Raw genomic sequence first — 57,671 nt, forward strand, 5'->3', positions numbered from 1 at the left:
CGTCGATATGCGGCGGCGGCAAGGTGGCCGGCAGGTCACCAAGGCTGAGCTTGCGGGCCAGTACCATCGCCCCCGCCACCGGCGGCTCGCTGAGAAGGGTCAGCGCCAGATCAGGCAGACGGTCGCCAAGGGCCATCTTGAAGGCCGCGAGAAGCCGCGGCTGACGGGCAATGACGCCGCCACCGGTGACGACATCGCCACGCGGCGCACCGCGCTGGAGCAATTGCGCTGTGAGCACGGCGAGTGCGGCACCCGCCTCTGTGATGACCTTGTCGGCATATCGTGAACCCGCATCTGCTGCGTCGAATACCAGCGGTGCAAGCCGGCCTATGCCGGCTGCCGATCCGATCTCGCCCAACGCCCGCCCGATCTCGATCGGCGACGATATGGCTAGGGCTTCGATGAGGCTCCGACCGAGGGGATCGAGCGGCTCCCCCTGGTCAAGCGCAAAGCGGATGGTCCGGGCTGCTTCCCGCACAAGACCGCTCGCACTTCCCTCATCACCCAGATACCAACCCCAGCCACCGGATGCGATCATCCTGCGCGCGGCGTCGCGCGAGACCGCAATCGAACCGGTACCGCTGATGACGGAAATGCCGCTCGTCTTGCCCGCGGCCGGCAACAGCAGTTCGGAGTCGTTGAGAACCAGGACCGTGCCGGGCAAGTGCCGGGCAAGCCTTGTCTGCAGTGCAAGCCGATCCTCATCACTGTCGCAGCCATGCGCACCGACGACCGTGATCTTCGGTGTCGCTCCAGTCGTTGCGACAAGCAGCGAAACGAGCGCCTGCGTATCCGCATCATGATCGATGCGAGCCCGCCATTCCGCTGTGTAAACGACCCTCTCGCCAACCGTCTCGCCACCCATCTCAGCGATGAGCTGCGTTTTGGTTCCGCCAATATCAATTCCAGCAATCATGCGTCTCAATCCATTTGTTAGGCAACTTACCTAATTATAAAGGGAGCGCAAGCCTTATTTCGTGGTCTTCGAATTGGTGGATAATCTCGATGCTGAATTGCCCGTGCCAAACTCGGGGCCTAAGCGAGTGCCGCAGGGCAGCCGAGTTCAAACGGGCAAACTGGGTCGGCCCAGGCCTCATCGACAGGACGCGACGGGCGTGATTGGTGATGGGTCACATGGCGAGTGCGTATGGCGCCTGCTCGGCCCGAAGATACGCAAGCGTTCGTGCAATCCCCTCCTCCAGACCGACCAGAGGGGTCAGTCCGTAGGAGCGTTGCAGAGCCGTGTCGCCGCAGCGGTAGAAGACACCTTCCGGATGGCTCGATCGCCCGGTGACGGCCGGCTGCCAGCCGATCTGCCGACTGATCGTCTGGGCCAGCTCGATGAAGGAAGTGGCAGTGCCGGTAGATAGATTGAGGCTTGCCCCGTCAGGAAGCAGCTCCCTCGTCTGCCAGATGAATTCGATGCAGTCCGAGATATGGATAAAATCCCGGCACTGATGACCCGAACCCCATACGAAGACTTCGGACGCACCCTTTTCCGCAAGCAAGCGACGACAGATCGCCGGAAAAGGATAGGCAAGATCCTGATCCTCGCCATAACCGCTGAACGGTCTGTAGGCGATGGCCCGCCGGCCGTAGCGCTCGACATAGAGCTTCATCAGATATTCGCCGGTCAATTTTGCCCAGCCATAGCTGAGATCGGGGACACCGACCGCGGCGTCGAAATTGATCATATCCTCTGACAGCAGCCGATGATTGGCGACGGTCTGTAACGACACCGGATAGGCCGCACTGGAGCTGAAGAATATTACCGAACCGGGCTTGGCGCGTGATGCCCACTGCCACAGTTCCGCATCGACCGCCAGATCCTCGGCGACGTCGAGCGCGCGCGTCTCGAGCGTCAAGCGGCCGCCGACGAGGGCGGCCAGATGGAAGACATAGTCGAAGTGCTCCGGAGGGTGCGCGAAGAATGTCCGGCAATCCTCTTCGCAAAAGGTGAAGCGGGAACGCCGAAGCCGCTGCCACAGTTCCGGATGCAGTGCACCCGTTCCCGCGACCAGTGAATCGACGCAGACGACATCCAAACCCTCCGCAAGAAGCCGCCGGACAAGATGCCGGCCTACGAAACCGCAACCACCAGTTACCAATGCGCGTGCCATTGTCTCCCCCAACCACTATGCAGAAAAACCACCCCGTCCCAAATAGATGTCCACCATGCGGCGCCCCCATTCCGCTCTGCTCGGCGCGATACGGCGGCCAAGCGCCAATGCCCCTTCGCTCAGCTGTCGCATCAAGTGGTCGTCATCCGTCGCCACCAGTTTCTCGGCCAGCGAATCCGCATCGCCGCTATCGAATACCAGACCGGCACCATTCTCCTCGACCTCCGTCGCAATCAGCGCATTGCTGCTGACGATGACCGGGATGCCGGACATCAATGCCTCGGCCGCGACCAGGCCATAAGGCTCGGGCATGCGCGACGGCATGACGAAAACGCGCGCTTTGCCAGCGATCTGTGTCACCTCTTCGTCGCTTAGCCAGCCAGGTACATTGCAATGCGGCAATAGGCGCTGCATCTCGGCAAGCAATGGGCCGCGTCCGATCAGCGTTGCCGTCCTGCCCGTCTTATTGAGCGCGTCCGCCAAGGTATGAACCCCTTTTTCCCAGCACATGCGGCCGAGGAAAACAGTGCGGCGGTTGCGCCACGCCTCGACCGGCGCCGGCGTCAATGGCTGCGTCGGCGTGCGCAATGTCGTGAAATGCCGGAAGGGGCCGGTGCGCAGAAACGCCTCCATGCTTTCATGCGCCAGGACGATAGCCACGCGGCTCCAAAATCCCTCGCCGACCCCCTGCTGCGTCAGGGTGCGACGGAAGCGCCAAAGCTTATGGAGATAGCTGCGCTTGTCGCAATTGGTCGTCAGGCAGGCGAAAGACAACGGCTTGATGTCGCAAACCTCGCCGCTGCGGAAATTGATAAGGCCGCCATTCGGGCAGGTCAGGAAGAAATCATGCGCCGTGACGATGACTTTGACCGGATACCTGGCGAGCGCGTAGAAGATCGAGGGCGAGAGGATCTGCGACCAGCCGTGCACATGGACAACGGTTTCCTCATCCGATTCCCGAAGCAGGCCCTCCATCGCCTCATAGGCCCGCCGATTGTAGTTCTTCGCAAGGATATCGACGGTCGCCGGGCCTTCCCGAAGGGGCCGTTCGCCGAGCGCCACCGTCCGGATACCGGCAAAGCGTGGCTTGAGGCCTTCGCCATCATCGCCGACCAGTATGGCGCATGTCAGCCCGGCATCTCTGCTTGCCTCAAGACATTGCAGCGCCACCTTGGTTGCGCCGCCGCGAACGGTCGAAACATCATTGACAAGTATGAGACGCATGAGATCAGCAACTCGCCTGTGGCATTAACCAGGCGCAGCGAAAGAAACCGTCCTCTTACGTTTTGCGCCCGATACATAAAGCGCCCTAACGCACCAGCTTTTCAATTCATCCATTCGCACGAGAGCATCCCGCTTTCAGGTTGAATCCACAGGGTCCCATCGATGCAGGAGACGGAAATGCCGGTAGTGCATGCTTACCGATCTATGCGCCTTCGCTTCGCTATTTGCTTGATTGCGGAGCGACGTCCGACAGACGGGATATGATCGCCATGTCAGGCGATCAGCCCTTGCAGCCAGATGTGAAGCCCGCCGCTCTCATCCCTTCGCCTTCTTGACCGCAATCTCCATTTCCTTGAATGGCCGGCGGAAGGTCGGCACGCGCTCCGTGACCTCGGGGAATGTGCCGAACGGCTTATGCGGCTCGGCCTGATACCAGAAGGCGACCGACGAAATATCGTCGGAGCGGCGGTTGGCATGACCATGCTCGATCGTCACGCGGATACTCTTCTGGAAAATCGCTGGATCCTCGATATGCCAGCGATAGAGCGTCACGGGTTCGGTCCAGTTCGGACCGCCGCCGGCGATGATGCCGTGATAGGGCGCGCTATATTCCTGTGTCGGGCACCACGCCGTATTGAAATAGTCCTCCGTGCCGGTGCCGTGCAGCGTCGGCGGCCAGGCATCGTTGGCGCCGAGCGCAGATTCCGGCCGAGGCTCGATCAGCGCTGCCTTCGGCCCGATGCGCGGATCGGGCTTGCGCACGGTATCAGGCACGGAAAGCCCCTGCTCACCGTCGATGAAGATCATGTCATCGCCTTCGCCGTACCAGTCCCACACGTCGGAGCGGCGACGCGAATAGACGCTGTAGAGAACGCCGACATAATGACCGTGGCCCTCTGCCTCCAGGATCGTATAATTCTCTTTACCGTCGACATTCTCGCCGCCGAAGAGATATTCCTCGTTGGTGAGGCCTGCGTCGCTCATGCCCTGTGGCTGCGACTGGCGATACTGCGCGTGGAAGCGTCCCATGCCCTCTTCGAGCTCATCATGCAGTTCGAGATCGACATAGTAGTAGAAGAGCAGATCGTGTTCGGCTTCGTTCGTTACCGTCAGCGTCATGTGCGAGCCGAAGGGCATGGGGAAATAGCAGTTGAATGCCTTGCCGTCCTCCGGGCTCGCCTGCATCGGCAGGCTGGCGTAGTTTGCGGTGCGGCCATGGCCCATGCCGAAGAAATCGCCGATCGGCGCCTCGATGCTCGGCTCCGCCTCGCCATCCCAATAGGCGCGCAGCACGATCTTGCGCAGGAAATTTTCGCTCTCGCAGGCAAGCGTCGCCCAGATATGGGTGATGATACCGGCACCCGAATGCTCCGCGATAATCTCGGTCTTTCCCGGCTCGATATGAAAGCGATCGTCGTTGCCGCCGGTGCGGTCATAGCTCGAAAAGCGGCGCGTTCTTGCTTCGCGCAGCTTTGCGAGCCCGCGCAGGGGTGAAAGGCCGAGATTGCTCATGAAAGTCTCCTGTCTTGAATGAAGACGGCTATTTCAGGCCGCTGGTCTTCAGCGAATCCATGATCTGCCGCTGGAAAATCACGAAGAGAATGAGGGTGGGGATGGCGACGATGGTGGAGGCCGCCATCATGTAGTTCCAGGACGCCGAATACTGGCTCTTGAAGTTGGCGATGCCGACCTGCACCATCCAGAGGTTCGGATTGGAGGTGATGGTGAGCGGCCAGAGAAAGGAATTCCAATTGGCAAGGAAAAACAGGATGGCGAGCGCCGACATGATCGGCCGGCTCAAGGGCAGGATGATGCTCCAATAGATACGCCAGTATCCTGCACCGTCGATCACCGCAGCCTCCTCGATCTCGCGCGGCAGCGAAAGATAGTATTGCCGCAGCAGGAAAATGCCGAAGGCATTGAAGATTGCCGGCACGATCAGACCCGCGTAGGAATTGATCATGCCCATCGCCTTGACGATGATGAAAAGCGGCACGATCACGACCGGCAGCGAAACGAGAAAGGTCGAGAAGATCGCAAGGAAGATGATCTCGCGCCCGGGAAAGCGCAGGCGCGCCAGCGCATAACCCGCCATGGTATGGAAGAACAGCGCGACGATCGTCACCGTCGCCGAGACGAAGAAGCTGTTGAGCATGTAGCGGATGAAGGGCACGCCAGTCAGCACATAGATGAAATTATCAAGCGTCGGCGCCTCCGGTATCAGCGACGACGAGAAGGATTCGGCTGCCGGCTTGAAGGCGATCGAGACCATCCAGAGCAGCGGAAACAGCGTCATCAGCGCCAATATGGCTGATATCAGCATCCACAGGCAGCGCACCAGCGTGACCTGCGATCGTGCGAAATAGGCGTTGGAAGCGTCATTCCGCATGATCGAAACGCCCTCCGCGCGTGACGGCAAAGAAAATCGCGGTGACGGCCATGAGCGCTATGACGAGGATGGACGACATCGCAGCGGCATAGCCGAAGGCACCGAAGGAGAAGGCCTGCTGGTAAATGTAGACGATCAGCACCGCCGTCGAATTGGCAGGCCCGCCCTTGGTCATGACATAGATGATGTCGAAGGCCTGGGCGCCGGCAACGGCAGCAACCATCGAGACCATGAAAACGAAGAAGCTGGTGGGTTTCAACAGCGGCAGCGTGATGTATCGGAAGCGTTTGACCGGTCCCGCACCGTCGATCATCGCCGCCTCGTAATATTCCTTGGGTATGTCCTGCAGTCCGCCGAGGAAGATCAGCATATAGAAGCCCATCAGGAACCAGACGCTGACGAGCACGACCGTGATCAATGCGAAGTTCGGATCGCCGAGGAAGGAAATCGGGTTGAGGCCGAGGCTTGTCATGGTCTGGCCGACCACACCGATCTTGTCGATCACCATGAATTGCCAGACAAGGGCGACGACGACGAGGCTCACCATGTTCGGAGCAAAGAACATCGAGCGGATGACCGCATTGAAGCGATTGGTCTGCTGCACGAGAAGCGCCAGCCCCAGGCCCGTGACATAGAGCGACGGCACGAGCATGACGGCATAAAGGGCCGTCACCCTGGCTCCTTTCCAGAACAGGGGATCATGCCACATGCGGATATAGTTCTTGGCGCCGACGAAATTGTAACCGCCGAAGCCGTTGACTTCGTAGACGCTCAGCACAAGCGACAGAAGCATCGGCACGCCGAGAAACAGGAAGAGGCCGAGCGCATCGGGCAGCACGAAGAGGTAGCCCGCGATCCATTCGCGATGGCGGGCAGAAAGGCCTCCGCGCCTGCCGTTTGCATGGCTTGTCGTCGCATCTGCAATTGTCGTCATGATCTCGTCCCGAAAAGAGAGACGGCCGCTTAAGCTGATAGCCGCAGCGGCCGGCGATTCTTCTTAGAGGATCGGCGCGCCGCTATAGGAGCCGAGGAACGCGTCGAGCTGCTGCGAAGCGGAGGTCGCCGTCGCCTGGGGATCGGCGCCGCCGAGCTGCGTCTGCTGGATCGCATCGGAGATGATCTTGTAGACCTCCGGCGGCACGCGCGGTTCGGCACGAGCGCCCGGATAGACATCGGAGGCGAATTTGCCGATCATGCCAGTCTTGAAGGCATCGCCGCCGGCCGCGAGCGCGCTTTCGCGTGGCGGCATGTCGGACTTGCCCTTGGTGCACCAGTCGGCGACGCGCTGGACGGAGTCTTTTTCCTTGGAAGCCAGCGCCCAGGCGCAGAATTGCGCTGCTGCGTCCGGGTTCTTGCTCTTGGCATTGGCGACAAAGGCCCAGCCACCGCCGACGGTCACATATTTGCCGTTTGGCGGCGTCGGCAGGCGGAAGACGCCATATTCGAAATCCTTGGCATTGCTCTGCAATTGCGAGATGCCCCAGATGCCGACATTCTGGATGGCGCAATAGCCCGATGCGAGATTGGCAACCGTGTCGTTCGCACCGCTGCCCATGACCTGACGCGGGGCAGCGCCCGAATTGACGGCATCCTGCCAGAATTTCAATGCCTGCACGGTGGCGGGGGAATCGAAGGCGCTCTTGCCGTCCTTACCCTGAAATTCGCCGCCACCCTGCCAGAGGAAGGGATACCAGGTGAAATTCTGATAGTAGCCCGGCTGGGTCTCGAACAGCACGCCGAAGCGCTTCGGCGTCGTCAGCTTCTTGGCAAGTTCAAGCAGGTCGTCCCAGGTTTTCGGAACGTCATTCTCGTTCAGCTTCGCCTCTTCGAAAGCCTTGACCGAATAATACATCGCCATCGGCTCGACTTCCATCGGAATGCCGTAGATCTTGCCGTCGACCATGCGGTTGGCAATTACGCTCTCCGGGAAGTCCTCCTTGGCATCGATGTGGGGTGTCAGATCCTGCAGGACGCCGCCATTGTAATAACGCAGGAAATCGCCGGGCGAGATGAGGAAGATGTCCGGGCCCTCGCCGGAGGCAAATGCGGTCGCAAGCTTCGGCCCGTTGATATACTCCGCGTTCGGCACATATTCGAGCTCGACCTTCTGCGGATGGCTGTCGTTCCAGGCCGCAACCGCCTTCTCGAACCAATCGATCTGGCTCTGGACTGGGCCGCCCGGTGCGTAGAACTGCCAGAACTTCAAGGGTGCGCTCTGTGCGCGGACGGCCATGCGCGACACATAGGGAAACCCGCTCAACCCGGCAGCCGCGCCGGCCGCGAGGATTGCACCGCCCTTGAGCACGCCGCGACGGGTTGCGGCGGTGATGAACTTATCCTTACCAGTCATGACTTCCTCCCATTTTTCATCTTGCCGCCACCACACTCCTCCCGGGTGACGGTGCCTCACTTCATGCGGTATCGAAGGCGTGCAGATTGCAGGGGATCACGTCCGAACGTGCTGGCCCCGCATAAGCTCCCGAAAGCCTCTCCAAAAGCATCTCGGTCGCGCGATGGGCAAGCAGCGACGGCGTGTTGCCGACCCTCGTAATCCGCGGCCTGACATATTCGAGCTGCGGCTGATCACCGAATACGGCAATGCCGATATCCTTCGGAACATTGATGCCGCGGTCGAAGAAGGCGGCGAGCGCACCCGCCGCCATCAGATAGTTTCCGAAGAAAATTACCGAGGGCAGGTTGTCATCATAGTTCGCCAGGAGCCAATCGACCGCCTCTTCCCCCGACGGGCCAAGATAACTTCCTTCCCGCCGCAATTCGGCAATCGGCTCGACGCCATGGTCGCGCAGGCCCTGTTCGAATCCAGAAGCACGTGCCATGGCTTCGGCGAAGAAGGAAGGCCCTGTCACATGTGCGATCCGGCGATGGCCCTTCTTGGCCAGATAGGCTCCCATCTGACGGCCGCCGCCGAAGTCGTCGATCTTGACGCTATCGACCGCCTTGTTGGGCAAATCGCCGATGAATACTGTGGGAAGATCGATTTCGAGCAACGCATCGTGCATGCCGTGCAGCGCGAAATCGCCGACGATGAGGCCGTCGATGCGCCGGCTGCGGATCTGGCGGAGATAGTGCTCGCCGTGTTCCTGGGAATGTCCGCCGGGAACATCGGTATTGAAGATCAGAAGATCGACCCCGATCGCCTCGAGATCGGACTGCGCCGCCTGCACCATTTCCGGGTAGAAGGGGTTGCGGATATCCGGGATCAGCATGGCAACGAGATTGGTGCGGCCGGTCCTGAGGCTTTGAGCGAGCGGGTTCGGCACATAGCCGAGCTCGGCGATCGCTTCCTGGACGCGCTTACGCAAGTCCACCGACACACGGTCGGCGTGATTCAGCACATGCGACACAGTGGTCGGCGACACTCCGGCACGCTTGGCAACTTTGGCGATTGTGGTCATATGGACACGCTACGGTATTGTAAATCGATTTGCAAATGCTTTTGCAAATCGATTTACATATCAATTTCGTCAGCTGTGCCGCACATAATTTGTTCAAACACTACTACCCACCCTTGCCGGATTGGCCGGCTGAGCCAAATAGGGATTGTCGCCGCGCTTCCCTGAGTTGCAGGCGGCCAATGCCACCACTCGATCGCATCAGGCAATGACCCCATCGGCTGTCAGCAAAGCGAACAAGGCGCTCTATACACGGATCATCGCCGGGATCGGCGGGCTTCTGGCAGGCGCGCTGTCGCTTGGATTTTCGATCTACGAAACCCGCACAGGAACGGAGGTGGCGCAGGTGGCACCCGGCAAACCCGTCAATGCGGGCCAGTGGCTGGTTACTCTCAATTCCGGCGGCATCGCCACCGAGACACCGGATGGCCGACGCCTTGCCGATGGCAAAAAAGCGCTGACACTCGATTTGACGCTTGAGAACATGACGGCGGAAAGCTCGAACCTGTATCGCGATACGCTGAAGCTCGAAAATGTCGCAAACCCGCCGCTCCCACAATTCTATCTTGTCCGTGACAATGATTTGCTTTGGGATCTGCAGCCGATGATGCCGGAAAAGGTCAAGGTCGTCTGGCAGCTGCCCGCGACACAAACGCTCCCCAAAGTCCTGAACGTCGCGATCGTCGGAACCACTTATAAGCCGAAGGACAATCTCTACGCCGCGCCGGGCTGGTTCAATCCGAATGACGTGGCGCGCGTCGGCTTGCCTCTTTCAGCAGCGCAAGGAGCAAATCCTTGATACGGCTCTTGCTTTCCTTATTGCTCGTCGGCGTCAGCGCCCTGCTTTTGGCCTTCCTGCAATCGACCACACCGAGCTACGCCGTCCTGACCGGCCCCATCGAGACCACCGGATTGCAGAAGGATACGGTGTCGAGCAAGACCTTCAGCGTCAAGGTCGCCAAGGTTTTACGCGCAAAGACGATCGCGTTTACCTCTTACGGCAAGCCGATTGAGCGGCAGACCGAAGGGGTTTGGCTGATCGTCAGTGTCGAGCTGCAGTCGAAATATGACACCATGGCCATCCAGGCCGCGGCAGTTGAGGGGGCTTCGGGCCGCTCCTACCGGCAGACCCATCGTGCAGACGGTGCTCCTCGCCTCATGCCGTCCAAGGATTTGCAGCCGGGCCTGCCGACGACAGGTATCTTCATCTTCGAACTGCCGGAAGATGAAACAAGCAATATGACGCTGGTGCTTTCCAGGCAGCCCTCCCCTCAGCTGGATTCGGAAATTCGCGTCAAGCTCGACGGCGGAACCGTCGAAACGCGCGACCGCGTGGAGATCGGCAATAATGGCGTCTAGACGGGAGAGACGGCTCTGGTTTGCATCCCTGCTTGGCCTGCCCATCCTGCTGGCGGGCAATTACGCCATCAACGCATGGCGCAATGCCGAGGATTACATCAAGCGAAACGAGCTGCGCGTCCGCAACGACGTCGGTGGGCAGACCTATGCCAAGGCCTCCTGGACACTCAACCAGGCAAGGGTGATCGGCGATGGGCGTGACGGGAAAATTACCTTTCCCGGTCAGATGCGCCTGGTGGTCGTAAGGCTGGCTGCGAAAGCCGAGGACGATGTCGGGCAATCCTGGGCTCAATGCAGCCTGACCCTGACGGACCCGAAGGGGCGTCGCTGGCAGCCCCTCAATTTCATTCTTTCCAAGGATCTCAGCCGCGACCTCGATCCACAAGCGACCCCCATCGATGGCTGCGATGCCGTATCCCGCCAGCCGCCGGCCAAAAGCGCAAGCACGCTCATGGAGGAAAAATTTGTCGTGCCGGCCGACGCAATCCCCTCTTTATCGGCACAGCTGAGTTTCGCTTCGACGAGGCCGGACGCCATATCCTTCCCGCTGCGGCTGAACTGAAGCAACTCCGTAAAAGCTGAGCCGCTCAAGGCATCAGCTTCCGCCGCGGCGCCATTCCCGTCCTTGCGCGAAGCCGATTTCCAGAGCCGCGGCCAGCAGGCAAATCTTGATCGGCATGATAAGGACGCCATCGCCCGGCGCACTGGGATTGCCGAAGACGAGCGAAATGGCCTGCGCAATCATCTGCCACCAGGGCAGATCGTGCGGCCCGATCAGCCTGGAGGTGCTGTACCAAGCCCAAGCCGACCCCCAGTCCAACACCCGGTATAGCAAGATGACAGCAAGCATCAGCCCAAGACCGGAACCCAGGGTAAGTCCGACGCCCTCTGCGAGGGCTCTATAGCGCTTTGCCGTGCCCGCAATGAAATGCGAAACGAAGTCGCGGATCGCTTTCGGCAGCGACTGCCAGCGTGAAACCGCGCGCGCCAACCGGCCTTCCGTCAGCGGGCGTTCGCCATTGATGTCATAGCCATAGACCAAAGCAGCAAGCGTCAGCCAAACCACGGGATAAAGAGCATAGAGGAACAGGCCGCGCATTTGCCTGGAAAGGGAAAGTGAAGCCTCCTCAGCCGTCGGCGGAAAAAGGGCCGCCGCCGCGGCATCGCCGACCGGATTGAGAAAGCCGAGGAAATGCCCGATCGTTTCGGGAAGCTTGGTGATCCAGGAGCGGATGTCGTCTTGCCAGGTCGAAATGACAAAAAGACCGATGAAGGCCCAGTTCGCCTCGCAAACGACGATGATAACAGCCCAGATCGGAGCTTTCGATCGCTCATGCATGAACTTGGCGAAGCGCCTGACCACCCAGGCAACGGCGACCGACACGAGGAGCCAGGCGCCGCTACCGAATTTCAGGGGGTTATAGTCTTCGCCAAACAGCATCAGGTCGAGCGATAGCCGGGAATACTCTCGGACCGTATCGCCGAGAAAGCCCCAGGCGGCGTAGTAGGCAAAGAACGGCACGAGCGTCAGCGCGAGTATCGAGGTGAAGCCCGGCACTGCCGAACTGTCGCCGGTATCGGTTTCCGGCCGGGCGGCGGCAACGCGCGAGGCGGCGTCAAGCGACGGTAGTCCGGGCCGCACGGTCTCGAACAGCGCGACGATGATGACGAGTTTCAGAAGCACGACAAGGGCAAGCGTCGAAAGCCCCGCCAATGCATTCAGCCGGCCGATCATGACGGCAAGTTCGTTGAGAAGCGAATTCCCGATCAATCCGAGCAGCCACAACGCCATCAACTGCGGCCAGAAGCGCCACAGCAGTTGCAAGGTGAGCGATGGCAGCCGGAACAGAAGCCGGAGCGGCGGGCGGGTATCCTGGGAGAGAACCGTCATGACGGGCATAGTAGCAATCGAAACGACGGTAGCCAAGACGCTGTTCAGACCGGCAGACAAACGGATTTCCTGCGGCTGCCGCCGGAATCCATCACACCTTTCGCATCTTTCGCCCGGCTCTGACACCGGCTGGTGCGACAACGGATGCACGTTTGACAAGCGAGCATTCGAGCTTGGTGATCTGATAGCGGCGCTCACGCGGTAAAACCGCGGTTTCCAGATGCTCGATCGCCCATTGCCCCATGGCCATGTGGGGAAGAACCGACGTCGTCAGGGGCGGCACGAGATGGCGGCAGATGTCTTCATCGTCGTAGCCCATGACCGACATATCCTCCGGAATATGGAGCCCCGCCTCCTTCAGCGCTTCGTAGCAGCCGATGGCGGTGCGGTCGTTCTGGCAGAAGATCGCCGTCGGACGCTCGGGAAGCGAAAGCAACTTCATGGTGCCGGAATAGCCGGCGCTCGCCGACCAGTCGCCTTCGATGACAAGCTCCGGATCGAATGGAATGTCAGCAGTCGCCAAGGCCCGGCGATAACCGGTCAATCGATCCTGAGCCGCCTGCATCCACGGTTCGCCCGTGATCGTCGCAATGCGATGGTGACCATGCGAGATCAGATGCCGGGTCGCGGTCTGCCCGCCAGCTATTTCGCTCGGAACGACAGCCGGAAAGGCATAGTCGGACGTATAGCAATTCAGAAGAATGATCGGGATATTGAGATCGTAGAGATAATCCGGCACTTCCACCTCACGGGTGAATATCGTCATGTAGATGAGCGCCGAGATGCCGCTGTTGCTGAGCGCCTTGATCGCTCTCGGCTCCATGATCGGATCGCTCATGGTCTGTGCGACGAGCAGGACGTTTCCAGCGTTCCAGCATGCCTCGCGAGCCCCCTCGATCGCAACGACCGCCTCCGGACTGGTGGCGAGCTGGTCGACGGCAAAGCCGATGACGCCATCGAGCTTCGAAGGAGACAGGAGCGCAGGCGGTGTGGCAAGCACCGGCGCGACATAGCCAAGCTGGCGGGCTGCCTCGATGACCCTCTCGCGGGTCTGCTGCGACAGGCGCATGCCGGGCGTATTGTTGAGGACGAAGGACACCGCGCTCTGCGAACATCCGGCCGCCTTGGCAATATCGGTCATCGTGACCCTGTTGCCGGAACGACGGCCGCTTCGCTTCGATATCCTGTTGTCGACGGCCGTGCGATCGCCGTTTGCGGCCGATATCTTCTTCATAACTGCGTCTCATCTCCCCTGAAGCGAAATCGGCCTATAATCCCCACGGCCGCTTTCATGCGCTAATATTTATTATCATCAATCGAGCAAGCTCGGCAACCTGTGCAGACGCGCATATAATCGTCACCCACATCTTCAAGCCAAAGATCTCTTGCAATTGAAGCAAGTAGCTAGATTTTCGAGACTCTGCCGCTTCATGCACGCGAAATTGTATTACTAATTCTATTTACTAATCGAAATTAGTCGTATACCGTCGCTCTCGTGGTTGGACGTGCCGTATCTCGCTCGGCGAGAAACCCTAGGAGGGGGTTCAGGACGGCCTGCCGCGAGTTGCAACTAGATCCCGTCAGCGGATCTATGGGAGGATGATCATGAAGTACGTAACACGGGGCGCTGCCGCCTTTGCGGCAGGGTTGCTGCTGAGCTATGCAACGGCGACTTATGCCGCCGACAAGCCGACTCTCGCATTTGTGGTCAACGGCGCATCCGATTTCTGGAAAGCGGCCGAAGCCGGCGTCAAGAAGGCTCAGGCCGAACTGCCGGACTTCAACATGGAATTGAAATATCCTGAACAATCGTCGGTCGCGATCCAGCAGCGACTGATGGAAGATCTCGTGGCAGCCGGCGTCAAGGGCATCATGGTTTCCGCCGTCGATCCCAAGACCTCGACAGAGGGGTTGAACAAGATCGGCTCGGAAACCGCGCTGTTTACCACCGATAGCGATGCACCGGATACGAACCGCGTCGCCTATATCGGCTCATCGAACATCGATGCCGGCAAGCAGGCCGCCGAAATCGCCAAGAAAGCCATGCCGAACGGGGGCAAGTGCATCGGCTTCGTGGGACTTCTGGGCGCCGACAATGCCAAGGAGCGCATCCAGGGCATGAAGGACGGCCTGGCGGGCACGAAGATCGAATTGACCGACGTGCGCGGCGACGACATCGACCAGACGAGAGCAAAGAAGAACGTCGAAGACGCGCTCGTTGCAAGCCCGGACGTCACCTGCATGGTCGGCTTCTACTCCTACAACACGCCGCGCATTTACGAGGCGCTGCGCGAAGCCGGCAAGCTCGGCCAGATCACCGTCGTCGGTTTCGATGACGACCCGATCACGCTTGGCGGCGTCAAGGAAGGAACGATCGCCGCAACGGTCGTGCAGCAGCCCTATCTCTGGGCCTATCAAGGCATGAAGCTGATGGCCGCCTATCTGAAGGGCGACAAATCGGGAATTCCTGCCAACAAGCTCATCATCATCCCGACGAAGATCATCGGCAAGGATGATGTCGATGCCTATGCGGCCAATCTGAAGGCTATGGCAGGCAATTAAGGCCAGCCCGCAGCAGCGCCGGTTGCGGGGACCGGCGCTGTTCGAATGCAATTGCTCACGTCGCCGCGGCTCTCGAAGCCACATCGCACAGGCATGATATTCGTTATGAATCAACGCTCGGATACATTGGTATCGACTGAAACCACCGCGCCCTTTCTCAGCCTTTCGGGAATCGGCAAAACCTATCCGGGCGTGGTAGCGCTCGATAATTTCTCGATGGATGTCAGCCCTGGCGAAGTGATCGGTCTTGTCGGCGAAAACGGTGCCGGCAAATCGACGCTGATGAAAATCCTCGGCGGCGTCGTCAAGCCGGATCACGGCAGCATTCGGCTCGATGGAGCCGAGCACGGTGCCTTCACGGTCGAAAGCAGCATCGCGTCCGGGATTGCCTTTGTCCATCAGGAGCTCAACCTGTTTGAAAATCTCGATGTGGCAGCCAATATTTTCCTCGGCCGCGAACCGCTGCGCGGCGGCGCCCTGAAACTGGTCGACCGTGCCCGACTGCGCGAGATGGTCACCCCGCTTTTGAAGCGGGTCGGCGCCAATTTCTCACCGGATACGCCAGTGGCGTCGCTGTCGCTCGCCCAGCAGCAGATGGTCGAAATCGCCAAGGCGCTCTCCATTAATGCCCGCCTCGTCATTCTCGACGAGCCGACCTCGAGCCTGCCGCTTGCCGAAACAGAAAAGCTGCTGACCGTCATATCCTCGCTGAAGGCCGAAGGCATCAGCGTCATCTTCATTTCGCACCGTCTGCACGAGGTCGAGCGTGTCGCCGACCGCGTCATCGTTCTGCGCGACGGCACGCTTGTCGGCACCTTGCCAAAAGACGCGATCGACCATGATCGCATGGTGAAGCTGATGATCGGCCGAGCATTGGCCGCACGCTCCGTGGAAGCGGCTCGTCCGCCGGGCGATATCGCGCTGAAGGTCGCGGCCGTTCGCACCGCCGCCTATCCGACGCAGCCCGTCGATCTTGACATCCGTTTCGGCGAAATCCTCGGCCTCGCCGGTCTCGTCGGCTCAGGCCGGACGGAGCTTGCCCGCGTCCTCTTCGGGATCGATCATAGCTATGGCGGCAACATCGCCCTCGGCGGACAGGATCTGAAACTGCGATCCGCCAGAGATGCCGTCGCCAACGGTATTTTTCTCGTGCCTGAGGATCGCAAGCTGAACGGCATCCTGCTCGATATGCCGATTTCGCAGAACATATCACTTCCCAACCTCTCGGCCTTTGCGCGTCGCTCCATGGTTTCGCCGGAGCGCGAAAATGCCGTCGCCGAAACGCAGCGCAGGCAGCTCGCCATCAAGACGCCATCGGTCTCAACGCGCACGGGTACGCTTTCGGGCGGCAACCAGCAGAAGGTCGTGCTCGCCAAATGGTTGGCGATGCAGCCGAAGGTGTTGATCTTCGACGAGCCCACCCGCGGCATCGATATCGGCGCAAAAAGCGAAATCTACAGTCTGATGCGCAAGCTCGCAGATGCCGGCGTGGCGATCCTGATGATATCGAGCGACATGGAAGAGGTAATCGGCGTCTCCGACCGAATCGCGGTCATGCACGAAGGCCAGATCTCCGGTATTCTCGAAAAGGATCAGTTCAGTCAGGAAAACGTGCTTTTGCTGGCCGTCGGCAAGGCGTTACACTAAGGCGGTTCAGCTATCCATGGAAGCCTGAACCGCTCTATCTCATTGTTTTTGCAAAATTTCTAACGAAGAACGCTTCGCACTTTGCCTGGAACTGCTCTAACGGCTGCGGCCAATGGGAATTGATATCGATGAGTAAGAAAGATCTGGGCCTGCTTCTGTTGATCGTCGTCGTCGGCATTGTCGTGACGATCATCAATCCGCGCTTCCTTCTGCCGATCAACCTCGCCAATACGTCGAACCTTATCGGCCTTTTCGGGATATTGTCGATCGGCCAGGCCTTTGTCATCATCACCGGCGGCATTGAGCTCTCCGTCGGCTCGCTTGTTGCCCTGCTCGGCGTCCTGTTCATCGATTTCATCGCCGTCCAGAACATGCCCTGGGCGATTGCCCTGCCGCTGATCCTGGTCCTCGGCGGCGTGCTGGGAGCGATCCATGGCTGGCTGATTACCCGGCTCAATCTCCAGCCTTTCGTCGTGACACTCTGCGGCCTCTTGATCTATCGGGGTGCGGCGCGCTTCTACACCGCGGACGGCACGGCCGGCTTCGCCTTCGGCCAGAACTTTCCGACCCTGGAATTCCTGACCGCCGGCCGCTTCTACGGCGTGCCGAACACCTTCATCGCGCTCGTGATCATTGCTGCCGTCATGTGGATCGTTCTGCATCGCTCCGTATACGGCCGCTATCTCTACGCCATCGGCAAGAATGAGGAGGCAGCAAAATATTCCGGTATCCGCACCACGAAAATGGTGACGATCTCCTACATCATCTGCGGTGTGCTGACGGCGCTTTCGGCGATCTATTTTGCCATGTACACCCGCTCCATCTCGCCGGCGAGCCACGGGCAGTTCTATGAACTCTATGCGATTGCCGCGGCGGTGCTTGGCGGCTTTTCGCTGCGTGGCGGCGAAGGATCTCTGATCGGCGTGGTGCTGGGCACGATCCTGCTGCAGGAATTGCAGAATCTCGTCAATCTGCTCGGCATCCCCTCCTCGCTCAACTTCGCCGTCATGGGCGGCGTCATCCTGATCGGTGTCTTGATCGACCAGCAATGGAGCGCCATCCGGGCGCAACGGCGCCTGGTGTCGGCTGCACGCCAGACGGAAACGCGCCAGCCTGCCGAACAGCCGCAGTCATGATGGCGTTGCAAGCCGGATTGACCCGAAGAGGCGTCATGCATGATCGGTAGCATGACGCCGCATGCCCGTGTATTTCAGGAGGGCACCGACCTGTTGCAGACTGGGCATCCGTCAGCATGCATGATGATCCTATGCGCTTCGCAGCGGTTGAGGTCGCTCTCGGAAAAGGTCGAATGGATTGCCGCACCGTTTGGCCTGATGTCGTGTGGTCCAAATGCCGACACAAGCATTCGCAAACGCATCAGGCACGGCATCAACCAGTCTTCTTTCGGCTCGTAGCCCAGCTTCTCCCAACCGATCTTCGAACCTGCGGCGGCAATCGCCCGAATTAGAAAATTCCGATCCTCGGCAAATGTTGCGACGTGCCAGGGCATTTCGGCAATGTCGAATCCCACAGCTCCAAGCCCCAAGACCGCCTGATCTCGTGATGCGATCCATGATGCGAACACTTGCTCCGACCTCGTCTGCGCCAATGCCGACGCGGCAATGGCGAGAACTTCTATGAAGACGTCGGTCAATCCGTTCTGCATCTGAATTACAGGCAGTTCTGGCAGAGCATTGCATGTTATTCGGTTTGCCATGGCTTTCAGATGGCTCCATTCACTGCTGCGTCACCGATGGAAAACAGGCTTTGTCCTGCTCAGGTCATCCACTTGCGGTGTTCAACGAAACGCTCTGCCAAAAGGTCGATGAACAATCGTACTTTCGTCGGCAGATGGCTACGGTTCGGATAGATCGCGCTGATCGTGAATTCCACGGCCCGATAGTCGGGCATGGCGCGCACGAGGCGGCCGGCGGCAACCTCGTCGAATACGATGAAACTCGGGGCGAGGAAGATACCCTGCCCGCTTGCCAGGAGAAAGCGCAGCGTCTCGGCACTGTTGGAGACGACATTGCCGGAGATCTTGACTCCCACCTGCTTGCCATCGGCATCTTCGAAACGCCATTCGTCGCCGTAAGGGTAATAGGTATATTGCAGGCAATTATGCTCCACGAGATCGGCCGGAACCTTCGGCATGGAATGTGTGTCACGATATTCGGGCGAGCAGACGAGCATATGGCGCCAGGGCGCAAGCTTGCGCGCGACGAGTGTCGAGTCAGACGCAGGCAGGGTTCGGATCATCAGATCGTAACCCTCCTCGACCATGTCGATCGACCGTTCGCCGACGTTGAAATCGAGCGAGATCGCAGGGTATTGCGTCATGAATTCATTGACGACGGGGAGCAGGAAGCGGACGATGGCGCCGCTGGTATAGAGCTTCAGCGTGCCTCGCGGCGTGGTACTGAGTGCGCCGGCGGCCCGATCGGCCTCCTCGAGATCGGCCAGAATCTGTGAGGAGCGCTCATAATAATATTTGCCGGTTTCCGTCAGGCTGATCCGGCGCGTCGTCCGGTTCAGGAGCCGCGCGCCGAGGCGGTCTTCCAGCGATTGCACATGATTGCCCACCATGGTGACGGACATGTTGAGCCGACGAGCAGCGGCTGAAAAACCGCCACACTCCACCACCCGGCCAAAAACTGCGAGGCTGGTCAAACGATCCATATTGTCCTCGGATTATCCACTGTGACTTGATGATCCTTCCCGATTTGAGGAGATTATCAGAAGGACCGTTCGGACGCATCTTCATCGCATCAAAAATAGCCCCGTGCAAAGGGGTGGCGCACTGAAGGAAACGGACAATGGTCGAACTCCCCCGCAACGAAGCGTTCAAGAACGCAAGCCAAGCCGATGCTGCCCCGGTCAACGAGGTGGCCAGGTCCCCCGCTACCGAAGCCCCGCTGGGCGTAGCGGCCGAAGCGCCTGTCGCTGCCACCACGCCCAAGGCAGGCAGAAAGCTCATCAAGCGCGGCGTACTGATCGCTGCGCTGCTGGCCGGCGTCGCTCTTGGCGCCGATTTCGGCTATCGCTACTGGACGGTTGGGCGCTTCATCGAATCCACCGACGATGCCTATGTGAAGGCCGATTACACCACGATCGCCCCGAAGGTCGCCGGCTACATCAAGGATGTGCTTGTCAACGACAATGACAAGGTCAAGGCCGGCCAGGTGCTCGCCCGCATCGATGACCGCGATTTCCAGGCCGCACTTTCCCAGGCAAAGGCGGATCTCAAGGCTGCGGATGCGGCAATTTCCAATATTGATGCCCAGATCCAGCTGCAGCAGTCGTTGATCGGGCAGGCCAAGGCAACAGTCGACGCGTCGCAAGCCTCTCTGGATTACGCTGTGTCGGATGCCGCACGTTCGGCTCGTCTGATTACCAACGGCGTCGGCACGCAATCGCGTGCCGAGGAGACGGAATCGGCCAGAAAGCAGGCTGCCGCCGCTGTCGAGCGCGATCAGGCCGCACTCGTCGCTGCTCAAAACAAGGTACCGGTGCTGCAGACCCAGCGAGATCAGGCCGCCGCTCAGCGTGATCGCGCCGCTGCCGCCGTTCAGCAGGCTGAGCTCAACCTTTCCTATACCAACATCGTCGCCGCGGTTGACGGCACCGTCGGCGCCCGTTCGATCCGCGTCGGGCAGTATGTGACGTCGGGCACGCAGTTGATGGCTGTCGTGCCGCTGCATTCGGTCTATGTCGTCGCGAACTTCAAGGAAACGCAATTGACCTATGTGCGTCCCGGCCAATCGGTCGAGATCAAGGTCGATAGCTTCCCCGACGTCACCATCAAGGGCCATGTCGACAGTCTCTCGCCGGCAAGCGGGCTGGAATTCTCGCTGCTGCCGCCTGACAACGCCACCGGCAACTTCACCAAGATCGTCCAACGCATCCCTGTGAAGATCGTGATCGACGACGATAATCTGGCCGGGCTGCTGCGCTCGGGCATGTCGGTGGAACCGGACATCGACACCAAGGCTGCCCAAACCTCGACGGCCGCTGCGCAAGGATTATCCAGCCACGCTGGATGATCCTTCCCGATCTTCGTCGATTATCACCTCAGCATTGTCATGAGATTATTCCGCTACGAGCCGGAAGGAGACGCGTCATGGCCACTCTTCAGATCGCCGCCAACAACAATTCAGCCGCATCCGCGGGCACAGCAAGCGCTGCCATTGCACGGCCTGCCATGAGCCCGCTGCGCATCTGGACAGCCGTCGTCGGCTCGACGCTCGGCGCCTTCATGGCTGTCCTCAACATCCAGATCGTCAATGCATCGCTTGCCGACATCCAGGGCGCGATCGGTGCGGGAACGGACGACGGCGGCTGGATCTCGACCTCCTATCTGATCGCCGAGATCGTCGTCATCCCCCTCAGCGCTTGGCTCGCCCGCGTCTTTTCGGTTCGCATCTATCTGCTGACCAACGCGGTGCTTTTCCTTCTCTTCTCCGTCGGCTGCGCCTTTGCCGCCAATTTGCAGCAGATGATCGTGCTTCGCGCCATACAGGGCTTTTCCGGCGGCGTGCTGATTCCGATGGCCTTCACCATCATCATCACGCTGCTGCCTAAACCCAAGCAGCCGATCGGCCTCGCGCTCTTTGCCCTTTCGGCAACCTTCGCGCCGGCGATCGGCCCGACCATCGGCGGCTACCTTACGGAAAACTGGGGTTGGGAATATATCTTCTACGTCAATCTCGTGCCCGGCATTCTTATGGTCGGCATGCTCTGGGCCTCGCTCGACCGCGCACCGATGAACCTTTCGTTGCTCGCCAAAGGTGACTGGCCGGGCATCATCACCATGGCGGTCGGCCTCGCCGCGCTGCAGACCGTGCTTGAGGAAGGCAACAAGGACGACTGGTTCGGTTCCCCCTTCATCGTCCGTCTTTCCGTTATTGCCGCGGTCTCGTTGACGCTCTTTCTCATCATCGAGCTTCGCGCCGCCCATCCGCTCCTCAATCTGCGTCTACTGGTGCGCCGCAATTTTGGCTTCGGCATCGTCGCCAACTTCCTGCTCGGCATCGCGCTCTATGGCTCTGTCTTCATCCTGCCGATCTACCTGACGCGCATCCAGGGCTATAATTCCGAGCAGATCGGCATGGTGCTTGCCTGGACCGGTATTCCACAGTTGATCCTGATTCCGCTGGTGCCGCGGCTGATGAAGCGTGTCGATGCCCGTCTGCTGATCGTCGTCGGCTTCGCGCTCTTTGCTGCCTCGAACTTCATGAATGTCCACATGACAGGCGATTATGCCAGCGACCAGCTCTTCTGGCCGAACATCGTGCGTGCCATCGGTCAGGCGCTGGCCTTCACGCCGCTGACCGCGATTGCAACGGCCGGGATCGAACAGGAAAATGCCGGCTCCGCCTCGGCGCTCTTCAACATGATGCGCAATCTCGGCGGTGCGGTCGGCATTGCGGCGCTGCAAACCTTCCTCACCAAGCGCGAGCAGTTCCACTCGAACATTCTCACCAATTCCGTTTCCGTGTTCGAAGAAGCGACCCGTGCGCGTATTGCCAGCCTCACCAGCTACTTCATGAGTCATGGAGTGAGCGATCAGGCGCTTGCCACGCACAAGGCGATCGTCGCCATCGCTTCCGATCTGCGCACGCAGGCCAATATCCTGGCCTTCAGCGACACCTTCTATCTGCTCGGCGTCGCGCTGATCATCGCCCTCATCGCCAGCCTGCTTCTGAAGAAACCCGGTCACCTCTCGGGCGGTGCGGCACACTGAGCGCCGCACCTCAAAGAGGAGGAGATAGCCATGACCTTGCTTCACGACATGCCAAAAACCGCAATCATCAATTCCAGGGCAAGCCGCAGCAGCATCAACACCGCGGCTACCCTGAGCCTGATCGAATGGCTGACGGGCGACGAATGCCATGCGCTCGATGAGGCCGGCCTCGTCGCCGGGCTCGGCCGCCGCCTGCAGGCCCTTGGGCTTCCCGTCGATCGATTGACGCTGCACCTGACGACGCTGCATCCCGAATTCATCGGCCGCACCTTCGCCTGGGCGCCCGGCGAGCCGGTCGAGATCCACGATCGCGAACATGGCTCGCGTCTCGCGCTTGCCAATACACCGCTTATGAAGGCACAGGAGATGCGCGAGCCGCTCGTCGTCGGCCCAGGCGAGAGCCCCTATGGGCGCTGGCAGCATATCGACATATTCTCCGGCCGAGGGCTGGTTCAACTGATCGTGGCGCCGCTTTGCAACGCCGACGGACCGATCAGCAGCGCTGTCTTCGCCACGCGGCGGCCAGGCGGCTTCACATCCGGCGAGCATGACCTGATCGAGCGCATCCTGCCGGCATTGCGCAATACCTGCGAGCTACGCGTCCTCAGACAATGCGAACTCAGCCTTCTCGACACCTATATCGGCCCGATGACGGCAAGCCGCATCCTTGCTGGACACATCCGTCGCGGGGAAATCGAATCGATGGAGACAGCACTTCTGCTGTGCGACCTGCGCGGCTTCACCGAGCTTTCCAATCGGCTGCCCGGCGGCACCGTGCTCGGGCTCCTGAACGCTTATTTCGACAAGGTGGTACCGGCAATTACCCGTGAGGGCGGAGAAGTACTGAAATTCATGGGCGATGCGGTGCTGGCATTCTTTCCAGGCGTCGATGCCGCCGGAGCCTGCAATGCCGCGCTGACCGCGGCAAAGACAATCCTCGATGAAATAGGCGGCTTCGAATATGACGGTATCCGCGTCAAGGCCGGCATTGCGCTGCACTATGGTGAGGTGAGCTACGGTAATGTCGGCTCCGGCAACCGCCTGGACTTCACCTTGATCGGCCCTGACGTCAATATCGTCAGCCGTATCCAGAATATCTGCAGCGAAAGCGGCGAAGCGCTCCTGATGTCCGGCCCATTCCAGCAAAAGGCCGATATCCTCGATGCAAAGTCGATTGGGCGACAGCAGCTGAAGGGCTTTGCCAGGGCGATGGAGTTGTTTGCGATCGCATGTTGAAACCGCCGATGAGACAGGAGAGATGAGCCGTCAATACATTCCGTCGGTACGCCGATTGCCTGGATGGGCGTTCCGGTCTGAACTTTCTCGCCAAACATGTGTTGCATTAAATCAACAACCATTCTTTCCGTTTCTGGATGGTTCAAGTGCGGATTTACAAACAATCTGAATGTATATAGCTCTGTCGTCAGAACCTAATTAGCTTGCGATCTGGTGGGGTGTTGTTTCAGCCGCCAGCTAACGAGGTTCCATCGGGGTGGGGATAGTATCGGCAATCTATTGCAGATGCAGTGCCTGGTTTTTGCTTCCTGTTTGCGAGGGAGCGTTTCCAGCACGGCCTATTATGCTCGCTCCTTGGATTACGTACGAATAGTTACAACCAGGAGTTTACAATGAACATCAAGAGCCTTCTTCTCGGCTCCGCTGCTGCGCTGGCAGCAGTTTCCGGTGCTCATGCTGCTGACGCGATCGTCGCTGCTGAGCCGGAGCCGCTGGAATACGTCCGCATCTGCGACGCATACGGTGCAGGCTACTTCTTCATTCCCGGTACCGAAACCTGCCTCAAGGTCGGCGGCATGGTCCGTACCGAAGGCAAGTGGTACGACGCCTACAATGCCAACAGCCATAACGGCACGCTCTGGCACACCCGCGCTCAGCTGAGCCTCGACACTGCGACCGACACCGAATACGGCCCGCTGAAGACCAACACGGTCATCCGTTGGGACTGGCAGGAGGGCAACAGCACCAGCACCAAGCTGCTCTGGGCCAACATCAGCCTCGGTGGCTTCCTCGTCGGTAAGGCCGATTCGCAGTTCAACTACTACACGGGTTATGCCGGCGACGTCATCAACGACGACGTGATCTATGACGGTCCGTACGAACTCAACCAGTTGACCTACAACTACGACGCAGGCAACGGCTTCACCGCTGTTATCTCGCTCGAAGACTCGAACTCCAGCGGCTCGGGTGCTGGCTACGGCGCAAGCTGGGCATCGGACGACAAGGCTAACCACTACGCTCCTGACGTTGTTGCCGGTGCTGGCTTCAAGTCTGGCGCATGGGGCTTCAAGGTCGTCGGCGGTTACGACTCGATCAAGTCGGAAGGCGCCATCAAGGCTCGCGTCGATGCTGACTTCGGCGTCTTCTCGGCCTTCTTGATGGGCGGCTGGAACACCGATGGCGACAACCTGAACAAGTATGCCGGCACCAACCTGGCACGCTCTTCTTGCCCGGCTAACGATGCATCGAAGTGCGGTTGGGGCGACTGGGCAGTTTGGGGCGGCGTTGGCGTTCCGATCAACGAAAAGCTGAAGTGGAACCTCCAGCTCGCCTACACCGACTCGAAGATCTTCGCAGCGACCACGAACCTCAAGTTCAACCCGGTCAAGAACCTGCTCATCGAGCCGGAAGTCTCCTACACCAACTTCGATTCTGTGAACCAGGATCAGTGGGCTGGTATCCTGCGCTTCCAGCGTAGCTTCTAATACCGAATTACCTGGTCTACCTGGGACCAGGTACGGGAAGCCTGATGTACCGATCCATCAGGCTTCTCAAAGTGATCGGTTGACCTCCGATCAAAGCCGGAAGGATCCGGTTTCCCTCCGGGTCCTTCTTATTGCCCAAGCAAGATCAACGATGATTATGTCAATCCGGCGCGTACAATCCCGCCTGATGGGCGGCCCGATCCAGCTCCTCCCGGAAATCGGGATGGGCAAGCGCAATCATCGCCTTTGCCCGCTCTGCCACCGATTTGCCCTTGAGATTGGCCCAGCCATATTCCGTCACGACGATATGGATATCGTTGCGCGACGTCGTCACCGGACCTGTCAGCGTCGGAACGATACGCGAAAGCGTTCCCTTGGCCGCCGTCGCATGACAGGCGATGATCGAGCGGCCGCCCCGTGAGCCGTAGGCGCCGCGGACGAAATCCACCTGACCGCCGGTACCGCTGAACTGCCTTCCATTGACGAATTCGGAATTGCACGCGCCATTAAGATCGATCTGCAGCGTCGCATTGACCGATACCATGCGGTCATTCTGTGCGATGACGAACGCATTGTTCACATAGTCCACAGGATGCGCTTCGACATCGGGATTGTCGTTCAGGAAATCGTAAAGCGGCTTGTCTCCCAATGCGAAGGTAAAGATGGTTCGCCCGACATGTATCTGCTTGCGGCTATTGTCGACGACGCCCGCCCTGACCAGAGCGGCAAGTCCGGAGGTCATCATTTCCGTATGGATGCCGACATGTCGATGCTGGGAGAGGCCGGCACAAACGGCATCGGGCAATGCGCCGATGCCCATCTGCAGGCAATCACCATCATCCACAAGCCCCGCGACGATGGCGCCGATGGTATCGTCGACTTCTGAGCGAGGTGCGGCAGCGAGCGCCGGCAAGCTTGCGTCGTTCTCGACAAGCGCCGTGACACTCGACACCGGGATCATGCAATTGCCGCGCACATAGGGCATGCTCGGATTGACTTCGAGGATCAGTCGGGCGCCGGGCTTGCGGGCAACTGCCAGGGAATAATCGGTACTGGCGCCAAGGCTGAAATTCCCGTCCGCATCCATGGGCGAGACCGTTGCGATCAGGGTATCGACCCCGACATGCTCGACCAGCGAGCGCGGCACCTGGCTAAAATGGCACGGCACGAGGTCGCCTGCAGGCAGCATCTCAACCATTCGCCTCTTATCGAGGGCACGATCCACCGCTCCATGAAAATAACTCATGGGAGTGATGCGGTCGCGCAAGTCGAAGTCGAGCACGCTGGAGCCAGCGACGCCCGTGCAGAGCAGGTAGTAGAGCCGGATGTTGTCCACCGCCCTGGCCCGCGCACGTTCGGCCAATGCCGCAAGGATTGCAGGCGGTTGGCCCGCAGCGATCGGCATGGCGATCTTCGCGCCGGATGGTATCAAGGCAACGGCCTCATGGGCAGAGCGCACGCGTTCGCGATATTGCATCTGATGATTAGCGGCCATCGAGTCCTCCCCTTGAATGCCACCGTCAGCACATTTGGCATCCACTGCGAGATCGCATACGGCCCTCCTCCGAGGCCGTTGCGAGCTCCCTCGCTGCAGTAGGATGCGCTTACATAAAAGCGCCTAACCTACTGTTTGCGCAAGAGCCGAACAACACGCTTACACCGGCAAAAGCGAAATCGGCCTCAACCTTCGAATCGCGATCGATGCCGCAACCTCATCGACCGCAAGTTCCGAGGCTCAAGAATAAAAGGAGGGATAATATCGATTTTCCCTCCACGGCTGCGATTGACGATGGAGATTGTCAGGCCTCAACGTCGACTATGCCCATCATGCCGAGATCTTCATGCTCGAGGATGTGGCAGTGATACATGCGCTGCCCCGGCAAATCCTGTCGCAACAGGATACGTACCGTCTCGCCGGCCGCAACGTTCACGGTGTCCTTCCAGGCCCGGTAGGATGACTTGGTGACCGCACTATCCTTTTCGCGTTCGACAACCTGGAACTGCGTCCCATGCACATGAAACGGATGGTCCATATCCGCCTGGTTGACAATTTCCCAGAGCTCGATCTGCCCGACCTTCGAGACTGCGTCAACGCGGTTCATATCGAAGCTGGCGCCGTTGATGAGGAACTTCATCTCCATGCCCTTCATGGATTCCGTCAACACAAAGCGACGCGTGACTGCCGACTCTGCGAGGCGTTCAATGGTGCGCAGCTTCGCAGGAAGCGGCGGCACAACAGGTGCAGTTTCCTCCGAGACACTCGCCGTCAGTAAGGTCATGCCGGCCTCCTTAGGCTTACCCGGCCCCATCCACCCGCGCTCATAGTCGAGCGTAGTGAGCTTTGCCGCTCCCGGCTTGTCGAAGGAGACGATGAGCTCGACGCGCTCGGCGGGCGCAAGCAGCAACTCGTCGACGCCGACGGGAGCCTCGATAAGACCCCCATCCGTTCCGATGAGCACCATGGTGGCATTCTCGAATGTCAGCCGCAGGAATCGCGCATTTGTCGCATTGAAGAGGCGCAGGCGGCGCTTCTCTCCTTTCGCCACGGCCACGACCGGGTTGTTCTGGCCATTGACCAGCACTTGGTCACCGACGCGTCCGTTCATCAAATCGATCATGTTGCTTGCCGGCATGCTTCCATCTTCAGCGATCCGAAGATCGGTGAACATCAGGATCGTATCCCCATATTCGGCAGGGATCGGATCATCCTTGGGTTTCACGAGAAAGATGCCTGCGAGCCCGCGATAAACCTGTGCGGCGGTGAGCCCGTGCGGATGAGGATGGAACCAATAGGATGCGGCGCTGTCTTGCGGAAGATCGAAAGCATAGATGCGCTCGCTGCCCGAAGCGACGGGTTCCATGGGGCTGCCGTCCTGATCAGCCGGCACCGGCATTCCATGCCAATGAACCGTCGTCGGCTCGCCGGGAATGCCGTTCTTGAAGCTGATCTCGATCCTGTCGCCCTCATGCGCTTCGATCACGGGATTTCCACCGTTGTAGAGGAGCACGGGCGTATCAAGCCCCTCGGTGAAGCGGGCAAGCCCCGGCTCCGCGGCAAGCCTTGCCTTGAACAGACCGGCTTGGCTGGCCTCGTTCATCAAGCGTGGCAGCTCACGCAGGGGCTGCCCTTCCGGCAAGACGGGCTTGTTGCCGGCCATGGGCATCATCTTGTGAGCGCCGTTTCCGCTCATGCTGCCCATGTCGTGCATCATCTGGGCCGAGGCAGGCCTGGAAATCGCAAGGCCCGCCAGCCCTGCCAGAAAACTACGTCGATACATCGATTGCTTCCTCTTGCTCACGTGGAGGCGATACGCCCATAAGGCCGCCCACCACGGTGTCGCGCTTTTTGTCTCTGTGTCGAAGGTGACTTCGAAGAGCCACCTTCCGGTCCTCAATTGTCGTGCCCGGTGCACCGTTTCTTCATCATGGCAATCTTGCCTACCGCCGGCTCTGCACACTCGCCGGGCCTGTGTCGATGAAGATCAGGGGAGCCTGTTCATGATCTGAACCACTCAGTTTGCGACTGCCGGATAGCCGGCCTGTTCGAGAGCCTGCTGGAGCATCGGCTGAGAGGCAGTCGTCTCGATCTTGACGGTGCGCGCGTCCGGATTGGTCTCGATCCTGGCGTCGGGATCGACGGATTGGATCGCCTTGGTAACGGACCTGGCGCAGCCGCCGCAGGTCATGTTTTCGATTCTGAGCTCCATGAGAATTCTCCTTGGTTTTGATCTCACGGCACTCAAGGTGGAGTTTCCAACCATGGTAAGGTCAAGTGTCATCCGATGAAAAAAATGCTATTGACCTTCCCATGGTTGGAAGCCTCACCTTCCCTTCACATTCAAATTTCGGAGCGTGAAAGGACCTCCCATGAATAGTTCAGTTCGGCCACTGGATTTGTCGACTGTCATATCGCTGCCCATCGAGGGTATGACCTGTGCATCCTGCGTGGGCAGCGTCGAGCGCGCCCTGAAGAACGTTCCAGGCGTCGATGCCGTATCGGTCAATCTCGCCACCGAAAAGGCAAGCATCACGACACACGCGGCCATCGATCACACGGAACTCGTCCGGGCTGTCGAAAATGTCGGCTATTCCGTCCCTGAGAGTTTCACTGCTGCGGTAGGCTCCATCGAGCTTTCGATCGAGGGCATGACCTGTGCCTCGTGCGTCGGCAGCGTCGAACGCGCCCTGAAGACCGTGCCTGGCGTAAGTGAGGCCGCCGTCAACCTTGCGACCGAGCGGGCCACGATCAAAGGGACGGCGCACGCGGCAAGCCTTATCGCAGCGGTCGAGAACGCCGGCTACGAGGCGAAAATTATAAGCGCGGACCGGGGAGACGAAGAGGCCGGACGCGCGCAGAAGAAGGACGCCGAACGGCGAGAACTCACCCGCGATTTCACCATCGCCGCGATTTTGACGACGCCGGTCTTTCTCCTGGAGATGGGATCGCACCTCATTCCCGGCGTCCACGCTCTGATCGCAGAGACGATCGGGATGCAGTGGAGCTGGTACATCCAGCTTGCGCTGACGACGCTCGTCCTCTTCGTTCCCGGCATCCGCTTCTATAAAAAGGGGCTACCGGCGCTCCTTCGCCTTGCGCCCGACATGAACTCGCTGGTCGCCGTCGGCTCATTGGCAGCCTATGGCTATTCGCTGGTTGCGACCTTCGCGCCCGGCTTGTTGCCACCCGGCACGATCAACGTCTATTTCGAAGCGGCCGCCGTCATCGTTACGCTCATCCTACTCGGCCGACTGCTCGAGGCCCGAGCCAAGGGACGCACATCCGAAGCGATCAAACGTCTGGTCAACCTACAAGCCAAAACCGCGCGCGTGCAGCGCGGCGGCAGGGCCGCCGATCTGCCGATCGGCTCGGTCGTTTCCGGCGATATCGTCGAGGTTCGTCCCGGCGAACGGGTTCCGATCGACGGGGAGTTGGTCGAGGGCGAGAGCTATGTCGACGAATCGATGATCACCGGCGAGCCGATCCCGGTCCCGAAGACGATCGGCAGCGCAGTCGTTGGTGGTACTGTCAATCAGAAAGGCGCCTTTGTCTTCCGCGCGACGGCCGTCGGCGGCAATACGGTGCTGTCGCAGATCATTCGCATGGTGGAGGAGGCACAGGGGTCGAAACTGCCGATCCAGGCCATGGTCGACAAGGTGACCATGTGGTTCGTACCGGCCGTGATGGTCGTGGCTGCCGCAACCTTCGCCGCCTGGCTCTACTTCGGTCCGTCACCGGCCCTCACCTTTGCGCTCATCAATGCGGTCGCCGTCCTCATCATCGCCTGCCCATGCGCCATGGGGCTTGCCACCCCGACCTCGATCATGGTCGGCACAGGGCGTGGCGCCGAACTGGGTGTACTCTTCCGCAAGGGCGAAGCCCTGCAACTGCTCAAGGACGCAAGCGTCGTGGCCGTCGACAAGACAGGCACACTGACCGAAGGCAAGCCGGCCCTGACCGATCTGGAACTGGCGGCGGGTTTCGACCGCTCCGGCGTGCTGCGCCTGGTGGCGGCAGTGGAAGCGAAATCCGAGCATCCGATTGCCCGCGCAATCGTCGAGGCGGCCACTTCCGAAGATCTGGCGCTGCCAACCGTGGCGGATTTCAAATCGGTGACGGGCTTGGGCGTGAGCGCCACAGCCGGCGACAAACGCATCGAGATCGGCGCTGACCGCTACATGGCCGAGCTTGGGCTTGACGTCGCAGGCTTCTCGGAAGCTGCCGAGCGTCTCAGCAACGAAGGCAAGTCCCCGCTTTATGCGGCGATCGACGGCCAGCTCGCCGCAATCATTGCGGTCGCCGATCCGATCAAGGAGACGACACCGGCAGCGATCAGGGCGATGCACGATCTCGGCCTGAAGGTGGCGATGGTCACCGGCGACAATGCCCGCACGGCCAAAGCTATCGCAGCACGGCTCGGCATCGACGAGGTCGTGGCCGAAGTGCTGCCCGACGGCAAGGTCGAAGCAGTTCGCCGCCTCAAGCGCCAGCACGGCAAGGTGGCTTTCGTTGGTGATGGCATCAACGATGCGCCGGCGCTGGCCGAGGCCGATGTCGGTCTTGCCATCGGTACGGGCACGGATATCGCTATCGAAGCGGCCGATGTCGTCCTGATGTCGGGAAGCCTGCAGGGAGTGCCGAACGCCATTGCCCTGTCCAAGGCGACGATCGGCAACATCAGGCAGAACCTGTTCTGGGCCTTCGCCTACAATACGGCGCTGATCCCGGTCGCCGCCGGCGCGCTATATCCGGCTTTCGGCATCCTGCTATCACCGGTTTTTGCCGCCGGCGCCATGGCCTTGTCGAGCGTCTTCGTGCTTGGCAATGCGTTGCGGCTGCGCCGCTTCAGGGTCACCAGCTAACAAACGGATGCAGCCGGTCCCTCTTGGGCCGGCTGCCTTATGTCAGGAGAACGTTCATGAATATCGGACAGGCAGCCAAGGCATCGGGCGTCTCGGCCAAGATGATCCGCTACTACGAAGAGACCGGCCTCATTCCGGCAGCCGGCAGAACGGCGTCGGGCTATCGCGACTATTCAGATACCGACGTGCATATGCTGCGCTTCATCCGCCGGGCGCGCGATCTTGGCTTTGCCGTCGCTGAAATCGGTGAGCTTTTGGAACTCTGGCGCGACGAAACCCGTCAGAGCGTGGAGGTCAAGCGCCTGGCTCTGGGCCATATCGAAGCGCTGAAGAAAAAGATCGCCGACCTGCAGGATATGGAGCATACGCTCACCATGCTTGTTAACTCCTGCCAGGGCGACCATCGCCCGCATTGCCCGATCCTGCAGCGGCTCGAGACCGATCAGGAAGACGAAAATCTGTCGATCCAGCCTCGAACCGGCGCGATACTGAGGCCTTTGCAATGATCCTTGCCAAATAGCACCGTAACGACCGCATAGCCGGTGCGCGAACTGATTGCTCTTGCCGGCTTGACGGTTTTCGCGCTCGTTTTCCTGACAGCCGTGGCAGAGCAGCTGGCGTTCTCTTTGCCGTCTCGGGAACGATCGTCCAACGCACGACCGGCAAAGTGAGGCGGGGCACGGCACTGTGCGTATCGATACGCTCAACGCACGACCGGCGAACGGGTTGTCAAAATGTCTCCGACCGCCGGGCCGTGTTCGATCGCACCGTCTTCGCCCCGTCGATATTCGACGCCGACCTCGCATGCGTGTGGGGCCATCTTCCAGATCCAGCCTTTAAGGTCGCGACCGGTGTCGGGAGGCGAGTAGAGCGGCATGTTGAAGCGCAGTCCATCCTCCTCGCCGAGATCGAGCGTGCACATGACCGTGCCTTCGCCGTTGTCTTCTTCGTTGAGGTTGGGGTCTTCCACATGGGTGATCGTGGGACGAAGCGGCTCGACATGAACCAGGGCCTGCAGGGCGCGCGGAAGATCGGCAAAGGGCGGCGCAGGGCGGCCGTCGTTCGGCTCTTCCGCGAAAGTCTCATTCAGCGTGACCCGGCGGAAATAATACTCGCTGCGCCCCATTTCGTCCCAGCCGCCGATCGCCGTTGCGATATCGCCCAGCTCGTTGACACGCAGCAGGAAGCTGGTTCCGCCCGAATACATCACCACGAGACGGTCGTCATTGTCGTCGCCACCCGAGGAATCGGCGCGCAGGACGATGTCGAGCGCAACGATCTCGTCCCCTTCGGCGTTGCGAGAGACTTGATAGGTCCCGGTGTAGAAACGCACCCCGACGCGTTCCAAAGTCCGATAATGGATGCGCCAGAACAACAGGCTGTAGCGACCGTCTGGCCGGAGCGCCAGGAGCCTGTGCCAATCGCTGTAGGAAGACAGATATAAGCCGGCTAAATATTTTCCGTCCGCGATATCCTCGAATGTCGAACGATGCTCGACCGGCAAGGCGTCGGCCACAGTCGTGGGCTTCTCGGCTGTCGGCCTGGGCGGATCAACGGCATCGCGAAGGCGCCGGTGCATCTCGAAGGCATCGACCTTTGCAATCCGCAGCATCTGCATCGAAAACAGCATCTGGTCGATCTCGTAGACCTCGCCCGACGAGAGTGCTCCGCATTCCTCGCGCGCCGACCGCGCCAATGCTGGCGAAATGAGGGATTCTAGCGACTGTCCATCGCAAAGGAACCGATTGAAGAATTCGTCCAGGCTCCAGGCGAGATCGCTCGTCTTTTTCGATACGGGATCGATGAAGACGACATCCTCGTCGGTTGCCGTCAGCTTGCGGTAATAGAGAAGGACGCCGAATGGCGTCAGGGCGATCGGGATGCGCCGCACCTCATCCGGCGGCGAAACGATCCATCGGTTAAGCACAGCCTGCCAAAGCCGAGGATCGATCAGGGCGAGTTGCCTATCGCCATAGAATCCGAGCCCCTTGCGGCGCCATAATTGGAGAAGGCTGTCGGGAAGAATGCCTTCATAGGCCGCGACAAGCTCTCTGGTCGCCCGGGAAACCTGCCGCGATGGCGGATGCGCTTTGACGAAGCGGCGAAGAACGAGGCGGCGAAACGGAAGAACAAGGCGATCAAACATAAGTTGTATATGGACGGCTGTGCCTACCGGACAAGATGCCCAACGACTTAGGCATGCGCTTTTCGCAGTCTGCTTGATGGCGACAAGATGCTCAGGTTTCGCCGTCAAGGAATTGCCGGAGACGCGGCACGACAAAATCAAGGAAGACGCGCACGCGCTGCGGCATGCGAGCGCCTCCCAGAAAGACCGCATGAATCTGTTCCTCATCCGGCTCGACGACATCGGTGAGTACCTCGATGAGACGACCGGCCGCAAGATCGTCCCGGACGTGATAGTCACCCATGCGGGCAAGCCCCACACCTGCCAGCGCCATCCGCCGTACGGTTTCGCCATTGTTGGCAAGCAGCGAACTCGTCATGGCACGATCGACGACACGGCCGCTTTCTCTGATAGGCCAGACGGGCGCTAGGCGACGGAAATTGAATCCCAGGCAATTATGCCGCGAGAGATCATCGACGGTCAGCGGTATTCCATGACGATCGAGATAACTGGGCGCGGCGACGATCTTGCGGCGGGCAATGCCGATACGTCGCGCGATCATCCCTGAATCCGGCAAGGGTCCCACCCGGAAGGCAATGTCTGTCCGATCGAGATAGAGGTCGACGATTTCGTCCGACAGCGACAGATCGACCACGACATTAGGGTAGATCTGCCAGAACTCCGGCAGGAGCGGCTCAAGGCCCAGTACACCGAGAGCAACGGAAATGTTGACCCGCACCGTGCCGCCGGTGGTCGTGGCGCCCTGCGATAGTTCCTGCTCGACCTCGTCGAGATCGTGCAACAGCGCCTGGCTGCGCTCATAGTAGATCCGCCCCTCAGAGGTCAGCGACAATCGCCGGGTGGAGCGTTCGACAAGGCGCACGCCGAGCCGGGCCTCGATCCGCGAGATCAGCTTACTGACGGTGGATGGCGTCATGCGCAGCAACCGCGCCGCTTCCGAAAAGCTACCCACCTCGACGACGCGAAGAAACACCTGCATTTCGCCGGCACGATTATCCATCAGACACCATCTTTGACTTGATTTCACAGATAATGTGAAAACCGGCGGCATTATCACCTGCCGATACACTCTCTATTTCATAAGTCGAAAAGATCGCGCCCTCAAGCCTGGCGCTCAATCCATTCCAGGCAGCGAAAGCTGCCCGATGCTCTCAGAAGGATTTTTCGATGCTAACCGTTTCCGCCCATGGCGCAACAATTCCCGCTCTCGGCTTCGGCGTCTTCCGCATGTCGGACGCTGAAGTGGAGCGCGTCATTCCCGCCGCACTTGAAGCCGGGTTCCGTCACTTCGATACGGCACAAATCTACCAGAACGAGGCAGCGCTCGGTCGAGTTCTTGCAGCAGCCGGAGCCCGGCGGGACGACCTGTTCCTGACCACCAAGGTCTGGGTCGACAACTATAGCGTCGACAGGTTCGCCGCTTCGGTCGATGAGAGCCTCGACAAGCTGAAGACCGATCGCGTCGATCTGCTTCTGCTGCACTGGCCGGCCGACAAGGTGTCGGTTGCCGACCAGATCGAGATGCTGAACACGGTGAAGGCTGCCGGCAAGACCCGCTTCGTCGGCGTCAGCAACCAGAACATCGCGCAGATGCGGGAATCGGTCAGGCTTTCCAGCACACCGATCGTGACCAATCAGGTCGAGATCCATCCCTATCTGCCCCAAAAAGCTCTCGCTGCGGCCGCGAAGGCGAACGGCGTTGCGGTCACCGCCTATTACGGCATGGCCGACGGTGCGGTGCCGAAGGATCAGGTACTGCAGCGGATCGGCGCCAAGTACGGCAAGAGCGCCGCGCAGGTCGGTCTGCGCTGGTTGATTGAACAGGGCCACATTGCACTGTCGAAGACGGCCAATCCGGAGCGCGTCAAGGAGAACATCGCCATCTTCGATTTCAGCCTCGACGAACAGGACATGGCCGCCATCGCCAATCTCGCGCGCCCCGATGGACGGATCGTCAGCCCACCCGGCCTTGCTCCGGAATGGGACGTCTAAGGAGTCTACCATGAACACCCAGATTTCGACGGCCGAGAAGGCCCAAACATCCTCCCACGCCCAATGGGCGCTTCTTGCGCTTGCGATCGGTGCCTTCGGCATCGGTACGACCGAGTTTTCGCCGATGGGGCTTCTCCCGGTCATTGCCAAGGGGGTTGACGTCTCGATCCCGACGGCCGGCCTTCTCATCAGTGCCTATGCGATCGGCGTCATGGTCGGCGCCCCTTTCATGACGCTTGCCTTCAGCCGCTTCGGCAAGCGCACCGCGTTGATGCTGCTGATGAGCATCTTCACGATCGGCAATCTCATGTCGGCGATGGCGCCCGGCTACTTCACGCTGCTGCTCGCCCGGCTTGTCACGAGCCTCAACCATGGCGCCTTCTTCGGCCTCGGTGCCGTCGTGGCGGCAAGCGTGGTGCCGAAGGAAAAGCAGGCAAGCGCGGTCGCCGCGATGTTCATGGGGCTGACGATCGCCAATATCGGCGGCGTACCGGCTGCGACCTGGGTCGGTCAGGCGATCGGCTGGCGCATGGCGTTTGCCGGAACTGCCGTAATCGGCATCGCCGCCATTGCGGCGCTGTGGTTTGCCCTGCCGAAGGGCGAGCGCGGCGCGATGCCCAATGTCAGGCGGGAACTTGCCGTGCTCACCCATCCGACGGTGCTGCTTGCCATGGCGACAACCGTCATGGGCGCAGGCGCGATGTTCTCGCTATACACCTATGTCGCTCCGGCGCTCACCGAGCTGACCGGCGCCTCCAACGGCTTTGTGACCCTGGGTCTGGTGCTGATCGGCGTCGGCTTCACGGTCGGCAACTGGCTGGGCGGCCGCCTGGCCGACTGGTCGCTCGATGGCGCCACCAAGATCTTCCTGGCTCTGCTCGCGGCCATCATGTTCGTGCTGCCGCTGGCGATGGTCACTCACGTGGGAGCCGCTATCGGCCTGCTTCTCTGGGGTGGCGCAGCATTTGCCATCGTCCCGCCCGTGCAGATGCGCGTCATGGAAGCAGCGGCAGAAGCGCCTGGCCTTGCCTCCTCCATCAATGTCGGGGCCTTCAATCTCGGCAATGCCCTGGGGGCCGCAACCGGTGCGGCCGTCATCAGCCTCGGCTTCGGCTATGCGGCAGTCTCGATCGCCGGAGGTCTGCTGGCTGCCGCCGGCCTGGCGCTGGTATTGATCGGTACGCGCAAACCGTCATCGGTGACTGCAAATTGTAACGCTTGATAAGGATCAAAGCGTCCAAGCCCTCGATAATGCGGCTCGATCAAGCCGTCTGCAGGTTACCCGCAGGCGGCTCTTTGCCACATGGAAACCAAGCTTCAGGGCCACTTGATTTCCAGCGTGATCATATAGTTGCTGTAGTTGGGGGGAGCCGGCGGCGGGTTAGGGTTCGTGGCTGAAAAGATCGAATAATCAGTTATGCGCGGAGGTGTGGATGGCGGCTTCACATCCGGTCTCCAGGATGCCGTGAACGTTATCTTATCCGTGGCGCGAAAGGAAAGATCGAGCTCGCGGTTTCTGCTTGCGCCATCCCGGGAATGCTTGCCCGCCAAGGACCATTTGTCCCATGATGCTTTCAAGGTCTCGGTTGCCTGAGTGCCTTTGCGTTCATAGCTGCCGCTCAGCGAGGAATTGTCACCCTTAGTCGACAGCTCGTAGAGTTGATCCTGAACCTTGCCGTTGAAGTCCGTCGTTATCGTGGCGCTGCCTTCGGTCTTGCCATCCGACGACCGTGCCTTGACGTCGAAAATGATCGTCTTGTTGCCGACATAGACGCCGACGTTCGGATTGAGCCCATTGGTCTTGAAACCGATGTCGCTCTTCGCCTTCGAATCGAGGACGATCGGACGCTCCGGGGACTGGAAATATTTTCCAAGCAAATCCTGCTGGGGCTTGCTCGGCGCGACGGGCTTGCCCATGGGGTCGAAGGCACCCATGACCGTGCAGCGCTGACCGCTCACCCAGCTGTTGACGGCAAAGATCAGATGTCCGTCATCTCCGATTGCGGCCACGCCCTGATGCAGGCTGTTCCGCAGATTATAGCGACCGCAGCAGGACAGGGAGTCGTCACTCACCGCTTCGAAGGATCGGCCGGAAAAAAGCACACCGGACGGCAGTCCGGATGCCGTATCGCTTCCGAGAATGGGGCAGCTGGAGAGCGGTATCAGCCTGTAGCTGTTCAAATCCGTTTGCGGCGTCTGGCCTGTTGGCCTGGTGAGCGGTGCTAATCCCATATCTGATCTGCCGTTTCTTGATCCGTTGACGAAGTATGAAATTCCCAAATCGCCATGCCGCTAGAAGGCAGCAGGCGATACGATTTATGCGTGTCCAACCCGGGGAGTTAGGTCGGCGAATTTATTTGTCCAGACAGGCGATTTTGTTTCTGGTGGCGTGAGACCGGGCTGAAGAAATTGGCTTGGGGCCTCGACCGCCTGATCATTTGACGCGGCTCGTATTGCCAGCACTAGTTGCTTTCGGATAGACCCTCTCCATCTCATCTGTGTTCAGATTCTCCGGAGCATAAAAATGCGTCTTGAACCGCAGCAGCGAATTTATGTCTGCTTCTTCCTTTTTGCGGTATCGATGGGCGCAATGCTGTCGCGCCTCCCCGACCTCCAGGACGCCTTGCAGATCAACAAATCCGAGCTCGGCCTGACACTGATCGGCGCGGCCATCGGCGCTCTGATATCGCTTACCTTCGCCTCCCCGATCGTTGCGCGCCTTGGCGCCCGCAAGACGGCGTTCATCACCGTGCTCGGAACCTCCGCATCCCTGGCGCTCGTGCCCTGGATGGGCGTAGCTCCCCTGGTCTTTGCCGTCCTGCTTTGCGAGGGGCTGCTCGCCGGAGCGCTCGAAATCAATCTCAATGTCGAGATCGATCGCATCGAGGCACAGCTCGGCCGTGGCGTGATGAACCGCGCCCATGGCTTCTGGAGCCTCGGCTTTTTCGTCACCGCCCTGGCGTCGTCGGCGATACGGCAGGCCGGCATTTCGATGCAGCTGCACCTTGCCCTGACATTCGCCTTCGTCCTGATCGTGGGGTCGCTGACGATCGCCGGTATGCGCAATGCACCGGCACGCCCGACGCAGGATCACCCGGAGGCCGGGCATATCGCGCTGCCGACATTCGGCCTGCTGCCTCTCTGTGTGATCGGCATCGCAGCATTCCTGGTCGAGGGCGCCGGCATCGACTGGTCGGCGATCTACATGCGCGACGTCTTTCACGTCGAGCCCTTCATCGGCGGTCTCGGACTGACGCTCTTTACCTTCTTCATGGCGCTGGCAAGACTGTTTGCCGACCGGTTCGTCGATCACTTCGGCTCCCGCTCGGTTGCGCTCGCGCTGCTGCTCCTTTCGGCCGCCGGCCTCTGCGCCGTCTGGCTGGCACCTCACCCCAATGTAGCGCTGCTGGGCTTTGCCTTCATGGGTGCCGGCTGCAGCGCGGTCTATCCGCTCGCAGTTTCTGCCGCCGCCCAGCGCACTGACCGTCCGGCCCACGTCAATGTTGCAGCGCTTGGACAAATGTCCTTCGTAATCTTCTTCCTTGCCCCACCGCTGCTTGGATTCGTTGCCGAGCATGCTGGCATTCGCACCGCCTACCTTGTGTGCATCCCGGTCATCCTGGCTGCGCTCATGGGCATCGGGGCGCTTTCGACGCGCCGCAGCGCATTTGCCTGAAGGCTTCCGCGCCTGCGCCTGCCGCCCTGACAGATTCAACCGTTGCGACTTGGACGGCTTCACAAATTTGATCCGGAAAACCGGACGTAGAAGACGGCTATCACCCAACAAGGCGCCTTATCGCGCCCATTATGGCGGACGGGGTGCCTGCCTGCGATGCAAGGATAGCTTGAACTTTCAGGTCGTATTTACGAAACGTTAACCATAAATGCCGTTTCTACAAATGTGCAACATCACGTTGTAGGAAGCTTTTTTGAATGCTGGCTGCTGTGCGCGCCACCTTGCGCATATCGACGTTTCTCGTTCCCGTTTCGGCCTGCCTCAACCCGGCAGTTGCCGTCGCGGCGTCATTGTCGTGGACGGGTGCAGCCGACAGCAACTGGAACAATGCGAACAACTGGTCGACGGCAGCCGTTCCGAACTCCGTCAGCTCGGTGGTGATCGACGGCGGCAATTTCCCCGCCGAGATTCTTGCCGGTGATTCAGCCTCGACCGGCGATCTCACCGTCGGACTTGCCAGTGATGGGACATTGACGGCTCTCGGAGCGCTTCAGACTTCCTCAGCCTCCATCGGCTCGCATGCGGGCGTGACCGGCACCTTCGACCTGACAGGCTCTGCTGCAAACTGGCAGAACAGCGGAACGCTTCTGGTCGGCGACCAGGGAACGGGGACGTTTACGGTCAGCGCCGGCGGTCAATATACCGGTAGCGGTCCCGTTTATGTCGGTTATGCCTCCGGAAGTAACGGCAGTGTCACCGTCAGCGGCCAATCCTCATTCACGCTTTCGGGCGGCCAGTCACTCTTCGTCGGCTATGACGGTCAAGGCTCATTCGACCTGACGGACGGCGCCACCGCCAGCACCGGTGATGCGACGCTTGGATACGGCACCGGTGGCACGGGCTCCGTGTCGGTATCGGGTGCTGGCACAAGCTGGTTGATCGACGGAGATCTGGTCGTGGGTCGTGACGGCACCGGGACGATCATCATAGCAACCGGCGCGACTGTTTCGAACGACAATGCGACGATCGGGCTTGGAAACGGCGGCGGCACGAGCTCCGCGACGATTTCCGGTCTAGGCTCGCAATGGACAACCAGCGGAGTTCTAACGGTTGGCTCCAGCGGGGCTGGCGCGCTCTCCATCTACTCCGGCTCGACCGTATCGAGCGGCTCGGCCATCATTGGGCGCTTCGCCAGCGGCTCCGTCACCGTCGGCGGTGCGGGCTCGCTCTGGAACACCGGCGCTCTGCTGGTCGGCGGCGATCACAACGACGCGGATAGCTCTGGTGCCAACGGCAAGCTTGACATCAGCACCGGCGGTGAAGTCACCAGCAGCTCGGCGGTTATCGCCGACGGCAAGAATTCGGCCGGCGCGGTGACCGTCGATGGCGCCGGCTCGCATTGGGATATCAATGCCGACCTGACTGTCGGCAATGAAGGCTCAGGCTCCCTCTCGGTATCAGGATCGGCAAGCGCCAGCGCGGCAACGGTAACGCTCGGCAAGGAAACCTCGTCGAGCGGTACACTTGTCGTTATCGGCAATGGCAGCCATTTCGACATGAGCGGCGAGTTGCAGGATGGCGCGGCCGGGAGCGGATCGCTGCAGGTCCTGGCGGACGGCTCGCTTTCGACGGGCAATGCCTCGCTCGGCACCGAGGCCGGCGGCAACGGCCAGGCGCTCGTCAGCGGCGCGGGCAGCCATTGGGCGATCGATGGCGAGCTCGATGTCGGCAGTAGCAGCGGTGGCACGGGAAGCCTTGCGGTGTCATCGCAAGGTGCGCTGACGAGCCAGAGCGCCAGCATCGGCACGGCCACAGACGCCACCGGCTCCGTGACCGTGACGGGTTCCGGTTCGAATTGGACGAACCAAGGCAACCTGACGGTCGGTGATGCCGGAGCCAGCACGCTGGATGTCATCCAGGGCGGTACGGTCAAGACGGCAAACGCCACCATCGGCAATGCAGCGGGCAGCAACGGCGCTGTCAACGTCACCGGAGAAGGGTCGGTCCTTTCGGTCGACGACAGATTGACCGTCGGAAATGCCGGTAACGCCAGCCTTACCTTGAGCGGTGGCTCGACCCTCTCCGCGTCGAGCCTGACGATTGCGGCTCAGACCAGCTCCACGGCTTCGGTCAATGTCGGCGCCGCCCTTGGCCAGACCGCGACGGGCGCGGCGACACTCGATGTCGACACCATCCATTTCGGCAGCGGTGATGGCTCTCTCGTCTTCAATTTTGGCGGCGCAGCCCAGACCCTGGCTGCGACGATCGACGGCAATGGTTCACTTTACGTCGCCTCTGGTGACGTGACCCTGACGGGCAATTCCAGCGCCTTCAGCGGCGTGACCTCGATCTCCGGCGGCAGCCTGATCGTTGACGGGACACTTGGCGGATCGATCAATCTCAGCGGTTATGGCGTGCTGGGTGGAACGGGCACGGTCGGCTCGACGGTCGTTGGCGCCGGCGCGACGCTGTCGCCGGGCGACAACGGCATCGGCACGCTAACGGTCGATGGCAATCTGACCACGCAAAGCGGCTCCACTATTTTGGTGGAAAGCAACGAGACGGCGACCGATCGCATCGATGTAACCGGGACGGCCAGCCTGAACGGCGGAACTCTTTCGCTGGTCGGAGGCAGCCTTAAAGCCTTTACGAACTACACAATTCTCTCGGCAACCGGCGGAATTTCCGGCGGATTCGATGCCATCCAGTCGAACTATGCTTTCGTCACGCCGGTCCTCGACTATTCCGGCGGTACAATCGATCTTACCCTCGAGCGCAACAGCACCTCCTTCGCTGCCGCCGGCACGACTGCAAACCAACGCTCGACAGCGCGCGGCATCGAAAGCCTCGGCGCTTCGAACAGCCTTTACGATGCCGTCGCGGTCTTGAGCATGAATGAGGCATCCGGAGCGCTGCAGCAGCTTGCCGGCGAAATTCATACATCTCTTTTAGGGACGTCTTTCGACAATGGCCGCTTCGTCCGTGACGCCGCCATCGATCGGCTCCGCGACATGCAGGGCGGTGTTACCGCCAGCACCAAGCAGGCGCGGGTAACAAGCGATGCCGGTCTCGCCTATGCGAGCGACGATCGGCACCAGGCAACCGCGTCGGAAAAAGCCATCGACGGGATTCTCGCCGATCCGGCCAATGGTTTGGCGTCCGTCTGGAGCGCGCCCTATGGCGGCTGGACCTCCTCGGACAATGGCAGCAGCAGCACCGGCGGCATCCTCTTCGGCTTCGATACCACGCTCAATGATACGGGCTGGCGCATTGGAGCGCTGGCGGGCTATGGCCGCAGCCGGTTCAGCCAATCCGATGTCTCCGCCCATGCCGATACGGACAACTACAATGTCGGGCTTTATGCCGGCAAGACATGGGGCTCCCTCGCACTGCGGCTTGGCGGCACCTATGGCCTGCAATCCGTCTCCACCCTTCGCGATATCGATTTCTCCGGCTACGCCGATTCCCTGCGTGCCGACTATAACGCCTATACGGCGCAGGTGTTCGGCGAGCTGGCCTATGATATCGCCCTGGGTGACACCCGCCTTGAACCCTATGCCAATGTGACCTTTACCGACGTGCGAAGCAGCGCCTTTTCGGAACGAGGGGGTGCGGCGGCTCTCAGCGGCAGCACCGATCAATCGCCCGTCACCTTCGCCACCTTTGGCGTTCGGGCCGAGCGGAACATCGCTTTGGCGGATATGCCTGCCAAGCTTTATGGCGCGCTGGGCTGGCAACACGCATTCGGCGATCTCGATATCAGCTCGCGCATGGCCTTTGCGGGCAGCGATATTTTTACCGAAAGCGGAACCGTCGTCGACCGGGACTCGCTGGTCGTCGACGCAGGGTTCGACATCGCGCTCAGCCAGCAGATTTCGCTCGCGCTTGATTACAACGGCAACTTCGGCGCCGAGAACCGCGCCCACCTCTTCCGATTGCTCTTGCAGGCGCGGTATTGATCGCAGACCGCTGCTGCAGCAAAGCTCCCAACATCCCACCATATCAAGCTTTCAGCCTGAAGGCTGGATGGCTCTCATTCGTGTCCGCAGCACATCGCAAATCGGGTGGCCGGTCCCCCGATTCGAAAGTTAGGATTCGGTTTTCGCGGTATCCGCAGCGCATCGAACGGCGACTGCGATCCGCCCAAACGGAGGACACGACATGAACACTCAGCTATCCAGCTTCGCTCCGCCCCCCATGGAAAGCACTTTAGAGGCTCGGGTCGACGCCTACGATTGGTCGTCCCTGGCGGGAGAGCTTGACGGCTTCGGCTGTGCCATCCTTCCGAAGCTTCTAGCACCCGACGAATGCGGTGCAATCTCCCGGCTCTACCCCGAGGAGCGTCATTTCCGCAGCCACATCATCATGGCACGTCACGGCTTCGGAAGGGGCGAATACCGTTACTTCAACTATCCGCTGCCGGGGCTCCTCGGTGGATTGCGCACCGCGCTTTATCCGCATCTTGCCAATATCGCAAACCGATGGAACGCGCGGATGGGCATCGAGGAACGCTATCCCGATGAGCACGCAGCCTTCCTGAGGCAATGTCATGAGGCCGGCCAGAGGCGCCCGACGCCGCTGCTGCTGCAATATGTGCCGGGAGACTTCAACTGCCTGCACCAGGACCTCTATGGCGAGCTTGCCTTTCCGATCCAGGTCGCAATTCTGCTGTCCGAGCCCGGCCGGGACTTCACCGGCGGCGAGTTCGTTTTGACCGAGCAACGGCCACGCATGCAAAGCCGGGTTGAGGTCGTGCCGCTTCGCCAAGGCGATGCCGTCGCCTTCGCGGTCCATAATCGGCCGGTGCGGGGAACGAAAGGGAGCTATCGTGTCAATCTCAGGCACGGTGTAAGCCGGGTCCGCTCAGGCATGCGCCACACCGTCGGCATCATCTTTCACGACGCCCGTTAAGGGCGCCGCTACCCGACGAAGCCGGCGTAACTTTCCTCGATGATTCTGCGCATGATCGCCGAGTAGGCGTCGTGATTCTGATCGCCCGCCAAGACGCGCCCCAGCGACGGCTGGGCGAAAGCCGACATGGGTAGAAGAGCGAGTGGTGTCGAGACGGGTGTGAGGTGAGACCCCTGCCCGGCGCGTAAAGTCGTCAGCAAGCCGAACATCTCGCCAGTGATGCTAGGCCTCGACAATATCGCCATGCGATATTGCCCGGACGAATTCGTCACGAGATAGATGTGTCCGGACAGGTGCGGCACCGACACCGAGCCCTGCTGCGAAAACGAGGCATCGCTGCGCTCGCGCTCCCGAAAGCTCAGACAGGTCCGTTCTTCATCCCAGGCGATCTCGGTGCAATAGGCGAAGATCGCCTTCGCATCGCCAAAGGATGGACGAAGCGTCAGGTAAGTGCCCTCTAGCCACGAAACCGAGGCACGGGAATAGGCGCCAAGCTCCTCCGGGGCGTGACCTGGTTTGTCGTTGACGACAGGCGCTTGCGTTCCAACCGGTTCCCGCAGGACGACACCCATAGCCTGTTCCAGCCGAATGAGGGTCGCAAGCGTGAAAGGGCGATGGCCGGAAAGAGCCTTCTCCAAGGTCGAAAGGCTGATGCGCGCATCGTTGGCAAGGCGCTGCCTGGAAATGCGCCGCCGGGCGATCTCTTCGCGAACCCGCGCCGCCACGGCGCTGTTCTGACTGTCGGACAAATACGGGTCGCCCTGGACCATTCCTTCGTTTCCTGTTTGCGTAATTTTCTTCACAATTCCACACATGCCCGCCACCGGCAAGACCGTTTGCGGCAAGATGCGGACGAAACAGGGCAAAGCTTACGCTGGCGAGAAAATAGCCTTTGTTCACAATGGCTTCAGTCATTCCACGGCGAACAAGGAGCCTGTCATGTCAGCCTCGCCAAACATCTCGCGCTACCAAAAGCGGCAAAATTTCCTCATCAGATTCGGCCTGTTGCTCTGGTTCAGCAATGCCATCCTGCTGCCGGTGCTTGCCGTCATTTTCGCACTGCTTCATCCTCTGGAATCGCACGCGCAGCCGGCGACCTTCGTCACGCCAAACGAAATGGGCGCGGGTAGCCTTCTTCTTCAAACCAAGGAAGAAGGGAAATATATCGAGGCGCCTCGCCTTGCGACCGATGTCGATCTCGACGTCAACGGCCCGACGGCACGCGCCGTTCTGACCCAGGCCTTCGAGAACACGACCGACAAATGGGTCGAAGCCCTCTACGTATTTCCTCTTCCGGAAGACAGTGCCGTCTATTCGCTGAAGATGATCGTCGGCAACCGCGTCATTGTCGCCGATATCAAGGAGAAGCAGGCCGCACGCGCCATCTACGAAAAGGCGCGCAAACAGGGGAAGAAGGCCACCCTGGTCGAGCAGCAGCGACCGAACGTCTTTACCAATGCGGTCGCAAACATTGGCCCGCATGAAAAGATCGTCGTCCAGATCGAGTATCAGCAGGCCGTACACCTGGCCGATGGCCGCTTCTCCTTGCGAGTTCCCCTGGTCGTCGCTCCCCGCTACACGCCGCAAAACGCGGAAGCCATCACACAGCAAGCAGACCTGAGGGCCGGCTGGGGTCAGACCAAGCAGCGCCCATCGCGCAACACGGGTGACAAGTCCGTCTCCGCGCCACTGTTGGCGCCGGACAGCAATCGCACTAATCCTGTCACGCTGAAGGTCAATCTCAATGCCGGCTTTCCGCTCGACGATATCAAGAGCCTCTACCACACCGTCAAGATCGATAGGATAAGCGATAGCGCACGTCGGATCGTTCTGGATGGCGATGCGACCGCTGACCGTGACTTCGTGCTCGAATGGAGCGCCGTCGCAAGCAATGTACCGAGCGTCGGTCTCTTCCGCGAGCACGTCGGCAAGGATGACTACGTGCTTGCCTATGTGACGCCGCCAGCAGTAGCGACGCCGCAAAAAGCCGGCCGCGAAGTGGTCTTCGTCATCGACAATTCCGGCTCCATGGGCGGCACGTCGATCGAGCAGGCACGAGCAAGCCTCGATTACGCCCTCTCCCGGCTCGAGCCGAACGACCGCTTCAACGTCATCCGCTTCGACGACACGATGACCAAGTTCTTCCCGGACTCGGTCATGGCGACGGCCGAGAATATCGCCTCGGCCCGCGGCTTCGTCACCAGCCTGCAGGCTGCCGGCGGAACCGAAATGCTGCCGCCGCTCCATGCCGCGCTCGACGACAGCCATCAGGCCGATGGGTTGCGCCAGGTCGTGTTCCTCACCGACGGCGAAGTCAGCAATGAGCAGCAGCTTCTCGATGCGATCGCGCAATCGCGTGGCCGCTCGCGCATCTTCATGGTCGGCATCGGCTCGGCGCCGAACACCTATCTGATGAGCCGCGCCGCCGAACTCGGCCGTGGCAGCTTCACCCATATCGGTTCGGTCGCCGAGGTGAACGAGCGCATGCGCGCCCTCTTCGACAAGCTGGAGAATCCGGCCGTCACCGATGTCGCCGCGGTCTTTTCGGAAAAGAATGTCAGCCTGTCACCCAACCTTTTGCCCGACATCTATCACGGCGAACCGCTGGTGCTTGCCGCCCGGATGGGCAAAGCTGTCGGCTCTCTCACCGTCAGCGGCATGGTCGGCAATCGGCCATGGACGATCTCCCTGCCGCTCGATCAGGCAAGCAATGCCAAGGGCATTTCCAAGATCTGGGCTCGCCGCCAGATCGATGATGCCGAGGTCAATCTCACGCTCGGCAAGATCACGCAGGCCGACGCCGACAAACGGATCCTGCAATTGGCGCTCGACCATCATCTCGTCACGCGCCTGACAAGTCTCGTCGCAGTCGATACCAAGCGCCCGCGCCCGGCAAATACACCTCTGACCGAGGCCGACATACCCCTGCAGCTGCCCGCCGGCTGGGACTACGATAAGCTCCTCGGCATCGGTGCAACACGCGATGCGAAGGCGGACACCAGGCATCAGCAGGCACTCGACAAGTCACAGGGTGCCGATGGCAATGCGGAGCTTGAGCCAATCTCTACATCGGCTCAGGCCAGCGTTCCGCTACCGCAGACGGCAACGCCGGGAATGCTTCTCATTCTCCAGGGATTGTTTGCTCTCTTGTGTGGGACTTCGCTGATGGTCTTCGCGTCGCGAAGGAGCCGGGTATGATCGCCGCCACTCGCCTTCAAACCCTCGGGAGCGCGCCAGCGCGCTCCCTTCTGATTGCAGCTGCCGGCATTTTCATCGCGGCCGGTCTCTTCTTCACCGCACAGGGAGGGTGGATCTATGCCAAGGCAGCTTTGGCGCAGATTCTCCTGGAGCGTGCCTTTGCCGAGAGCGTGACATCAGGTGCGCCGGTCAAGCCCTGGAGCTGGGCCGACACCTGGCCTGTGGCACGCATCGAGGTTCAGCGCCTAGGCGTTTCCGCCATCGCGCTGAAGGGCGCAAGCGGCCAGGCGCTTGCCTTCGGCCCCGGCCACCTCGACAATACCCCGCAGGCCGGCGAAGAAGGTACGGCCGTCTATGCGGCGCACCGCGACACCCATTTTACCTTCCTGAGAGACATCAAGGAGAATGACCGCATCCGCATCACCCGCCGCGACGGCCGGAGCTTCACGTTCCGCGTGACGCATATGGCCGTCGCCCGCTGGGACGAGGCCGAGATCGACCCTGATGCACGCGGTGTCCATCTCGTGCTCGCGACATGCTTTCCCTTCGACGCCGTCACCTCAGGCCCGCTTCGCTATCTGGTCTACGGTGATCTTGAAGAGACTGCCACGCCATGACCGCTTGCGTGAAACGCCCTGACATCGCGCACCGACCCTATTTGCTCGGCCCCGGCCGCTCGATGCCGCGGGTAGACGCTTCCGAGTAGCGTGCGTCCATGGGCGCGAGGCCGTTGGCGTTAGGTTGGGTCAGAACGCCATAGAGTTCCGGGCGGCGGCCTCTTATCCAGCGCTGGCCCGTGCATTTGTCGAGCAAGGCCAGATCGATTTCAGCGCTCACCCTTGCATCGGCGGCCGCCCAGGTCTCGGCCAGGATCCGTCCATACGGATCGAGGATCATGGCGTTGCCGGTGCGCACCTCGTCCTCATCCTGGCCAACACCATTGCTGAAGACGAGGAACATTCCATTGTCGTGGGCGCGCGACGGCAGCCAGCGCATGAACCATTCCCGGCCGTTCGGGCCGCGAAACTCGGCCTCTATCGCCTCGGGATCTTCATGACGATTGGTCCATTTCTCGACCGGTATCCGCTTCAGCCCATGCGGGCTTACCGAATGGCCGCCGCCCGCCTGATGCGGCGCGATCAGCAATTCGGCGCCGAGCAACGCGGTGGCGCGCGCATTCTCGATCAGATTATTGTCCCAGCAGATCAGGATGCCGGCACGAATTCCCCACGGTGTGTCGAAGACCGTGAAGGCATCGCCGCTGGAAATGAGGCGATGCTCCCAGGCATGCAGTTTGCGATGGCAATGGATGCGCCCATCCGGCATGCAGACCGCATAGCTGTTATAGAGTTTTCCGTTTTCACCCAACTCCAGGAAGCCGACACCGATCGCGATACCCTTCTCGCGCGCTAAGGCGGCGACACGGGCAACCGACGGCCCCGAAAGCGGCTCCGCCAGCGCCTGCAGCGCAGGGCCATCGAGCTTGGGAACGTGCCAATATCCGCAGATGCACATTTCGGGAAATACGACGAGCTGGTTGCCGGCCTGAACGGCTTCTTCCGTGAAATGCACTATGCGTGAGAGATTGTAGGCCTTGTCATTGGCCCGATGCTGAAACTGTACGGATGAAATTTTGAGCGCCATGTCGATTGCTCCTTTGGTCGTGAAGCAATTTGACCACGCGGGTTCTCTTTCGTAAAATAACTTTATCGATTGAAATTATTCCTGAGTAGAATGGAAATAAAGCTCCTCCGATCCTTCGTTCAATTGATCGACACCGGCCACTACGGCAAGGCCTCGGCAAAACTGTTCGTCACTCAGTCAACCCTGACCAAGCAGATTCAAGCTTTGGAAGCCGCAATGGGCGGAGCGTTGTTCGAACGTGGTCGTCATGGTGCCAAGCTGACGCCGCTTGGAGAGCTCCTGCAGCGCGAAGCACGCCCGCTTCTTCAATTGAACGACGATGTCGACCGGAAGATGCATCGCGCGATGGCCGGCCTTACCGGATACCTCGATATCGGGTTTGGAATATCGACCCTCGTCGTCGCGCCACAACTGATCGCCAGCTTTCGCGCGGCGACGCCGGATTGCAGCATCACGCTCAACGACCTGCCATCACGGGAGCAGCATCAGCGCCTGCTCGACGGCCGGCTCGATATCGGCTTCTGCCGGGCGCCGGAGGAAGATAGCGGTCTGGCTTTCATGCCCGTCATCGAGGAGCATCTGGCCCTGGTGCTTCCAAGTGGAATGACCATACCGGCCTCGGACCGACTGACGGAGTTGAACGAGCTTGGCTTTGTGGCACTTTCGCCATCGCGCGGACCGGGACTGGATGATCAGATCAGGCGCTGGTGTTCGTTTGCCGGCTTCGAGCCTCGCATCGCCCAATATGCCGACGATATACTGACCGTCCATGCCATCGCTTCTGCCGGCTTGGGCGCGGCATTCCTGCCCTGGCGTGGCGTGCAGGCATTGGCTGGGTCCAACCATAAGCAGTCTCTCTCAGGACCAGAATCAAGATGGCCGATTGGAATTTGCTGGCATCGCAAACATGCGAGCCCCCTGCTGGCCCACTTCATCGATCACGTGTCGAGGAACCTTGAGCCCGACCAAGCGCGGGCCGGCTGACAATCGAGATAAGGCCTCGATACACCGGCATTTTACGATGCAAACGATCGCTCTCGTTGCTGACGATGGGGTTATGCATCCAACCCCATCGTCTGAAAGGCGCTAAATGTGAGCCCGCCCGACGTCGTCGGCGGACAGTGCAAACGCTTTGATGGTCAAAACGAACCATGCAGCCAAAGCATTGTCGGCGTGCCGAGAATTGTCATGGCAATCACCACTGAAACCGCCATCTTGATCGCTTTGATACGCCGTGTCCTGACGCCGCTCCAATCATAACTCAAAATCGCTAACCCTCACAAATCATTAATGATTCGCAAACTAGAGCTGACCCGCCTTTCGGCAAGGGACGATGATGATTCGTCCACAACGGATATTTCCGCGATGTTTCGATATGGATGACACCGAGGTCGAGGCCATCAGATCGCCAGAGGAAACTGCTGAGAGCAGAAGAGAGACTGCCGCGTCTGAGCGTCCCGGATACCGAACCAAGAGATTCTGCACCATGCGTTTCGCCTGCATCGGCTGCGAAGGAAGGCTGAATTTTTGAGGGAGACCATTCGTAGGGTGTCGACTCACCCGGACCGATATAGTGATTCTCATCACTGCAATCGTCGCTAATCTTAGCCGGATAGACGTCCGGCGATCGACGGTAACCGTACTCTACTCTCAAAAGGTGTGAGTCATCACCGCGGCCATCTTCGGCGACTTGCCGCAGAAAACTCAAGAAAAGCAGTATATTAAATGGCCGAGAGCAGAGTCTCGGCTGTCACACGTTAACCGGTCATTAACCGTTAATCTCTGGACGGCCTGACAGAATCGTGTTCTATCTTCTGGCGGGCAAAGGTCGGCAAACCGGCGACAGACCGCCAAGAGGGACAAATGGCGATAGCGAACCGCACGGAGACTGTAGCTCCTTCAAAGGAAAATGCAGCCAGCAAAATTGCGCGGCATGCAACGGTGTTGTCTGGTCAGCTCCAGCAGCTCAGAACGCGGATGTATCCGCCGAAATCCGAGAAGATGCTGCGCCAGTTCCTGACCAACGAAGTGTCCAAGCTGACGTCCATTCCGGATTCGACCTTGAAGCTGATGTCGAGCGAAGGCCGTGGCCCAGTTCCTAGCCGATTGGAAAACAATCATCGGGTCTACACGCTTGCCCAGATCAACGAATTGCGGGAGCTGTTTGCCAAGCAGAAGCCGGCGGAAGCCCTTCGCTTCCTGCCTCGACGCCGGCCGGGTGAACATCTGCAGGTGATGGCGATCGCCAACTTCAAGGGTGGCAGCGCCAAGACGACCACCTGCGTTCACCTTGCGCATTATCTTGCGCTGCATGGCTATCGCGTGCTCGCCCTCGATCTCGATCCGCAGGCGTCGCTTTCGGCCATGTTCGGCGCCCAGCCGGAAATAGATGTCGGCGCCAACGAAACCATCTATGCGGCGCTCAGATATGACGTGACCGAGAGGCGCTCGATCCGCGAAATCATCCGCAAAACCTATTTTGACGGCATTGATCTTATTCCGGGCAACCTGGAGGTCATGGAGTATGAGCACGAGACGCCTCGCGTTCTTGCTCAAAGGTCCGGCTCCGGCGCCATCTTTTTCGAACGCCTCAAGTTGGCGCTTGCCGAGGTCGAAAACGACTACGACATCGTCATCCTCGACACACCTCCGTCGCTCGGGTTTCTGACCCTGAGCGCCATCTACGCCGCCACAAGCATGATCATCACGGTGCACCCCGCGATGCTCGACGTAGCATCGATGAGCCAGTTCCTGCTCATGATGGGCGATCTGATCAGCGTGCTCAACGAAAGCGGCGCGCAGCTCGATCAGGATTTCATCCGCTATCTTGTCACGCGCCACGACCCGAACGATGCGCCGCAGTCGCAGGTCGTGGCGATGCTGCGCCATCTCTTCGGCACCGATGTCCTGTTGCCGACGGCAATCGAGAGCACTGCGGTCGAGGCTGCCGGGCTTGCCAAGCGCTCCCTCTACGAACTCGAAATGGGGCAGATCGGCCGAGACACGCATAAGCGCGCCCGCGAGGCCGTAGACGCCGTCAACGAAGCGATCGTTCATCTCATCAATACAAGTTGGGGACGTGGATGACCAAAAGCCCGAGAAAGTCCATCGTCGCCAGTTTCGGACTGCTTTCAGCCGAATTGGAAAGCAGCGAAAGCACGGCCGATCCGGCACCCTCCACCCCTGCCCCGGCGCAGTCGGGGCGCGTTGGCGCTGGCGTTATCGGCGCCGCGCATCGCGCAATCGGCGATATACGCGCTGAGCGTGACCGGCTGCGTGCCATTGTCGAATCCGGCGAAGGCTGGATTCAGGATCTCGATCCGCATGTGATCGATGCGTCGCCCTATCCGGATCGCCTGCCTGACGACGATCCCCAAGATTTCGAGAGATTCAAGCGCTCTATCGAGGAGGAAGGCCAGAAGGTTCCGATCCAGGTTCGACGGCACCCCTCTTCAGGCGATCGGTATCAGGTTGTCTATGGTCATCGCAGATGGCGGGCCACTCTTGAGCTCGGCCGTACCGTCCGTGCCATTGAGGTCGAGATTTCCGATCTCGATCTGGTTCTGGCGCAGGGGATCGAAAATGCGAGCCGGCAGGATCTGACATGGATCGAACGCGCCTTGTTTGCCTCGCGCATGGATGATGCGGGTATCAAGGCGCGCCACATCTATGCCGCCCTCTCTATCGAAGATGCTGAGCTCGCGCGAATGCGGAGCGTCTATCGCACAATTCCGGCAGATATCATCGAAGCGATCGGCAGGGCTCCGAAAGTCGGCCGGCCGCGTTGGCTGGATCTGGCGAAGACAATATCCGCTGCCCCCAATGCCCTTAAAGTGGTGCGCGCTGCTCTTTCAGACGCGAATGAGTCCAATGAAACCTCGGACCAGCGATTTCAGGTGGCGTTGAAAGCGATCAAGCCTCCGTCCGAAGCGCGCAACGCCCAGATTGCGATTTCCGATACATCGGGAACCAGATTGGGTGTGTTTATGACGTCGCCTCGGGAGGTTCGAATCTCTGCCGAGGGCAAATTAGGGACAGAATTCGTAAGATTTATCGAGGAAGAGCTGCCTGACCTTGTCGAGCGCTTCACTCGTTCGAGAAACAACAGCAACCCCTGACAGCTGTCAGGGTTTTCCGATTGGAAAGGAAACCTAGCAAAAGAAAAAAGGCCCCCAAACGTTGCCGTCGTGGAAGCCTTCTCTTCAATGTAGCAACTGAAGAATCGCATTTCCTCGAATCCCAGTCAAGAGTCTTTGGCACCGTTTTTGGTGATCGTATTTCTTTTGCCTCTTGAAGGTGAGGAAAATGCAGAATGGAAGTGTAACGACGCCCTTTGGGCGGCGCCCGATGACGCTTGCCTTGTTTCGGCAACAGATTGCCGCGACCATGATCGAGCCCAGCAAGTCGGTCGACAAATGGAAAGTCTTTCGAGACGCATCCGAAGCACGCCAAAAGCTCGGATTGCAGGATCGCAGCCTTGCCGTACTTGACGCTCTGTTGAGCTTCTATCCTGAAAACGAGCTACGCCAGGACGCCCAGCTCGTTGTCTTTCCGTCCAATGCGCAGCTGACTTTGCGTGCCCATGGCATCGCAGGTGCTACACTTCGCAGGCATCTTGCGCTTCTCGTCGAGGCTGGCCTGATCGTCAGAAAGGATAGCGCCAATGGCAAGCGCTATGCAAGAAAAGGCCGGACGGGCGAGATCGAAAATGCGTTTGGCTTCGATATCTCGCCGCTTCTGCTGCGTGCAGAGGAGCTTGCTATCATGGCTCAGGAAGTCGCAGCAGATCGGATCGCCTTCCGCCGCGCCAAGGAAAGCCTGACGATATCCCGACGCGATGTCCGCAAACTGATCGCAGCAGCAATCACGGAAGGCGTTGGAGGCAATTGGACACTGATCGAAGAACGTTATAGCGCCCTCGTCTCACGCATTCCGCGCTCCCCGACGATGTCCGACATCACCTCCATTCTGGAAGATATGGAGTTTCTCCGTGGCGAGATCATCAACCTTCTGGAAACGCAGCAAAAAATTGAAAATTATAGCACCAATGATGCCCATAATGAGCGGCACATACAGAGTTCGAATCCCGAATCCCTTAATGAACTTGAACCAAGCCTTCGAACAAAGCTGGAAGCGAGATTCACAGAAGGAGGCGGACTACAGAATGAGCCGATGCGTATCTTCCCGTTAGCTCTTGTGCTGAAGGCGTGCCCGGAAATAAGCTCATACGGGCCAACGGGTGTTATCAGTAGTTGGCGTGACCTGATGTGTGCTGCGGTCGTCGTCCGATCGATGCTGGGCGTCAGCCCGTCAGCCTATCAGCTCGCTTGCGAGATAATGGGACCGGAAAATGCTGCTGCGACGATAGCTTGCATTCTCGAGCGATCGGGGCATATCAAATCCGCCGGGGCCTATCTCCGGGACCTTACAGCCAAAGCGAAACGCGGTGAATTTTCACTCGGCCCGGCGCTTATGGCATTGCTTCGAGCACATAATGGAGACAGCGATCTCCTATTGAGGGTTTCCTGATGGTCTGGAGTACGTCTGTTCCCGAGATATTGACGACCTCATATGCCCGTTGGAATAAGCCTCTGGCGCGGCAAAGCGCACAGTCCATTGGACATGTCGCTTCCAACAAATGATACGGCCACAGCTGACCCTTCAGCTATGGCCGTCCATTGACCGTCGAACTTTGCCGACGACCAGAATTTGCGCATTGGATTAACGGCAGACGCGTTCCTTGCGAACGACCCAGTGGCCATGAACCTTGTGCTTCACGGTCTTCACAACGCAATCGTGGTGATGACGATGGAACGGGGCCGCTTGGGAGGGAGCGCTGACGGCGACAACCGAAGCCAGGGCGATAACGGAAGAGAGAAGCAGGCTTTTCATGTTAAACCTCGTAAGCATTGGGGGTTGATGCTGCGTGTTTACGCATGACTTTGATGACCGATTCAGACTTAACCGAAAATGAATAGCACCCTTACAATTTTGTAATGCGCGTTTTGGGACAGTCGCGCCATTCGAAGAGCCCGTTCTTGAGAAATTCGAACGCAGCTGACATCGGCATTAAACTGGATAGGCTAGGCGCAACGGATCATATTTGTTGCGCATCTCTGCCCATCGTTCCAACCGGCTCGCAAGTCGGAGCTCGGGCATAGCGCCGAACGACCGCAAGCTCTGTGGAGATTTTATTTGTTCGGGATATCGTCTGATTGACAAATTCGAGCGGAAAACTCATCCAAAAAGCCTATCGGATCGCTCATCCGGAACAGGCTTTGCGCCTATTCTAGGGGCAAAATCGCGGCTTGCGGCACATTGCCTTCCGGTCCCTCGGAAGGCTTAATCGGCACTGTATGACTCATGGAAGCTAACGCCGATATAGCTTCGCATTCCAAAAATTTCATTGGGAAATCTGATATTTAGACATCACCGAATTTAGGCATGAAGTGCGAAGCATTTCGTCTGTCTTGCGCAATATAGCACGCTAAGTGGACCGATTAGTCAAGAAAATTGTCGGTCAACAATATCGTTCAAATGGCCTGGAGACTGAGATGCATCGTCTGGCGCAGCAGCTCAATGGCCTCGGGAACGGTCGGCCCTTCGATCGGAGGCGGCTGAAGACGTTCGCAGAATTCGCGCCAGACGAACAGGGTCAGTTCGGCGCCGTCCGTTTCGGTTTCCCCCTCCCCTTCGGCAAATTGTCCGAGGGCGCGATACCGGACATCTTGCCAGAACAGCGTCTCCACCCAATCGTAGATAGGAATGACATGGAAGTGAAAGGCGAGTCCGGAAACATGACCATATCGACCGATATAGACGCGTGGAGCGCCCAGCTCCTGTTTCAGCACTGCTTGAGACAGCGCCAGCAGGGGACCGATCTCCCGCAAGGTGTCATCGGGTAAATCGAAGAGGTCATTGGCGGATGTCTTGGACGCTATGATGAGGTAGCCGGGGAGGGCCGAATTTGCCCGGTGGTTTACAAGCCATTTTTCGGTCTCGGCGATAAAAAATTGTGAAGCAGCCATCGTTTTCTACTCTTGATTCCGATAATTGTTCGTCGGCTACATTTGCTCTCAGCCAGGCGGAAATGACATCGCTCAGCGCCAGTGAGCCGAGGTCATGCCGGCTTTTCGATGGCCCGATCTGAGGGGCAAGCACATCGGTTCCCCATTAACAATGAGACTTATCCAATTCCCGTCAAGCTGGCAGCGGCAGCGAAAAAAGATTGCCGTGGTGAGGTGGTTGCGGATTGCCCATTGCGTCGCCAGAATATGCCAGAGTTTGTCGGCGAGCAGCGCCCAGCGGCAACCGAGCATGGCGGCAACGGCAGGAAAGATCAATGAAGGCACGATGAGCTGCAGCATGATATCGCCCTCGGTGGTAGCAAATCGCGGGAAGATGGATCACGCCGATCATGATTCTGCTTTGATCTTCGTCAGATCGGGAGCTGGTGAAGGCCAAGTGAGAAGGCCGAGATAGATCGGATACGGGATGGAATTCGCCGTAATCAGCGCGGCATTCGGACCTAGCAGCGGGACGAGTGCTACCGTTACTGCGGCGAGAGCTGCGTATAATTCGAGCGACATGCGGAACTCACTTGAGGTGAAAGTAGCTGCAAGGGCGACATCGGCAAGCGACGATCTTCGCGCATGGGCTAGGGCGAGGTTCAGCACCCGATCGCGAGTGCCTATTCGCGGCCGGAAGCCGGCCTAGCAGCTTTCGGCGTTCGCCGCCAAACCCTGACAGTTGTCAGGGTTTTCTAAGCCGCGGATGTTGGGGAGTTGGCCTCAAGAGATTTGCACTGCGTGCGAGGGCCGGCGGAAAGGTAATATGTAGCTGTGCCACCCCTCCAATAAGGTTGGATCAAAACCCTGACAGTTGTCAGGGTTTTGATCTCGATGGATTCCATCACAGCATCGGGATCACGGGATGGATTGTGGTAGCTGTTAGTGTGGGCCGTCGCTTCCTTCCCGGTCGGAGCTTCTGCCGTATTGAAGCTCCGACCGGGGATGGCAGTCCGTCAGTGCCCCATGGATGCCTTCTTGCCAAGCGTTACGTTGCGCAGCGTCAGGGCGAGAGGGATGGCGGCGAGCGAGATCAGCGTCAGAACCCAGAACGCATCGATGTAGGAGAGAAACGAAGCCTGGCTCTGTATTTGCTGATTGATCCAGGCGAGCGCCTGTTGCTGAGACGTCAGAAGTGAGCTTCCTTGCGCCATGAAATAGTTGCTCAATTGACCGTAGGTGTCCTGATAGGCGCCGTTCGATGGGATGACATGTTCGACCAGGCGGCTTTGGTGGAACTGTTCGCGATGGGCGATGATGTTCGATATCAAAGACACGCCGATCGACCCGCCGGTGTTGCGAGCGGCGTTCAGCAGGGCAGAGGCCTGGTCGGTCTTGCTGGGAGGAATGCCGTCATAGGAAGCCGAGGTAATGGGCAGGAAGATGAACGGCAGGCCGATCCCCTGCAGCATGCGGGCCTCGGCGAGATACCAAAAGCCGACACCGGCATAGACGCTGGTCACCTGGTACATGGAGAAGGCAACGAAGCCGGCACCGATCGCAATCAGATATTTCGGCTGCACTTTCGATGACAGGAAGCCGACCACGAACATCATGACCATGGTCACCACGCCACCGGGAGACAGCATCAGCCCCGCCCAAGTTGCGG

Annotated in this window: 48 protein-coding genes (2 of these 48 only partly in view); 23 read left to right on the forward strand and 25 right to left on the reverse strand. The window is 59.8% G+C overall.

Annotated elements, in window-relative coordinates; translation table 11 throughout:
* The 8 genes from ABOK31_RS30945 to ABOK31_RS30980 all read right to left on the reverse strand — a co-directional run.
* Positions 1-916, reverse strand: the 5' portion of a protein-coding gene (locus ABOK31_RS30945) for a BadF/BadG/BcrA/BcrD ATPase family protein (protein ID WP_349961441.1). The gene continues 38 nt to the left of window position 1, outside the view; the window shows 916 of its 954 coding nt (coding positions 1-916); it begins with the start codon at positions 914-916; its stop codon lies beyond the left edge, outside the window.
* 214 nt (positions 917-1,130) lie between these two features.
* Positions 1,131-2,120 carry an NAD-dependent epimerase/dehydratase family protein gene (locus ABOK31_RS30950; protein WP_349961442.1) on the reverse strand — a complete coding sequence of 330 codons (990 nt, stop codon included), beginning with the start codon at positions 2,118-2,120 and terminating at the stop codon, positions 1,131-1,133.
* Between the two features lie 15 nt (positions 2,121-2,135).
* Complete coding sequence (locus tag ABOK31_RS30955) at positions 2,136-3,344, reverse strand: glycosyltransferase family 4 protein (protein WP_349961444.1); 1,209 nt, start codon at positions 3,342-3,344, stop codon at positions 2,136-2,138.
* Between the two features lie 315 nt (positions 3,345-3,659).
* A complete protein-coding gene (locus ABOK31_RS30960) occupies positions 3,660-4,856 on the reverse strand; it encodes a glycoside hydrolase family 172 protein (protein WP_349961446.1) in 1,197 nt (398 codons plus the stop codon).
* Between the two features lie 28 nt (positions 4,857-4,884).
* Entirely contained in the window at positions 4,885-5,733 is an 849-nt protein-coding gene (locus ABOK31_RS30965) for a carbohydrate ABC transporter permease (protein WP_075854698.1), read from the reverse strand.
* Positions 5,723-6,667, reverse strand: coding sequence for a sugar ABC transporter permease (locus ABOK31_RS30970; RefSeq protein WP_349961447.1), 945 nt, complete (start codon positions 6,665-6,667; stop codon positions 5,723-5,725). The genes ABOK31_RS30965 and ABOK31_RS30970 overlap by 11 nt, the downstream gene beginning before the upstream one ends.
* A gap of 63 nt (positions 6,668-6,730) precedes the next feature.
* A complete protein-coding gene (locus ABOK31_RS30975) occupies positions 6,731-8,083 on the reverse strand; it encodes a sugar ABC transporter substrate-binding protein (RefSeq protein ID WP_349961449.1) in 1,353 nt (450 codons plus the stop codon).
* Between the two features lie 61 nt (positions 8,084-8,144).
* Positions 8,145-9,149, reverse strand: coding sequence for a LacI family DNA-binding transcriptional regulator (locus tag ABOK31_RS30980; RefSeq protein WP_349961451.1), 1,005 nt, complete (start codon positions 9,147-9,149; stop codon positions 8,145-8,147).
* A gap of 205 nt (positions 9,150-9,354) precedes the next feature.
* On the opposite strand from ABOK31_RS30980, the gene ABOK31_RS30985 reads away from it, so the two are divergent.
* From ABOK31_RS30985 to ABOK31_RS30995, 3 genes are read left to right on the forward strand one after another with little or no spacing between them, the layout of a single operon-like run.
* Positions 9,355-9,945, forward strand: a complete 591-nt coding sequence (locus ABOK31_RS30985) for a hypothetical protein (RefSeq protein ID WP_113346650.1) — start codon at positions 9,355-9,357, stop codon at positions 9,943-9,945.
* The gene (locus ABOK31_RS30990) at positions 9,942-10,505 is read left to right on the forward strand and encodes a hypothetical protein (protein ID WP_174172809.1); all 564 of its coding nucleotides are present in this window, start codon (positions 9,942-9,944) and stop codon (positions 10,503-10,505) included. The genes ABOK31_RS30985 and ABOK31_RS30990 overlap by 4 nt, the downstream gene beginning before the upstream one ends.
* Positions 10,495-11,067 (forward strand): hypothetical protein, encoded by a 573-nt coding sequence (locus tag ABOK31_RS30995; RefSeq protein ID WP_174172810.1) that lies wholly within the window; start codon positions 10,495-10,497, stop codon positions 11,065-11,067. Before ABOK31_RS30990 ends, ABOK31_RS30995 begins: the two co-directional genes overlap by 11 nt.
* Before the next feature lie 33 nt (positions 11,068-11,100).
* Here the strand turns inward: ABOK31_RS30995 and ABOK31_RS31000 are convergent, their stop codons facing one another.
* Together ABOK31_RS31000 and ABOK31_RS31005 are read right to left on the reverse strand one after the other, a co-directional pair.
* Positions 11,101-12,456, reverse strand: coding sequence for a hypothetical protein (locus ABOK31_RS31000; protein ID WP_349961454.1), 1,356 nt, complete (start codon positions 12,454-12,456; stop codon positions 11,101-11,103).
* A gap of 31 nt (positions 12,457-12,487) precedes the next feature.
* A complete protein-coding gene (locus ABOK31_RS31005) occupies positions 12,488-13,630 on the reverse strand; it encodes a LacI family DNA-binding transcriptional regulator (RefSeq protein ID WP_349961455.1) in 1,143 nt (380 codons plus the stop codon).
* 371 nt (positions 13,631-14,001) lie between these two features.
* Here ABOK31_RS31005 and ABOK31_RS31010 point away from each other — a divergent pair, with 371 nt between their 5' ends.
* The 3 genes from ABOK31_RS31010 to ABOK31_RS31020 all read left to right on the forward strand — a co-directional run bounded on the left by ABOK31_RS31010 (position 14,002) and on the right by ABOK31_RS31020 (position 17,741).
* Complete coding sequence (locus ABOK31_RS31010; RefSeq protein ID WP_113396254.1) at positions 14,002-14,958, forward strand: sugar-binding protein; 957 nt, start codon at positions 14,002-14,004, stop codon at positions 14,956-14,958.
* 105 nt (positions 14,959-15,063) lie between these two features.
* Positions 15,064-16,605, forward strand: coding sequence for a sugar ABC transporter ATP-binding protein (locus ABOK31_RS31015; protein WP_349961457.1), 1,542 nt, complete (start codon positions 15,064-15,066; stop codon positions 16,603-16,605).
* A gap of 128 nt (positions 16,606-16,733) precedes the next feature.
* Complete coding sequence (locus ABOK31_RS31020; protein WP_174172813.1) at positions 16,734-17,741, forward strand: ABC transporter permease; 1,008 nt, start codon at positions 16,734-16,736, stop codon at positions 17,739-17,741.
* Positions 17,742-17,815: 74 nt separating this feature from the next.
* On the opposite strand, the gene ABOK31_RS31025 is transcribed toward ABOK31_RS31020, so the two are convergent.
* Both ABOK31_RS31025 and ABOK31_RS31030 read right to left on the reverse strand, forming a co-directional pair.
* Positions 17,816-18,259 carry a hypothetical protein gene (locus ABOK31_RS31025; RefSeq protein ID WP_349961459.1) on the reverse strand — a complete coding sequence of 148 codons (444 nt, stop codon included), beginning with the start codon at positions 18,257-18,259 and terminating at the stop codon, positions 17,816-17,818.
* A 122-nt stretch (positions 18,260-18,381) separates the two neighbouring features.
* A complete protein-coding gene (locus ABOK31_RS31030; RefSeq protein WP_174172815.1) occupies positions 18,382-19,284 on the reverse strand; it encodes a LysR family transcriptional regulator in 903 nt (300 codons plus the stop codon).
* 137 nt (positions 19,285-19,421) lie between these two features.
* On the opposite strand from ABOK31_RS31030, the gene ABOK31_RS31035 reads away from it, so the two are divergent.
* The 4 genes from ABOK31_RS31035 (at position 19,422) to ABOK31_RS31050 (ending at position 25,068) form a co-directional block, all read left to right on the forward strand.
* Entirely contained in the window at positions 19,422-20,648 is a 1,227-nt protein-coding gene (locus ABOK31_RS31035) for an HlyD family secretion protein (RefSeq protein ID WP_349961461.1), read from the forward strand.
* A 77-nt stretch (positions 20,649-20,725) separates the two neighbouring features.
* Entirely contained in the window at positions 20,726-22,348 is a 1,623-nt protein-coding gene (locus ABOK31_RS31040; protein WP_349961464.1) for an MDR family MFS transporter, read from the forward strand.
* Positions 22,349-22,378: 30 nt separating this feature from the next.
* Positions 22,379-23,584, forward strand: coding sequence for an adenylate/guanylate cyclase domain-containing protein (locus tag ABOK31_RS31045; RefSeq protein WP_349961466.1), 1,206 nt, complete (start codon positions 22,379-22,381; stop codon positions 23,582-23,584).
* 392 nt (positions 23,585-23,976) lie between these two features.
* On the forward strand, positions 23,977-25,068 hold the full coding sequence (locus ABOK31_RS31050; RefSeq protein WP_174172819.1) for a porin: 1,092 nt from the start codon (positions 23,977-23,979) through the stop codon (positions 25,066-25,068).
* A 160-nt stretch (positions 25,069-25,228) separates the two neighbouring features.
* Here ABOK31_RS31050 and ABOK31_RS31055 read toward each other — a convergent pair whose 3' ends face one another.
* The 3 genes from ABOK31_RS31055 to ABOK31_RS31065 all read right to left on the reverse strand — a co-directional run bounded on the left by ABOK31_RS31055 (position 25,229) and on the right by ABOK31_RS31065 (position 28,775).
* Positions 25,229-26,563, reverse strand: a complete 1,335-nt coding sequence (locus ABOK31_RS31055) for an acetyl-CoA hydrolase/transferase C-terminal domain-containing protein (protein WP_349961468.1) — start codon at positions 26,561-26,563, stop codon at positions 25,229-25,231.
* Positions 26,564-26,867: 304 nt separating this feature from the next.
* Positions 26,868-28,346, reverse strand: a complete 1,479-nt coding sequence (locus ABOK31_RS31060; RefSeq protein ID WP_349961469.1) for a multicopper oxidase family protein — start codon at positions 28,344-28,346, stop codon at positions 26,868-26,870.
* A 234-nt stretch (positions 28,347-28,580) separates the two neighbouring features.
* The gene (locus ABOK31_RS31065; RefSeq protein WP_349961470.1) at positions 28,581-28,775 is read right to left on the reverse strand and encodes a heavy-metal-associated domain-containing protein; all 195 of its coding nucleotides are present in this window, start codon (positions 28,773-28,775) and stop codon (positions 28,581-28,583) included.
* 160 nt (positions 28,776-28,935) lie between these two features.
* Between ABOK31_RS31065 and ABOK31_RS31070 the strand changes: the two genes are divergently transcribed.
* Together ABOK31_RS31070 and cueR are read left to right on the forward strand one after the other, a co-directional pair.
* Complete coding sequence (locus tag ABOK31_RS31070; RefSeq protein WP_349961473.1) at positions 28,936-31,428, forward strand: heavy metal translocating P-type ATPase; 2,493 nt, start codon at positions 28,936-28,938, stop codon at positions 31,426-31,428.
* A 56-nt stretch (positions 31,429-31,484) separates the two neighbouring features.
* Positions 31,485-31,934, forward strand: coding sequence for a Cu(I)-responsive transcriptional regulator (gene cueR, locus ABOK31_RS31075; protein WP_349961474.1), 450 nt, complete (start codon positions 31,485-31,487; stop codon positions 31,932-31,934).
* A 197-nt stretch (positions 31,935-32,131) separates the two neighbouring features.
* Here cueR and ABOK31_RS31080 read toward each other — a convergent pair whose 3' ends face one another.
* Positions 32,132-33,574 (reverse strand): GAD-like domain-containing protein, encoded by a 1,443-nt coding sequence (locus tag ABOK31_RS31080; RefSeq protein ID WP_349961476.1) that lies wholly within the window; start codon positions 33,572-33,574, stop codon positions 32,132-32,134.
* A 91-nt stretch (positions 33,575-33,665) separates the two neighbouring features.
* Complete coding sequence (locus tag ABOK31_RS31085) at positions 33,666-34,574, reverse strand: LysR family transcriptional regulator (RefSeq protein ID WP_349961477.1); 909 nt, start codon at positions 34,572-34,574, stop codon at positions 33,666-33,668.
* Positions 34,575-34,741: 167 nt separating this feature from the next.
* Between ABOK31_RS31085 and ABOK31_RS31090 the strand changes: the two genes are divergently transcribed.
* Entirely contained in the window at positions 34,742-35,566 is an 825-nt protein-coding gene (locus ABOK31_RS31090) for an aldo/keto reductase (RefSeq protein WP_349961479.1), read from the forward strand.
* 10 nt (positions 35,567-35,576) lie between these two features.
* Positions 35,577-36,788 carry an MFS transporter gene (locus ABOK31_RS31095; RefSeq protein ID WP_349961481.1) on the forward strand — a complete coding sequence of 404 codons (1,212 nt, stop codon included), beginning with the start codon at positions 35,577-35,579 and terminating at the stop codon, positions 36,786-36,788.
* Between the two features lie 95 nt (positions 36,789-36,883).
* On the opposite strand, the gene ABOK31_RS31100 is transcribed toward ABOK31_RS31095, so the two are convergent.
* Positions 36,884-37,798: a hypothetical protein gene (locus ABOK31_RS31100; RefSeq protein ID WP_349961483.1), complete on the reverse strand. Its 915-nt coding sequence runs from the start codon at positions 37,796-37,798 to the stop codon at positions 36,884-36,886.
* Between the two features lie 292 nt (positions 37,799-38,090).
* On the opposite strand from ABOK31_RS31100, the gene ABOK31_RS31105 reads away from it, so the two are divergent.
* From ABOK31_RS31105 to ABOK31_RS31115, 3 genes are all read left to right on the forward strand, one after another.
* Entirely contained in the window at positions 38,091-39,242 is a 1,152-nt protein-coding gene (locus ABOK31_RS31105) for an MFS transporter (RefSeq protein ID WP_349961484.1), read from the forward strand.
* A 257-nt stretch (positions 39,243-39,499) separates the two neighbouring features.
* On the forward strand, positions 39,500-43,201 hold the full coding sequence (locus tag ABOK31_RS31110; RefSeq protein WP_349961485.1) for an autotransporter domain-containing protein: 3,702 nt from the start codon (positions 39,500-39,502) through the stop codon (positions 43,199-43,201).
* Positions 43,202-43,403: 202 nt separating this feature from the next.
* Positions 43,404-44,153 (forward strand): 2OG-Fe(II) oxygenase, encoded by a 750-nt coding sequence (locus ABOK31_RS31115; RefSeq protein ID WP_349961487.1) that lies wholly within the window; start codon positions 43,404-43,406, stop codon positions 44,151-44,153.
* 8 nt (positions 44,154-44,161) lie between these two features.
* Here the strand turns inward: ABOK31_RS31115 and ABOK31_RS31120 are convergent, their stop codons facing one another.
* On the reverse strand, positions 44,162-44,923 hold the full coding sequence (locus ABOK31_RS31120) for a helix-turn-helix transcriptional regulator (protein WP_174172833.1): 762 nt from the start codon (positions 44,921-44,923) through the stop codon (positions 44,162-44,164).
* A 169-nt stretch (positions 44,924-45,092) separates the two neighbouring features.
* Between ABOK31_RS31120 and ABOK31_RS31125 the strand changes: the two genes are divergently transcribed.
* Both ABOK31_RS31125 and ABOK31_RS31130 read left to right on the forward strand, forming a co-directional pair.
* Positions 45,093-47,351, forward strand: coding sequence for a marine proteobacterial sortase target protein (locus tag ABOK31_RS31125; RefSeq protein ID WP_349961488.1), 2,259 nt, complete (start codon positions 45,093-45,095; stop codon positions 47,349-47,351).
* Positions 47,348-47,968 carry a class GN sortase gene (locus ABOK31_RS31130; protein ID WP_349961489.1) on the forward strand — a complete coding sequence of 207 codons (621 nt, stop codon included), beginning with the start codon at positions 47,348-47,350 and terminating at the stop codon, positions 47,966-47,968. The genes ABOK31_RS31125 and ABOK31_RS31130 overlap by 4 nt, the downstream gene beginning before the upstream one ends.
* A 37-nt stretch (positions 47,969-48,005) precedes the next feature.
* On the opposite strand, the gene ABOK31_RS31135 is transcribed toward ABOK31_RS31130, so the two are convergent.
* Complete coding sequence (locus ABOK31_RS31135; RefSeq protein ID WP_349961490.1) at positions 48,006-48,995, reverse strand: nitrilase family protein; 990 nt, start codon at positions 48,993-48,995, stop codon at positions 48,006-48,008.
* A 90-nt stretch (positions 48,996-49,085) separates the two neighbouring features.
* Here ABOK31_RS31135 and ABOK31_RS31140 point away from each other — a divergent pair, with 90 nt between their 5' ends.
* The 4 genes from ABOK31_RS31140 to repC all read left to right on the forward strand — a co-directional run bounded on the left by ABOK31_RS31140 (position 49,086) and on the right by repC (position 54,524).
* Positions 49,086-49,979: a LysR family transcriptional regulator gene (locus ABOK31_RS31140; protein ID WP_349961492.1), complete on the forward strand. Its 894-nt coding sequence runs from the start codon at positions 49,086-49,088 to the stop codon at positions 49,977-49,979.
* Positions 49,980-50,858: 879 nt separating this feature from the next.
* Positions 50,859-52,082: a plasmid partitioning protein RepA gene (repA, locus tag ABOK31_RS31145; RefSeq protein ID WP_174172838.1), complete on the forward strand. Its 1,224-nt coding sequence runs from the start codon at positions 50,859-50,861 to the stop codon at positions 52,080-52,082.
* Positions 52,079-53,113, forward strand: coding sequence for a plasmid partitioning protein RepB (gene repB, locus ABOK31_RS31150; protein WP_174172839.1), 1,035 nt, complete (start codon positions 52,079-52,081; stop codon positions 53,111-53,113). The genes repA and repB overlap by 4 nt, the downstream gene beginning before the upstream one ends.
* 187 nt (positions 53,114-53,300) lie before the next feature.
* Positions 53,301-54,524 carry a plasmid replication protein RepC gene (gene repC, locus ABOK31_RS31155; RefSeq protein ID WP_174172840.1) on the forward strand — a complete coding sequence of 408 codons (1,224 nt, stop codon included), beginning with the start codon at positions 53,301-53,303 and terminating at the stop codon, positions 54,522-54,524.
* A gap of 192 nt (positions 54,525-54,716) precedes the next feature.
* On the opposite strand, the gene ABOK31_RS31160 is transcribed toward repC, so the two are convergent.
* The 5 genes from ABOK31_RS31160 to ABOK31_RS31180 form a co-directional block, all read right to left on the reverse strand.
* Positions 54,717-54,887, reverse strand: coding sequence for a hypothetical protein (locus ABOK31_RS31160; protein WP_167376662.1), 171 nt, complete (start codon positions 54,885-54,887; stop codon positions 54,717-54,719).
* 641 nt (positions 54,888-55,528) lie between these two features.
* Positions 55,529-56,023 carry an HIT family protein gene (locus ABOK31_RS31165; RefSeq protein ID WP_349961495.1) on the reverse strand — a complete coding sequence of 165 codons (495 nt, stop codon included), beginning with the start codon at positions 56,021-56,023 and terminating at the stop codon, positions 55,529-55,531.
* Between the two features lie 72 nt (positions 56,024-56,095).
* Positions 56,096-56,362 carry a hypothetical protein gene (locus tag ABOK31_RS31170; protein ID WP_349961496.1) on the reverse strand — a complete coding sequence of 89 codons (267 nt, stop codon included), beginning with the start codon at positions 56,360-56,362 and terminating at the stop codon, positions 56,096-56,098.
* A 48-nt stretch (positions 56,363-56,410) separates the two neighbouring features.
* Complete coding sequence (locus ABOK31_RS31175) at positions 56,411-56,584, reverse strand: hypothetical protein (RefSeq protein WP_349961498.1); 174 nt, start codon at positions 56,582-56,584, stop codon at positions 56,411-56,413.
* A 434-nt stretch (positions 56,585-57,018) separates the two neighbouring features.
* Positions 57,019-57,671: the 3' end of a DHA2 family efflux MFS transporter permease subunit gene (locus tag ABOK31_RS31180; RefSeq protein ID WP_349961500.1), read on the reverse strand. 931 nt of this gene lie beyond the right edge of the window; the window shows 653 of its 1,584 coding nt (coding positions 932-1,584); the start codon falls outside the window, past its right edge; it ends in the stop codon at positions 57,019-57,021.

Source organism: Rhizobium sp. ZPR4 (assembly GCF_040215725.1).
GTDB classification, from domain to species: Bacteria; Pseudomonadota; Alphaproteobacteria; order Rhizobiales; family Rhizobiaceae; genus Rhizobium; species Rhizobium rhizogenes_D.

Coding starts and splice junctions, on each gene's coding strand:
- ABOK31_RS31140 (WP_349961492.1), top strand. CDS start 49,086: ATGGAAATAAAGCTCCTCCGATCCTTCGTTCAATTGATCGACACCGGC.
- ABOK31_RS31120 (WP_174172833.1), bottom strand. CDS start 44,923: ATGGTCCAGGGCGACCCGTATTTGTCCGACAGTCAGAACAGCGCCGTG.
- ABOK31_RS31175 (WP_349961498.1), bottom strand. CDS start 56,584: ATGTCGCTCGAATTATACGCAGCTCTCGCCGCAGTAACGGTAGCACTC.
- ABOK31_RS30960 (WP_349961446.1), bottom strand. CDS start 4,856: ATGAGCAATCTCGGCCTTTCACCCCTGCGCGGGCTCGCAAAGCTGCGC.
- ABOK31_RS31050 (WP_174172819.1), top strand. CDS start 23,977: ATGAACATCAAGAGCCTTCTTCTCGGCTCCGCTGCTGCGCTGGCAGCA.
- ABOK31_RS31125 (WP_349961488.1), top strand. CDS start 45,093: ATGTCAGCCTCGCCAAACATCTCGCGCTACCAAAAGCGGCAAAATTTC.
- ABOK31_RS31135 (WP_349961490.1), bottom strand. CDS start 48,995: ATGGCGCTCAAAATTTCATCCGTACAGTTTCAGCATCGGGCCAATGAC.
- ABOK31_RS31105 (WP_349961484.1), top strand. CDS start 38,091: ATGCGTCTTGAACCGCAGCAGCGAATTTATGTCTGCTTCTTCCTTTTT.
- ABOK31_RS31020 (WP_174172813.1), top strand. CDS start 16,734: ATGAGTAAGAAAGATCTGGGCCTGCTTCTGTTGATCGTCGTCGTCGGC.
- ABOK31_RS31095 (WP_349961481.1), top strand. CDS start 35,577: ATGAACACCCAGATTTCGACGGCCGAGAAGGCCCAAACATCCTCCCAC.
- ABOK31_RS31070 (WP_349961473.1), top strand. CDS start 28,936: ATGAATAGTTCAGTTCGGCCACTGGATTTGTCGACTGTCATATCGCTG.
- ABOK31_RS31060 (WP_349961469.1), bottom strand. CDS start 28,346: ATGTATCGACGTAGTTTTCTGGCAGGGCTGGCGGGCCTTGCGATTTCC.
- ABOK31_RS31040 (WP_349961464.1), top strand. CDS start 20,726: ATGGCCACTCTTCAGATCGCCGCCAACAACAATTCAGCCGCATCCGCG.
- ABOK31_RS30995 (WP_174172810.1), top strand. CDS start 10,495: ATGGCGTCTAGACGGGAGAGACGGCTCTGGTTTGCATCCCTGCTTGGC.
- ABOK31_RS30970 (WP_349961447.1), bottom strand. CDS start 6,667: ATGACGACAATTGCAGATGCGACGACAAGCCATGCAAACGGCAGGCGC.
- ABOK31_RS31165 (WP_349961495.1), bottom strand. CDS start 56,023: ATGGCTGCTTCACAATTTTTTATCGCCGAGACCGAAAAATGGCTTGTA.
- repB (WP_174172839.1), top strand. CDS start 52,079: ATGACCAAAAGCCCGAGAAAGTCCATCGTCGCCAGTTTCGGACTGCTT.
- ABOK31_RS30985 (WP_113346650.1), top strand. CDS start 9,355: ATGACCCCATCGGCTGTCAGCAAAGCGAACAAGGCGCTCTATACACGG.
- ABOK31_RS31005 (WP_349961455.1), bottom strand. CDS start 13,630: ATGAAGAAGATATCGGCCGCAAACGGCGATCGCACGGCCGTCGACAAC.
- ABOK31_RS31065 (WP_349961470.1), bottom strand. CDS start 28,775: ATGGAGCTCAGAATCGAAAACATGACCTGCGGCGGCTGCGCCAGGTCC.
- ABOK31_RS31015 (WP_349961457.1), top strand. CDS start 15,064: ATGAATCAACGCTCGGATACATTGGTATCGACTGAAACCACCGCGCCC.
- ABOK31_RS31085 (WP_349961477.1), bottom strand. CDS start 34,574: ATGGATAATCGTGCCGGCGAAATGCAGGTGTTTCTTCGCGTCGTCGAG.
- ABOK31_RS30950 (WP_349961442.1), bottom strand. CDS start 2,120: ATGGCACGCGCATTGGTAACTGGTGGTTGCGGTTTCGTAGGCCGGCAT.
- cueR (WP_349961474.1), top strand. CDS start 31,485: ATGAATATCGGACAGGCAGCCAAGGCATCGGGCGTCTCGGCCAAGATG.
- ABOK31_RS31080 (WP_349961476.1), bottom strand. CDS start 33,574: ATGTTTGATCGCCTTGTTCTTCCGTTTCGCCGCCTCGTTCTTCGCCGC.
- ABOK31_RS30955 (WP_349961444.1), bottom strand. CDS start 3,344: ATGCGTCTCATACTTGTCAATGATGTTTCGACCGTTCGCGGCGGCGCA.
- ABOK31_RS31045 (WP_349961466.1), top strand. CDS start 22,379: ATGACCTTGCTTCACGACATGCCAAAAACCGCAATCATCAATTCCAGG.
- ABOK31_RS31030 (WP_174172815.1), bottom strand. CDS start 19,284: ATGGATCGTTTGACCAGCCTCGCAGTTTTTGGCCGGGTGGTGGAGTGT.
- ABOK31_RS31170 (WP_349961496.1), bottom strand. CDS start 56,362: ATGCTGCAGCTCATCGTGCCTTCATTGATCTTTCCTGCCGTTGCCGCC.
- ABOK31_RS31160 (WP_167376662.1), bottom strand. CDS start 54,887: ATGAAAAGCCTGCTTCTCTCTTCCGTTATCGCCCTGGCTTCGGTTGTC.
- ABOK31_RS31110 (WP_349961485.1), top strand. CDS start 39,500: ATGCTGGCTGCTGTGCGCGCCACCTTGCGCATATCGACGTTTCTCGTT.
- ABOK31_RS31010 (WP_113396254.1), top strand. CDS start 14,002: ATGAAGTACGTAACACGGGGCGCTGCCGCCTTTGCGGCAGGGTTGCTG.
- ABOK31_RS31130 (WP_349961489.1), top strand. CDS start 47,348: ATGATCGCCGCCACTCGCCTTCAAACCCTCGGGAGCGCGCCAGCGCGC.
- repA (WP_174172838.1), top strand. CDS start 50,859: ATGGCGATAGCGAACCGCACGGAGACTGTAGCTCCTTCAAAGGAAAAT.
- ABOK31_RS30965 (WP_075854698.1), bottom strand. CDS start 5,733: ATGCGGAATGACGCTTCCAACGCCTATTTCGCACGATCGCAGGTCACG.
- ABOK31_RS30975 (WP_349961449.1), bottom strand. CDS start 8,083: ATGACTGGTAAGGATAAGTTCATCACCGCCGCAACCCGTCGCGGCGTG.
- ABOK31_RS31115 (WP_349961487.1), top strand. CDS start 43,404: ATGAACACTCAGCTATCCAGCTTCGCTCCGCCCCCCATGGAAAGCACT.
- ABOK31_RS31100 (WP_349961483.1), bottom strand. CDS start 37,798: ATGGGATTAGCACCGCTCACCAGGCCAACAGGCCAGACGCCGCAAACG.
- repC (WP_174172840.1), top strand. CDS start 53,301: ATGCAGAATGGAAGTGTAACGACGCCCTTTGGGCGGCGCCCGATGACG.
- ABOK31_RS31090 (WP_349961479.1), top strand. CDS start 34,742: ATGCTAACCGTTTCCGCCCATGGCGCAACAATTCCCGCTCTCGGCTTC.
- ABOK31_RS30980 (WP_349961451.1), bottom strand. CDS start 9,149: ATGACCACAATCGCCAAAGTTGCCAAGCGTGCCGGAGTGTCGCCGACC.
- ABOK31_RS31055 (WP_349961468.1), bottom strand. CDS start 26,563: ATGGCCGCTAATCATCAGATGCAATATCGCGAACGCGTGCGCTCTGCC.
- ABOK31_RS31035 (WP_349961461.1), top strand. CDS start 19,422: ATGGTCGAACTCCCCCGCAACGAAGCGTTCAAGAACGCAAGCCAAGCC.